Source organism: Bacillus sp. BS3(2021) (assembly GCF_021043345.1).
GTDB lineage: Bacteria > Bacillota > Bacilli > Bacillales > Bacillaceae > Bacillus > Bacillus paralicheniformis.
Genome location: NZ_JAJNDM010000006.1, coordinates 1 through 57,409, shown reverse-complemented (window position 1 = coordinate 57,409; position 57,409 = coordinate 1). Strand labels below are relative to the sequence as shown.

Annotated in this window: 61 protein-coding genes (1 of these 61 cut by a window edge); 36 read left to right on the top strand and 25 right to left on the bottom strand. The window is 43.6% G+C overall.

The features are described from left to right. A protein-coding gene (locus tag LQ247_RS14350) for a nitroreductase family protein (RefSeq protein WP_020451833.1) crosses the window boundary here: on the bottom strand, positions 1–117 show its beginning. The gene continues 504 nt to the left of window position 1, outside the view; 117 of the gene's 621 nt are visible here — the first part of the coding sequence; it begins with the start codon at positions 115–117; the stop codon falls past the left edge of the window. A gap of 134 nt (positions 118–251) precedes the next feature. Here LQ247_RS14350 and LQ247_RS14345 point away from each other — a divergent pair, with 134 nt between their 5' ends. The 3 genes from LQ247_RS14345 (at position 252) to LQ247_RS14335 (ending at position 1,668) form a co-directional block, all read left to right on the top strand. Then, positions 252–572, top strand: coding sequence for a winged helix-turn-helix transcriptional regulator (locus LQ247_RS14345; protein ID WP_023857369.1), 321 nt, complete (start codon positions 252–254; stop codon positions 570–572). A 5-nt stretch (positions 573–577) separates the two neighbouring features. Then, positions 578–1,324 (top strand): SDR family oxidoreductase, encoded by a 747-nt coding sequence (locus LQ247_RS14340; RefSeq protein ID WP_231006199.1) that lies wholly within the window; start codon positions 578–580, stop codon positions 1,322–1,324. A 65-nt stretch (positions 1,325–1,389) separates the two neighbouring features. Next, complete coding sequence (locus LQ247_RS14335) at positions 1,390–1,668, top strand: hypothetical protein (RefSeq protein WP_023857367.1); 279 nt, start codon at positions 1,390–1,392, stop codon at positions 1,666–1,668. A 112-nt stretch (positions 1,669–1,780) separates the two neighbouring features. Here LQ247_RS14335 and LQ247_RS14330 read toward each other — a convergent pair whose 3' ends face one another. After that, positions 1,781–2,479 carry an expansin EXLX1 family cellulose-binding protein gene (locus LQ247_RS14330; protein WP_020451830.1) on the bottom strand — a complete coding sequence of 233 codons (699 nt, stop codon included), beginning with the start codon at positions 2,477–2,479 and terminating at the stop codon, positions 1,781–1,783. Between the two features lie 228 nt (positions 2,480–2,707). Then, positions 2,708–3,160 (bottom strand): germination protein GerT, encoded by a 453-nt coding sequence (locus LQ247_RS14325; RefSeq protein ID WP_020451829.1) that lies wholly within the window; start codon positions 3,158–3,160, stop codon positions 2,708–2,710. A gap of 81 nt (positions 3,161–3,241) precedes the next feature. Between LQ247_RS14325 and rarD the strand changes: the two genes are divergently transcribed. The 4 genes from rarD (at position 3,242) to bshB2 (ending at position 5,558) form a co-directional block, all read left to right on the top strand. Then, on the top strand, positions 3,242–4,174 hold the full coding sequence (gene rarD, locus LQ247_RS14320; RefSeq protein ID WP_020451828.1) for an EamA family transporter RarD: 933 nt from the start codon (positions 3,242–3,244) through the stop codon (positions 4,172–4,174). Between the two features lie 74 nt (positions 4,175–4,248). Then, positions 4,249–4,524, top strand: a complete 276-nt coding sequence (locus LQ247_RS14315) for a hypothetical protein (protein ID WP_023857365.1) — start codon at positions 4,249–4,251, stop codon at positions 4,522–4,524. 1 nt (position 4,525) lies between these two features. Further along, on the top strand, positions 4,526–4,876 hold the full coding sequence (locus tag LQ247_RS14310; RefSeq protein ID WP_020451827.1) for a YojF family protein: 351 nt from the start codon (positions 4,526–4,528) through the stop codon (positions 4,874–4,876). A 16-nt stretch (positions 4,877–4,892) separates the two neighbouring features. After that, the gene (bshB2, locus tag LQ247_RS14305) at positions 4,893–5,558 is read left to right on the top strand and encodes a bacillithiol biosynthesis deacetylase BshB2 (RefSeq protein ID WP_025811289.1); all 666 of its coding nucleotides are present in this window, start codon (positions 4,893–4,895) and stop codon (positions 5,556–5,558) included. A gap of 42 nt (positions 5,559–5,600) precedes the next feature. Here bshB2 and LQ247_RS14300 read toward each other — a convergent pair whose 3' ends face one another. Continuing rightward, positions 5,601–6,959, bottom strand: a complete 1,359-nt coding sequence (locus LQ247_RS14300) for an MATE family efflux transporter (RefSeq protein WP_023857362.1) — start codon at positions 6,957–6,959, stop codon at positions 5,601–5,603. A 1,118-nt stretch (positions 6,960–8,077) separates the two neighbouring features. On the opposite strand from LQ247_RS14300, the gene LQ247_RS14295 reads away from it, so the two are divergent. The 6 genes from LQ247_RS14295 to odhB all read left to right on the top strand — a co-directional run bounded on the left by LQ247_RS14295 (position 8,078) and on the right by odhB (position 17,509). Then, the gene (locus tag LQ247_RS14295; RefSeq protein ID WP_023857359.1) at positions 8,078–9,388 is read left to right on the top strand and encodes a C40 family peptidase; all 1,311 of its coding nucleotides are present in this window, start codon (positions 8,078–8,080) and stop codon (positions 9,386–9,388) included. A gap of 143 nt (positions 9,389–9,531) precedes the next feature. Continuing rightward, complete coding sequence (locus LQ247_RS14290; protein ID WP_407640594.1) at positions 9,532–10,092, top strand: superoxide dismutase family protein; 561 nt, start codon at positions 9,532–9,534, stop codon at positions 10,090–10,092. Positions 10,093–10,186: 94 nt separating this feature from the next. Beyond that, on the top strand, positions 10,187–11,077 hold the full coding sequence (locus LQ247_RS14285; protein ID WP_023857357.1) for an ATP-binding protein: 891 nt from the start codon (positions 10,187–10,189) through the stop codon (positions 11,075–11,077). A 10-nt stretch (positions 11,078–11,087) separates the two neighbouring features. Continuing rightward, positions 11,088–13,001: a nitric oxide reductase activation protein NorD gene (locus LQ247_RS14280; RefSeq protein WP_231006197.1), complete on the top strand. Its 1,914-nt coding sequence runs from the start codon at positions 11,088–11,090 to the stop codon at positions 12,999–13,001. 384 nt (positions 13,002–13,385) lie between these two features. Beyond that, entirely contained in the window at positions 13,386–16,220 is a 2,835-nt protein-coding gene (sucA, locus tag LQ247_RS14275) for a 2-oxoglutarate dehydrogenase E1 component (protein WP_020451820.1), read from the top strand. 14 nt (positions 16,221–16,234) lie between these two features. Further along, positions 16,235–17,509, top strand: coding sequence for a 2-oxoglutarate dehydrogenase complex dihydrolipoyllysine-residue succinyltransferase (gene odhB / locus LQ247_RS14270; protein WP_231006195.1), 1,275 nt, complete (start codon positions 16,235–16,237; stop codon positions 17,507–17,509). A 31-nt stretch (positions 17,510–17,540) separates the two neighbouring features. On the opposite strand, the gene LQ247_RS14265 is transcribed toward odhB, so the two are convergent. Continuing rightward, complete coding sequence (locus LQ247_RS14265) at positions 17,541–18,521, bottom strand: bile acid:sodium symporter family protein (protein WP_231006193.1); 981 nt, start codon at positions 18,519–18,521, stop codon at positions 17,541–17,543. Positions 18,522–18,735: 214 nt separating this feature from the next. Between LQ247_RS14265 and LQ247_RS14260 the strand changes: the two genes are divergently transcribed. Beyond that, positions 18,736–20,076 (top strand): sodium-dependent transporter, encoded by a 1,341-nt coding sequence (locus tag LQ247_RS14260; RefSeq protein ID WP_020451817.1) that lies wholly within the window; start codon positions 18,736–18,738, stop codon positions 20,074–20,076. Between the two features lie 224 nt (positions 20,077–20,300). Here the strand turns inward: LQ247_RS14260 and LQ247_RS14255 are convergent, their stop codons facing one another. The 3 genes from LQ247_RS14255 to LQ247_RS14245 all read right to left on the bottom strand — a co-directional run bounded on the left by LQ247_RS14255 (position 20,301) and on the right by LQ247_RS14245 (position 24,181). Further along, a complete protein-coding gene (locus LQ247_RS14255; RefSeq protein WP_020451816.1) occupies positions 20,301–20,831 on the bottom strand; it encodes a hypothetical protein in 531 nt (176 codons plus the stop codon). Positions 20,832–21,446: 615 nt separating this feature from the next. Next, on the bottom strand, positions 21,447–22,232 hold the full coding sequence (locus tag LQ247_RS14250) for a superoxide dismutase (protein WP_224067368.1): 786 nt from the start codon (positions 22,230–22,232) through the stop codon (positions 21,447–21,449). A 50-nt stretch (positions 22,233–22,282) separates the two neighbouring features. Then, positions 22,283–24,181, bottom strand: coding sequence for a terpene cyclase/mutase family protein (locus LQ247_RS14245; protein WP_411220918.1), 1,899 nt, complete (start codon positions 24,179–24,181; stop codon positions 22,283–22,285). Between the two features lie 207 nt (positions 24,182–24,388). Between LQ247_RS14245 and LQ247_RS14240 the strand changes: the two genes are divergently transcribed. After that, complete coding sequence (locus LQ247_RS14240) at positions 24,389–24,790, top strand: cytidine deaminase (protein WP_020451813.1); 402 nt, start codon at positions 24,389–24,391, stop codon at positions 24,788–24,790. A gap of 17 nt (positions 24,791–24,807) precedes the next feature. Continuing rightward, the gene (locus LQ247_RS14235; protein WP_023857348.1) at positions 24,808–25,344 is read left to right on the top strand and encodes a GNAT family N-acetyltransferase; all 537 of its coding nucleotides are present in this window, start codon (positions 24,808–24,810) and stop codon (positions 25,342–25,344) included. 127 nt (positions 25,345–25,471) lie between these two features. On the opposite strand, the gene LQ247_RS14230 is transcribed toward LQ247_RS14235, so the two are convergent. Next, complete coding sequence (locus LQ247_RS14230) at positions 25,472–26,704, bottom strand: MFS transporter (protein ID WP_224067126.1); 1,233 nt, start codon at positions 26,702–26,704, stop codon at positions 25,472–25,474. A 125-nt stretch (positions 26,705–26,829) separates the two neighbouring features. Further along, on the bottom strand, positions 26,830–28,317 hold the full coding sequence (locus tag LQ247_RS14225; protein ID WP_035339375.1) for an aldehyde dehydrogenase family protein: 1,488 nt from the start codon (positions 28,315–28,317) through the stop codon (positions 26,830–26,832). 267 nt (positions 28,318–28,584) lie between these two features. Here LQ247_RS14225 and LQ247_RS14220 point away from each other — a divergent pair, with 267 nt between their 5' ends. The 4 genes from LQ247_RS14220 (at position 28,585) to LQ247_RS14205 (ending at position 30,610) form a co-directional block, all read left to right on the top strand. Continuing rightward, positions 28,585–28,794 carry a DUF6501 family protein gene (locus LQ247_RS14220; protein ID WP_020451809.1) on the top strand — a complete coding sequence of 70 codons (210 nt, stop codon included), beginning with the start codon at positions 28,585–28,587 and terminating at the stop codon, positions 28,792–28,794. 436 nt (positions 28,795–29,230) lie between these two features. Continuing rightward, positions 29,231–29,575: a PH domain-containing protein gene (locus LQ247_RS14215; RefSeq protein WP_020451808.1), complete on the top strand. Its 345-nt coding sequence runs from the start codon at positions 29,231–29,233 to the stop codon at positions 29,573–29,575. Between the two features lie 112 nt (positions 29,576–29,687). Then, the gene (locus tag LQ247_RS14210) at positions 29,688–30,176 is read left to right on the top strand and encodes a TraR/DksA family transcriptional regulator (RefSeq protein ID WP_020451807.1); all 489 of its coding nucleotides are present in this window, start codon (positions 29,688–29,690) and stop codon (positions 30,174–30,176) included. Between the two features lie 29 nt (positions 30,177–30,205). Beyond that, positions 30,206–30,610 carry an aminotransferase class I/II-fold pyridoxal phosphate-dependent enzyme gene (locus tag LQ247_RS14205; RefSeq protein WP_043054340.1) on the top strand — a complete coding sequence of 135 codons (405 nt, stop codon included), beginning with the start codon at positions 30,206–30,208 and terminating at the stop codon, positions 30,608–30,610. Here LQ247_RS14205 and LQ247_RS14200 read toward each other — a convergent pair. Beyond that, positions 30,498–30,902: an integrase gene (locus LQ247_RS14200; protein WP_020451805.1), complete on the bottom strand. Its 405-nt coding sequence runs from the start codon at positions 30,900–30,902 to the stop codon at positions 30,498–30,500. The two genes, LQ247_RS14205 and LQ247_RS14200, sit on opposite strands and share 113 nt — an antisense overlap. A 1,432-nt stretch (positions 30,903–32,334) precedes the next feature. Between LQ247_RS14200 and LQ247_RS14195 the strand changes: the two genes are divergently transcribed. Both LQ247_RS14195 and LQ247_RS14190 read left to right on the top strand, forming a co-directional pair. Continuing rightward, entirely contained in the window at positions 32,335–33,798 is a 1,464-nt protein-coding gene (locus LQ247_RS14195) for a serine hydrolase (RefSeq protein WP_025811298.1), read from the top strand. Between the two features lie 300 nt (positions 33,799–34,098). Further along, positions 34,099–34,725 (top strand): FMN-dependent NADH-azoreductase, encoded by a 627-nt coding sequence (locus LQ247_RS14190; protein WP_020451803.1) that lies wholly within the window; start codon positions 34,099–34,101, stop codon positions 34,723–34,725. A gap of 42 nt (positions 34,726–34,767) precedes the next feature. Here LQ247_RS14190 and LQ247_RS14185 read toward each other — a convergent pair whose 3' ends face one another. The 4 genes from LQ247_RS14185 to LQ247_RS14170 all read right to left on the bottom strand — a co-directional run bounded on the left by LQ247_RS14185 (position 34,768) and on the right by LQ247_RS14170 (position 36,716). Further along, positions 34,768–35,283 carry a DinB family protein gene (locus LQ247_RS14185; RefSeq protein WP_020451802.1) on the bottom strand — a complete coding sequence of 172 codons (516 nt, stop codon included), beginning with the start codon at positions 35,281–35,283 and terminating at the stop codon, positions 34,768–34,770. 123 nt (positions 35,284–35,406) lie between these two features. Beyond that, positions 35,407–35,862: a YndM family protein gene (locus LQ247_RS14180; RefSeq protein ID WP_020451801.1), complete on the bottom strand. Its 456-nt coding sequence runs from the start codon at positions 35,860–35,862 to the stop codon at positions 35,407–35,409. Between the two features lie 21 nt (positions 35,863–35,883). Further along, entirely contained in the window at positions 35,884–36,009 is a 126-nt protein-coding gene (locus LQ247_RS14175) for a hypothetical protein (RefSeq protein ID WP_020451800.1), read from the bottom strand. Positions 36,010–36,110: 101 nt separating this feature from the next. Continuing rightward, positions 36,111–36,716, bottom strand: coding sequence for a TetR/AcrR family transcriptional regulator (locus tag LQ247_RS14170; RefSeq protein WP_026579558.1), 606 nt, complete (start codon positions 36,714–36,716; stop codon positions 36,111–36,113). Positions 36,717–36,979: 263 nt separating this feature from the next. On the opposite strand from LQ247_RS14170, the gene LQ247_RS14165 reads away from it, so the two are divergent. Then, the gene (locus LQ247_RS14165; RefSeq protein ID WP_231006189.1) at positions 36,980–39,646 is read left to right on the top strand and encodes a phosphoenolpyruvate synthase; all 2,667 of its coding nucleotides are present in this window, start codon (positions 36,980–36,982) and stop codon (positions 39,644–39,646) included. 161 nt (positions 39,647–39,807) lie between these two features. Continuing rightward, positions 39,808–40,266 carry an NUDIX hydrolase gene (locus LQ247_RS14160; protein ID WP_023857340.1) on the top strand — a complete coding sequence of 153 codons (459 nt, stop codon included), beginning with the start codon at positions 39,808–39,810 and terminating at the stop codon, positions 40,264–40,266. A gap of 152 nt (positions 40,267–40,418) precedes the next feature. Here the strand turns inward: LQ247_RS14160 and LQ247_RS14155 are convergent, their stop codons facing one another. Both LQ247_RS14155 and LQ247_RS14150 read right to left on the bottom strand, forming a co-directional pair. After that, entirely contained in the window at positions 40,419–40,604 is a 186-nt protein-coding gene (locus LQ247_RS14155; RefSeq protein ID WP_003182651.1) for a type Z 30S ribosomal protein S14, read from the bottom strand. Between the two features lie 726 nt (positions 40,605–41,330). Continuing rightward, the gene (locus tag LQ247_RS14150; RefSeq protein ID WP_020451796.1) at positions 41,331–41,954 is read right to left on the bottom strand and encodes a LysE family translocator; all 624 of its coding nucleotides are present in this window, start codon (positions 41,952–41,954) and stop codon (positions 41,331–41,333) included. A gap of 174 nt (positions 41,955–42,128) precedes the next feature. Between LQ247_RS14150 and LQ247_RS14145 the strand changes: the two genes are divergently transcribed. Further along, complete coding sequence (locus LQ247_RS14145; protein ID WP_023857337.1) at positions 42,129–42,365, top strand: CotD family spore coat protein; 237 nt, start codon at positions 42,129–42,131, stop codon at positions 42,363–42,365. A gap of 82 nt (positions 42,366–42,447) precedes the next feature. On the opposite strand, the gene LQ247_RS14140 is transcribed toward LQ247_RS14145, so the two are convergent. Further along, positions 42,448–42,951, bottom strand: coding sequence for a hypothetical protein (locus LQ247_RS14140; protein ID WP_231006187.1), 504 nt, complete (start codon positions 42,949–42,951; stop codon positions 42,448–42,450). 137 nt (positions 42,952–43,088) lie between these two features. Between LQ247_RS14140 and LQ247_RS14135 the strand changes: the two genes are divergently transcribed. From LQ247_RS14135 to LQ247_RS14120, 4 genes are all read left to right on the top strand, one after another. Beyond that, the gene (locus LQ247_RS14135) at positions 43,089–43,871 is read left to right on the top strand and encodes an alpha/beta fold hydrolase (RefSeq protein WP_023857334.1); all 783 of its coding nucleotides are present in this window, start codon (positions 43,089–43,091) and stop codon (positions 43,869–43,871) included. 231 nt (positions 43,872–44,102) lie between these two features. Continuing rightward, the gene (locus tag LQ247_RS14130; RefSeq protein ID WP_020451793.1) at positions 44,103–44,312 is read left to right on the top strand and encodes a hypothetical protein; all 210 of its coding nucleotides are present in this window, start codon (positions 44,103–44,105) and stop codon (positions 44,310–44,312) included. Positions 44,313–44,543: 231 nt separating this feature from the next. Then, a complete protein-coding gene (locus tag LQ247_RS14125; RefSeq protein WP_020451792.1) occupies positions 44,544–44,795 on the top strand; it encodes a CotD family spore coat protein in 252 nt (83 codons plus the stop codon). 375 nt (positions 44,796–45,170) lie between these two features. After that, positions 45,171–46,520, top strand: a complete 1,350-nt coding sequence (locus LQ247_RS14120) for an amidohydrolase family protein (protein WP_101560994.1) — start codon at positions 45,171–45,173, stop codon at positions 46,518–46,520. A 171-nt stretch (positions 46,521–46,691) separates the two neighbouring features. Here the strand turns inward: LQ247_RS14120 and LQ247_RS14115 are convergent, their stop codons facing one another. The 3 genes from LQ247_RS14115 to LQ247_RS14105 form a co-directional block, all read right to left on the bottom strand. Next, the gene (locus LQ247_RS14115; protein ID WP_020451790.1) at positions 46,692–47,336 is read right to left on the bottom strand and encodes a DUF1796 family putative cysteine peptidase; all 645 of its coding nucleotides are present in this window, start codon (positions 47,334–47,336) and stop codon (positions 46,692–46,694) included. A 162-nt stretch (positions 47,337–47,498) separates the two neighbouring features. Further along, positions 47,499–48,350: an SMI1/KNR4 family protein gene (locus tag LQ247_RS14110; RefSeq protein WP_101560993.1), complete on the bottom strand. Its 852-nt coding sequence runs from the start codon at positions 48,348–48,350 to the stop codon at positions 47,499–47,501. A gap of 96 nt (positions 48,351–48,446) precedes the next feature. After that, positions 48,447–48,884: a hypothetical protein gene (locus LQ247_RS14105; protein WP_020451788.1), complete on the bottom strand. Its 438-nt coding sequence runs from the start codon at positions 48,882–48,884 to the stop codon at positions 48,447–48,449. Between the two features lie 272 nt (positions 48,885–49,156). On the opposite strand from LQ247_RS14105, the gene LQ247_RS14100 reads away from it, so the two are divergent. Next, on the top strand, positions 49,157–49,414 hold the full coding sequence (locus LQ247_RS14100) for a hypothetical protein (RefSeq protein ID WP_231006185.1): 258 nt from the start codon (positions 49,157–49,159) through the stop codon (positions 49,412–49,414). Positions 49,415–49,754: 340 nt separating this feature from the next. Here the strand turns inward: LQ247_RS14100 and LQ247_RS14095 are convergent, their stop codons facing one another. The 3 genes from LQ247_RS14095 to LQ247_RS14085 all read right to left on the bottom strand — a co-directional run bounded on the left by LQ247_RS14095 (position 49,755) and on the right by LQ247_RS14085 (position 51,347). Further along, a complete protein-coding gene (locus LQ247_RS14095) occupies positions 49,755–50,009 on the bottom strand; it encodes a YciI family protein (RefSeq protein ID WP_020451787.1) in 255 nt (84 codons plus the stop codon). A 359-nt stretch (positions 50,010–50,368) separates the two neighbouring features. Next, positions 50,369–50,656, bottom strand: a complete 288-nt coding sequence (locus tag LQ247_RS14090; RefSeq protein ID WP_231006183.1) for a YozQ family protein — start codon at positions 50,654–50,656, stop codon at positions 50,369–50,371. Positions 50,657–51,068: 412 nt separating this feature from the next. Further along, complete coding sequence (locus tag LQ247_RS14085; protein WP_020451784.1) at positions 51,069–51,347, bottom strand: hypothetical protein; 279 nt, start codon at positions 51,345–51,347, stop codon at positions 51,069–51,071. 335 nt (positions 51,348–51,682) lie between these two features. Between LQ247_RS14085 and LQ247_RS14080 the strand changes: the two genes are divergently transcribed. The 5 genes from LQ247_RS14080 (at position 51,683) to LQ247_RS14060 (ending at position 55,961) form a co-directional block, all read left to right on the top strand. Beyond that, a complete protein-coding gene (locus LQ247_RS14080; protein WP_231006182.1) occupies positions 51,683–52,075 on the top strand; it encodes a YwqH-like family protein in 393 nt (130 codons plus the stop codon). 7 nt (positions 52,076–52,082) lie between these two features. Further along, a complete protein-coding gene (locus tag LQ247_RS14075; RefSeq protein WP_231006181.1) occupies positions 52,083–52,361 on the top strand; it encodes a YwqI/YxiC family protein in 279 nt (92 codons plus the stop codon). 105 nt (positions 52,362–52,466) lie between these two features. Further along, positions 52,467–52,931, top strand: a complete 465-nt coding sequence (locus LQ247_RS14070; protein WP_231006180.1) for an SMI1/KNR4 family protein — start codon at positions 52,467–52,469, stop codon at positions 52,929–52,931. A gap of 360 nt (positions 52,932–53,291) precedes the next feature. Then, the gene (locus LQ247_RS14065; protein WP_216920263.1) at positions 53,292–53,957 is read left to right on the top strand and encodes a flagellar brake protein; all 666 of its coding nucleotides are present in this window, start codon (positions 53,292–53,294) and stop codon (positions 53,955–53,957) included. Positions 53,958–54,815: 858 nt separating this feature from the next. Then, entirely contained in the window at positions 54,816–55,961 is a 1,146-nt protein-coding gene (locus tag LQ247_RS14060; protein ID WP_145624836.1) for a serine hydrolase, read from the top strand. A gap of 137 nt (positions 55,962–56,098) precedes the next feature. On the opposite strand, the gene LQ247_RS22065 is transcribed toward LQ247_RS14060, so the two are convergent. Further along, positions 56,099–56,227, bottom strand: coding sequence for a response regulator aspartate phosphatase (locus tag LQ247_RS22065; RefSeq protein ID WP_261378959.1), 129 nt, complete (start codon positions 56,225–56,227; stop codon positions 56,099–56,101). A 262-nt stretch (positions 56,228–56,489) separates the two neighbouring features. Between LQ247_RS22065 and LQ247_RS14050 the strand changes: the two genes are divergently transcribed. After that, on the top strand, positions 56,490–57,409 hold a 920-nt coding region (locus LQ247_RS14050; protein WP_231006179.1), incomplete at its 3' end, for a ribonuclease YeeF family protein.

The window sequence follows — 57,409 nt, the reverse complement described above, 5'->3', positions numbered from 1 at the left end:
TGTGACGCTCAGCAGCTTTGTCAGCTCCTCTTTGGAAATGGAAACGCTTGTGTCATATTCTTTAATCGAAGTACGCTCTTCCAGAATGTTGAGAGCGGTGTTTTCTTGTGAAGACATGTGACTTCCTCCTTTGGGCTAAACATGTTATGATAGAGTCAGACAAAAAGTTAGAAACTTACTTTTTGTAACTTTATTGAGTATTTTAATGGCACACATTATATTTGTCAACTGGATATGGAGGGGTGAGAGAATTGGGGTTTACAATGTGTCCTAGAATGGAAGCCGCCTTTTCTTTACTCGGCAAACGATGGAATGGATTGATCATCCATGTATTGTTGGATGGACCTAAACGGTTTAAAGACTTGACCGAAATGATACCGATGATTAGCCAAAAAATGCTGGCTGAACGTTTAAAAGAGCTCGAACACTGCAAAATAATCGAGCGCCAAGTGCTGCCGGAAACGCCGGTAAAAGTCATCTATCAATTGACAGACAAGGGAACGGCGCTAGAGCCTGTCCTCAGAGAGATACAAACCTGGGCCGAGCATCATTGCGATCCGGAAGGGAGCTGACCGGATTGACTAGTAAAGAAAGAGTCGTCATTACAGGCGGGGCCAAAGGCATCGGAAGAGACCTTGTGACCGCCTATGCTCAAAAAGGTTTTATCGTCGTATTCGCCGATGTACTGAAGGAAGAGGGTGAACAGCTTGAAAAAGAGCTGACCGCTTCCGGAGCGCGGGTTCAGTTTGCAGCTTGTGATGTGGGATCTGAAGAAGATGTGAAACAGCTGATGCAGGAAGCTTCCCGAAACGGCCGTTCGATATCTGCGCTCATTAATAACGCGGGCAGATCAGTTTGGAAGTCCCCTTATGATTTGACGGCGGAAGAATGGGACGATGTGCTGAATACCAATTTGAAAGGCGCGTTTCTTTGCGCAAAAGAAGCCGCCAAAAAAATGAAAGAAGCGAAAACAGGCGGAGCCATCGTCAATATCGCTTCGACAAGGGCGTTTATGTCCGAGCCTGACTCGGAAGCCTATGCCGCGTCAAAAGGGGGCTTAATCGCTTTGACTCACGCATTGGCCGCGTCTTTAAGCAAAGATTCAATCGTCGTCAACAGCATTTCCCCGGGATGGATCGAAACCGGTGATGATACTGCCCTGCGGCCTATTGACCACGAACAGCATTTGTCAAACAGGGTCGGCCGCCCTCAGGATATCGTCAAAGCATGCTTTTACTTGACCGATCCGGACAATCGCTTTGTCACCGGTACAAACTTGACGGTGGACGGCGGAATGACAAAAAAAATGATTTATGAAGAATAGCCCAAACGTTTCCCGACTTTATGAATACCTTTACTATAGGCAGACATAAAGGAGGATAAAAGCCAATGAACCCTCATATGCTTTATTCGAGATCAGGTCCTGCCGGATACCCGGCCAGATTCCCGTTATTCTGGGGTTTTGGAGCGCCGCTTGTCGGCGGATTGCTGGGCGGATTTCTCGGAAGTGCGATTTTTAACTACCCAAGACCTTACGCTTACCCGCCGCCATACCCGGGACCTTACGGCGGCACGCCTTATTACGGCTACGGGTCAGCTCCTGGGGCCGTTCCGTACGGAGGTGTTCCGGGCGCAGCTCCATTCAGAGGGGCGGGACCGGGCTATTGATCAATAAGCCAATTGTTGCTGGCATCTAAATGCCGGATGTCCAATATGAAGCGGCGGCCAAAGCTTGCGAATCTTTTCGCCTTTGGCCGCCGTCTCATTCTTTCCGGATCGATCAGTCAGGGAACTGTACTTTTCCAGGTACGGTATATGCGCTTGACGTCCCGTTTTCCGGCAGTTTTTTGATCGTGTCTTTTACGACTTTTCCTCGGATATCTGTAATTCTGACTTTAAGCGGACTTGTCCCAAGATTGGTGCTGACGAAATGGTTGTAGTCCGTTTTCTCCATGTTGATCCACTTTCCGCCTTTGTAATATTCCATTTTCATGACGGGATATTTGTGATTTCTGACTTGGATTGCCGCCCACCACTGGCTGCTGCCTTCTTTGATCCGGTAAGTGAAATTGCCGGTAATCGGCGCTTTGACTACACGCCATTTAATGTTGATTTTGCCGTCTTTCATATCGCCGATCTGGCGAAAAGCGTTCGGTGAAAGGTCAAGAGCTCCCGGCGCGCCTTCAGGATACAGATCGGTCACATAGACGGTCGTTTTTCCTTTCGGCCCTTCAACCCGCAGATAGGCGCCGGCAAGAGCTGCTTTCACTCCGCGGTAATTCATATCTGTCGGATTTAAAGCGGTGATCTTCATATTGGACGGAATAGGATCCAAAAGCAATGCACCGCCGGAGTAACCCGACCCCGTGTAAGTGGCGTAGCCCTTATGCAGTGAGTTGTATGCTGCAGAAGCTTGAGGTGAAAAACAAAGGATCGTCAAAAACATTGCTGTGATCAATAAGCTGATTTTCTTTTTCATATCCATCCTCCTGTTTTATAAATTGAGAACCATTATCATTATAAGGACTAACTGACAACAGCCGAAAGAGCAAATAGTTACAGAGATTTTTTAAGGAATAATGACTACCACCGTTGAAATGTAAAAGTTCAGCCGCATGTCAGGCAAATGAGGTGATCATCCTTGAGGACTAGTGTTAAAATGGTACAGGAAGAAAAAAAACAGCCTGCTTTGCCAAGCTGGCCGTTTTCAAAACGTGATGTCGATTTCAGACAGGTTAAAGTCCTCATTTTTTAAGAACATCACTTCTAAAATGCCGTCTTTAAATATTGCTTTCGTACCCTTTCTGCGCACTAGAGAGGGGAGAACGACTTTTTCCTGCCGCCCTTTTTCAGGGTAGTTTTCTATGATCAGGGTTTGTGAAGTATGTTTAATTTTCAGAAGGTTAAGCTGTTCTTTGGTGAGCGGTATTTTAACAAATACATGGCTTGTCGTTTCAAAAATATCAATCGGATCAGATTCATCTGCCGCCTGTGTTTCTTTTGAGAGAGGGTCACGAAAAGGAAATTGAACTGCATACCCCGGGCCGAAAACGCTTTTCATCATGTGGTGGATATACTGCTCCACATCTTTCGGGTCAGCGTTTTTTAATCCGTCCTTGGAAAACTGCTGAAATGGAAAAAAGCGTTGCCAATCAAACACGATCACACTTCCTTTCACATAGACGGTACAGTATATGCAAAAAAGTGCGGAAAGTGATGAGAAGAAAGGAAAGAAACAGACATGAATCATTCATCTCAAACGAAAGGAATCATTTACACAGCGCTTTCTTATCTGCTGTGGGGGCTCCTTCCTTTATATTGGAAAGTGCTCGATCAGACGGCTGCGCTCGATATACTGGCGCACCGGATTATCTGGTCATTTGTTTTCATGTGCGGCGTGCTTCTCGTTTTGCGGCAGTGGAAAAACGGAGTCAAAGCATTTCGCGCGCTTTCGGGAAACCGTAAGGAATTTGTACCGCTCATTTTGTCGTCCGTTCTGATTTCGATCAATTGGTATGTCTACATATGGGCTGTCAGCAACGGTTATATTCTTGAAGCGAGCCTGGGCTATTACATCAATCCGCTCGTATCGATCGTGCTCGGAATTGTCTTTTTAAAGGAAAAGCTGACGCGGATGCAGGGAGCGGCAGTTCTTCTCGCTGCCTTCGGCGTGCTTATTTCCGCCTTCCAGTACGGTTCCGTGCCGTACATCGCCCTGATACTTGCATTCAGTTTCGGGCTCTACGGACTGGCGAAAAAGCGGACATCGCTCTCAAGCGCCATAGGACTTACCCTGGAAACGATGATGATCGCTCCGGTTGCAGTGATCTATCTGTTGTTCTTCAGCCATCCGGAAAAGGCTCAAGCCGCTTCAGGGAGCATCGGCATGATGGTACTGCTGTTTTTGGCAGGAGTGTTAACTGCGATTCCGCTGCTTTTATTTGCGGAAGGTGCGAAAAAACTTCCGCTTTATCAAGTCGGCATTTTGCAATATATCGCTCCGACCATTACATTATGCTTAGGCGTGTTCGTCTACCATGAACCGTTCAGCAGCAGTAAGGTCTTTACGTTTACCTGCATATGGGCGGCGCTGATTTTGTTTACACTTTCGCAATTTCAATGGAAGAAACCGGAGAAGGTATTTTTAAAAAGAAAAAATTCCTTTCACCCGTAAGCCCTTTTTCTTTTCAATAAGCACTGATTATGTATAATTAAACATTATTGAAGCAATTCGGAGGTTATTCCGTCATGGCAGACGAACTAGAGCTTTTCCGGGCGTATAAAACCCTTTGGAAAAACCGGACGATGGACGGAGAAGGCAGGCAGGCGCTTCATCGGGCGATTGATGATGAGTTGAACGACCTCCGCACCCATCCAAGGCTCAGAAAGACGAAGCACGAAAAATACTATCAATCAATCCGGCGCATTGTGAATTCACAATTGGAACCAGATATGAAGCTCAAGCTGATTGAATGGCATACGGAACGATTGGAGTTATTAACAAACGAAGAAAGCAGGGAGTAACATGAAAGCAATAATAAAAGAAGATGTGCAGGCTTCTTTGGAAACATTTTTAAACCAGCCTGTTTACATTCATTTGGAGACGACAACCGGATCGTATTCCGCGCATAAAGATGAGCAGAACATGACCGTGGTGGCGTATATCAGAAACGCGAAGGTGACATGCTCCCGCGCCAAAATCACGGGCGAGGGGCCATTTCGCGCCGGTTTGAAAATCGAAGACGGCTGGATCTACGCCGAAGGCCTGACGGATTATACGGTTGATGATGAAGGAAGGTTGCTTCTCGCCGGCTATTTGCCGGGCGGCAAACTCGCCATTTCGCTTCAAATCAGCAAAAAGCCATTTGCAGTCTAAAAAGAAGGTGTTATAGATGAAAAAACATTTACTCGTGATCTTGCCGCATCCTGACGATGAATCTTTCGGAGTCGCCGGCTTGATCGCCTTAAACCGAAAAGAAGATATACCTGTAACATACGCGTGCCTGACGCTGGGCGAGATGGGAAGAAATATGGGAGACCCGCTTTTTGCCAACAGGGAAACCCTTCCGCTGCTCAGAAAGCAAGAGCTGATCGACGCCTGCAGGGAAATGGATGTACAGGACTTGCGCATGCTCGGATACCGCGATAAAACGCTCGAATTCGAGGATGAAGAAAAACTGGCCGATCGAATAGAGGCTGTCATTGATGATGTAAACCCGAGCCTTGTTGTGACGTTTTATCCGGGACACGGCGTTCATCCTGACCATGATGCGTGCGGTGCCGCGGTTATCAGGGCATTATCGCGGAAAAAGAAAGAAGACCGGCCGCGCGTCTTATGCATGGCCATCACCCACCACAGGGAAGAGGTTCTTGGCAAACCTGATGTCGTTCTTGATATCAAAGAAGCCGCAGATATTAAAATGAACGCGCTCAAAGCGCATAAATCTCAAACAGGCGGCTTTATGAAAGAAATCGAGAAAAAACTCGCCAATGGCGAGCCGGTTGTTGAGACATGGTTTGAAAAAGAAACATTTTGGACCTATCAATGGAATGATTAAAATGATCAAAAAAGGTGTCGGGCATATGAGCCCGGCACCTTTTTACACGCTTTGAGTGTGAATATAGCGGTTTTGAATGCGTTTGAGCCTAAAGAACAGCCCGACTGCACCGGCTGCGAGCCCCGTGATCAGTCCGATCCAGTACCCGAAAGCTCCGAATGAAGTATACGTTCCGATCACAAAACCGACCGGAAGCCCGATAATCCAATACGAGACGAGAGCTGTGACAAGCGTGTAGTTAACATCTTTATATCCTCTGAGCGCTCCTTGAATCGGAGCGGCGATGGCATCTGACAGCTGAAAAAACAACGCAAACAGCAAGAAGTCCTTTGTCAGAAGCAGCACATCCCGGTCAGCCGCATACAAGCCGGCAATTTGCTCTCTGAACAGTAAAATGATGAGTGCGGTGAATAATGAAAAACCGACCGCTATTGAAATGCCGAGATAGCTGTAAGTTCTCGAGTCTTTAAACCGTTTTGCTCCGGCCTCAAAGCCGACGACAATTGTCAGCGTCATCGATACGCTCAATGGAAGCATGTAAAGAAGCGAAGCGAAATTCATTGCCGCCTGATGGGAAGCGATCGTGACCGTGTCAAAATGGCTCATCAGCAAAGTGACAGCTGCGAATATACTCGTCTCAAAGAAGATGGCGAAACCGATCGGAATGCCGATCTTCAGCAGTTTCATACTTTCAGCAAAAGAAAATGAATAGAATGTTCCAAAAATCCTAAACTGGTGAAACGGCGTCTTTTTGTGGACGATGTATAAAGAGATCAGACAAATGCACCAATATGTGATGGCGGAAGCCATACCGGCTCCTGCTCCTCCAAGCTTTGGAAAGCCGAAGTTCCCGAAAATGAACAAATAATTCAAAACAAAATTAATGGGCAGAGAACAGAGCGTAACCAGCATCGTCACCCGCGTTTTTCCGAGTGAATCAATAAAGCAGCGCATCACATTGTAAACAAACAGCGGCAATATGCCGAGCCCGATGCAGATTAAATATTGCTTTGCGATGACCGCTACCTTCTGTTCAAGATCGAGATTCTCAAGCACCGGATCAATCAGTAAGTACCCGGAGACGATCACGGCAATGCTGATGATTCCGGCCACATAAATCGATTGAATAACAGTATAAGGGACATCCTTTTGCCGCTTGGCCCCCATCAGTTGGGCGACCATCGGTGTTACAGCCGTCAAAATGCCGGCAAGCCCTGTATAAACCGGGGTCCACAAACTCGAGCCGATTGCGACGCCGGCGAGGTCGGCGGCACTGACTTTGCCTGACATCACCGTGTCGAGAACCGTAATGAGCGACAGTCCCGCTTGCGTAATCAAAATCGGAATTAAAATCGTTAAAAACTGCCTTGTTTTCTCCCGCAAATCCTTTGTTTCCCTCATATCAGTTCCCCGTTTCTTTTGGATAACGAGAGAAATTATAACACGTTATGTATAAAATGCAATAAATGTCTGTTCAATCTTTTTTCGCCTGTTTTGCTTTTTTAAACATTTGCACATAAATAAAGGAAAGAGAAAGAATTCCTAAACACGTACATAAATATTGACATATTTTTTGAATGGCCAAGAAGATTCACCTCCATATCTTAAAATGCGTCATAAAAGGAGGAAACATGCATGAAAGCGGCGGTAATAAACCGGAAGTTTTTTTATGTGTTTTCTAATAGTAAATAACGACTATTGATATACAAAAACGAATGAGTATTAAGTGTTAATTTTACATTTATCTTTATATTAAGATAGGAAATAAGAATCTATAGATGAAATAGTAAAACGCCGTTCGATCTAAAAAAAAGATACTCCCAATTCCGGATGTTGGCAAAAAAAATGTATGATATAGTCAATTTATGGTTTCGTGGAGGAATTTGTGCTGAAATGTAGAATGTATGAGTGATCCTGATCTTTGCTTTTCGATTAGGCAATAGATGAGGATTGATCGGCGATTTACGGTAAACTAATGAATAAGAATACGCAGTTTTTACACCCTCAACTTGAACGCTGGGCTTGACCGTTTGATCCGAAAAAGAAAATCGGCTGTAAAACGGCACAGAAATCCGCATGTTACGGCGTCTATTCGGGCTGTTTCGGCACATGCAGCATATCCAGTTAACTCCTTTTCGCTGTTTTTCACCATGAACCTCTGATTTTAAAACAACTGATCATCGTATTTCCGAAAACTTAAAACTCAAACCTTTGCAAAAAAAGCACCCGATATCTCGAGCATTGAAAAAAGTGTTGATTTTTGTCAATGTGCCTATCAGTCTGTATTTTTAATAAGAAATTTGTAAAAAGGCAAAAAGACTATTAAAAAAATATAAATTAGACCGATACAAATCGTGAATTGCATTTTTTGCTTAAGAATATAAAAGGGGGCTTTCAGCCAAAGGCCATCCATACGGTGATCAGATCACCTGCCTGACCGGCTGGATAAAGTCTTAAGCAATGGCAAATGTAATGGCATACATAGAGAGAACGAAAATGAAACGGGAGGTTAAGAGGTTATGAAGAAGAAGATAGCAGTAGGTTTGGCGGCCTCTGCGGTAGTTGGAACTTCATTGGCGGCGTCACCGGTAGAAGCCCAAACCATCAAGGTGAAAAGCGGAGACTCACTGTGGAAGCTTTCAGCTGAGTACAATACCAGTGTTTCGGCACTTCAATCAGCCAACAATCTTTCATCTACAGTTATTTATGTCGGACAAACTTTAAAAGTACCGGACGGCAAGTCAAAAAGCAGCTCACAGACAAAATCCGCAAGTTCCAGCTCAAGCTCAAGCACTGCAAAGTCAACTTACACAGTGAAATTAGGAGATTCCTTGTGGCTGATTGCCAAAGACTACAAAACAACCGTAAAAGAGATTAAAAACTTAAACGGTCTGAGCAGCGATATGATTTACCCGGGACAAAAGCTGGTTATTAAAGGAAGCGCGAAAAACACCGGTTCCAGCTCTGGCTCAAGTTCGAGTTCCAGTTCGAAATCATCCAGCTCATCCTCAAGCTCGCAAAGTTCAAGCAGCACATACAAAGTCAAATTGGGCGATTCTTTATGGAAAATTGCCAATAATTTGAATATGACAATCGCCGAAATCAAAACGCTGAACAACTTGAAGTCGGACACGATCTACCCGAACCAGGTTCTTAAAGTGAAAGGAACGGTTTCCAGCGGAAGCAAAACATCTTCTGGTTCGTCTTCAAATTCTTCATCAAGTAAAACGAACACAAGCAGCAGTTCAAAAACGACCACTTACACGGTTAAACCAGGCGATTCTCTGTGGAAAATTGCAAATTCGATGAATGTGACAGTACAAAGCATCAGAGAAGCTAATCGATTAAAAACAGATGTCCTGCAAGTCGGCCAGAAGCTTAAAATCTCCGGTGCATCGACTTCCGGATCATCTGGCAGCCCGTCTTCCAGCTCGCCGAACTCTTCAGTTTCAACCGGCACTTCGACAAGTGCAAAGGTCGAACGGATGATTGCAGAAGCAGAAAAGCATATCGGCGTGCCTTACAGATGGGGAGGCAACAACCCTTCAGGCTTTGACTGCAGCGGATTCATCTATTACACGTTGAACAAAGTCACATCTGTCTCAAGGCTGAGCGCAGCCGGATACTGGAGCGTCATGTCACCAGTCAGCCAACCTTCAAGAGGAGACTTCGTTTTCTTCCAAACATATAAAGCGGGCCCTTCACACGTCGGCATTTATTTAGGAAACAACAAGTTTATCAATGCCAACGATTCCGGTGTCACTGTCAGCGACATGAACAATTCCTACTGGAAACAGCGCTATCTCGGCGCAAAACGGTATTCATTCTAAAAAAGCCATTTTATATGGCTTTTTTTTTGCGTGTTTTCAGGATAGGAAGGACAGGTTTAATGCCCCTCTTCGTTGTCTAAACTGAAAAGAAAAGCGAAGGGGGGAGCCGTTTGAGAACATTACATTACATATTGCTCACATGTATGGCCGTTTGTTTGGCAGCTGCATGCACACAGCAGAAAGAAATTCAGCAAAAAAATGTCGAACAGGAACATAGAGTAACCTTTGAAGCGATGACACAGCCGTTAAAAGTACCGCTGATCAAACGCGACGGTACGGAAACCGGTTTTATAGAAGTGTCTGAATCTGCTGCAGAAGGCCTTGATATCAGAGTCAGCGCCCATAATCTGCCGCCGGGAATGCTTGCTTTTCATATTCATGAAACGGGCGTGTGTAAAAAGCCTGATTTTGAAAGTGCGGGTGCTCATTTCAATCCTGACCAAAAGGAGCACGGCTTTCACAATCCGAAAGGACCGCATGCCGGTGATTTGCCGAATATTGAAGTCGGAGCCGACGGCAAAGTCGACGTTATCGTAAATGCGCCGGACGTCACCCTCGATCAGAAAAGCAAGTTCAGTCTGCTTGATCATGACGGAAGTGCTTTCGTCATTCATGAGCATCAGGATGATGATCTGACAAATCCATCCGGAAACTCCGGAGCCCGGATGGTTTGCGGAGCGCTGACGAACACCGGAAAAAAGTGAATCGGCGCATGGAAGCCGTTTATATTGAGGGCAGTGCATCTTTTCTAGTATACTTACATACAGAAGACGCTTTGAGAAAGGAATTTTACAACACATGAAATATGATCTGCATGAACTAGAGCTGCCTGAAAAAATAAAAGAGCGGCTGATTCAGTCTGCCGCTAAACCTGTTGCCGCGGAATACCAATCATTGATTGGAACGCCCGGTTATGAAGCGGAAGACAGCGCCATTCTCTATGACGCGATGATCGCGCTGTCACTCGGAAAAAACGTTTTGTTAAAAGGCCCGACAGGCTCCGGAAAAACAAAACTTGCCGAAACGCTCTCCGCTTATTTTCAAAAACCTATGCACAGTGTCAACTGTTCTGTGGATCTTGATGCAGAGGCGCTTGTCGGTTACAAAACGATTGAAAACACCAACGGGAACGCCTCTATTGAATTTATCGAAGGTCCTGTGACAAAAGCGATGAACAACGGCCATTTCCTATATATTGACGAAATCAACATGGCGAAACCGGAAACGCTGCCGATCTTAAACGGGGTGCTCGATTACCGGAAAATGATGACCAATCCGTTTACGGGGGACGTCATCAAAGCGAAAGAGGGATTCGGCGTGATTGCAGCGATAAACGAAGGCTATGTCGGAACGGTCCCGTTGAACGAAGCGCTGAAAAACCGGTTTGTCATTATCGACGTGCCCTACATTAAAGGTGACCTGCTGAAGCGGGTGCTTGAAACACAATCCGAACTAAAAAATCAGAAGCTGCTGAACCGGTTTGTTACCCTGTCATCGGACTTAATGACGCAGGCTCATAATGGACAGGTTTCTGAAGAGGCCGCTTCCATCAGAGCGCTTCTCGATACTTGCGACCTGTCGACATATATTCCGCCGCTGCGAGCGATCGAACGCGGCATCGTTGAAAAGCTTGATGATGAACGCGAAAAAGCGGCGGTCCGAAATATTGCCCAGACTTTGTTCGAATGAGGGTTTTTTTATGAAGTTTATTAAATTCAATGACAGCAAGATTGACTCTCTGCTTTTTATGGAGCTGACAGATCTCGCGAAAACGCTCGCGAAAAGCGATCAGGTTGAAGTGGAGTACGGGGTTCAGTCTTATTACAATCCTTTTGAGAAAAAGATCTACATGAGCCATTTTTGGAAAGACCGGAACCACCGGGATATGGTAGACGGTTTGAAAAGCGATGTATACTTGCGGTCAATCGGCTCCCGTTACAGCTCGATGAAAGACTTTTCCCGCATACTTGACGCGACTCGGAAATATCATTTTAAGAGTTTGGCAAAACAGTTGTTTATGCTTTTTGAAGATATCAGAATCGAAGAGTTCATCAAGAGGGAGCGGCCCGGTACAAAACCGGTATTTTCGAGCCGGAAATCAATGTACCGGAAACATTTTGCGACCCAGTTGACGCTGAATCTGGAGCGGAGCATTTTTACAGATGCTTTGTTTTGCGCTGTATATCTTAAGCTGACCGCGGAGTCGCCGCTTGATGAGATACCGGCTATCCATGAATCGGTCGATCCGATGAAGGGATTTATAGAAGCCGAGCTCGCCCGCGTATTCGAAGCGCGTTCAACTGCTGACATCGTCTCGATTGTAAGCGGGCTGATGGAAGGTTTTGAAGAGGTGCTCGAAAAAGATATGCTGAATACGTACTTCTTTTTTCCGGAATTGGAATACGAACAAGTTGACGAAGAAGCGCTTTTTCAAGATTTGAAAGCAAAACCGAAGCTGAGCGAGGATCTGACGCTTGAAGAGAAAAGTGCGGGTGATGAGGAAGTTCATGAAGAAGAAATGCCGACTTGGCACAGAGAAACGGAAGCTCCGGCGAAAAGCTTTCTCCAGTTTGATTTGGAGCACGGTGCAAAAACCGATATTTCCGGCGGGGCTTTAAGAGAAGGCGAAGACGGCGACCAAGCGCTCGGGTCTGTTCAGGGGACGGCGAAGCAGACGAAAAGAAAAGACTATTCAAAACTTGAATCGCTTGAATCTGTTCAAGATGAGCCAAACGGCGGCGCCGCACCAGCCGGCAAAGAAAACCGCTATGCGTTTTCGGTGATGAAGCCTCCGGAAAAACCTTCTAACGAAGACATATTAGACTACCAGGCTCAAGCCAAAACAATCGAATCGTATCAAAAACGGCTCAAGCAGATGATTCAAAAAACGCTCGAGCATAAAAAAACGCTCCCGAGAACCGATTTGCATGCAGGCAGATTGAACAATAAACTGCTCCGTTACTTTACAGAGCGCAATCCACGGCTCTTCTATAAAAAGCAAGAACCGTCAACAGAGATCGACGCCGTTTTTACATTGCTCGTCGACTGTTCAGCAAGCATGCATGACAAAATGGCGGAGACGAAACGGGGCATTGTCCTGTTTCACGAAGCGCTTAAATCTGTTGCTGTCCCTCACCAAATCGTCGGTTTTTGGGAAGATACGAACGATGCGACAGAGACGAGCCAGCCCAATTACTTTCATACGGTCGTCTCTTTTGCGGATTCCTTAAAAGCAGGCGCCGGACCGCATATCATGCAGCTTGAACCGGAGGAAGACAACCGGGATGGATATGCGATCAGACAGATGACGAAGATGCTTGTTCAAAGAAGCGAAGCTCAGAAGTTCCTGATTGTCTTTTCAGATGGGGAGCCGGCCGCATTCGATTATGAACAAAACGGGATTGTCGATACACATGAAGCCGTTATGGAAGCGCGGAAACGAAATATCGAAGTCATCAATGTATTTTTATCAAACAGCGAAATCGAAGAATCGCAAATCAAGACGATACAGGACATGTACGGAAAGTACAGCCTTTTCGTCCCGGACGTCGATCAGCTTCCCGATGTTCTGTACCCGCTTTTAAAAAAGCTGTTGAACAAAAGTATAGGCTAGATATGACAGATGGCAGCAATACTCGCGGCCATCTGTTTTTTATCGTAGAAACACAGTGAAATATTGAAATTTTTATTATTTTTATCAACTTAATTTTTTGCGGAGCACATCGGGATGTTAAAAAATAGACGGTCAGGGGAAATATGTGAATAAATAATGAGCCGGTTTAAAAGAATTCGGTCTGAAAGTTCAAAATTATAAAATTTTTTATTTTTCAAGATGATTTTTTAATTTTATTTGAACAATCTGTGTAGAAACAAATGAGAAACAGTGGTAAAATGTACGTGGAAGCGTTTTTATTACATATTTCTGGGCGTAAGGTTCAGAAGATATATTAAGATAGTGAATCATTCACTTGATTATTAGGTTGGGGGTAATGTTCAAATGTTTCAAAATAGTATGAAACAAAGAATGACTTGGGAAGAATTTCACGGTCCGAACCTCGGCTATGTGCTGGAGCTTTACGATCAATACGTCAAGGATCCAGAAAGCTTGGATGCTGATTTAAAAGAGATGTTTGACGAACTTGGAGCTCCCCCGGGCGATATAAGGGCCGCCTCTCTAAAAAACGAAGAGGCAGATTTCACGGCTGGATCTATTCAAAAAATCGCATCAGTGATAAAACTCGCAGAAGATATTAGAACCTATGGCCATTTAAACGCTTCCGTCAATCCACTGAGAAAAACACAAGAGAAACAGGAGCTTTTTCCTCTTGCTGAGTACGGGTTAACTGAGCAGGATGTGAAAAAAATTCCGGCGTCTGTCATATGCAAAGATGCCCCTAAAGAAGTAACGAACGGTTTAGAAGCCATCCAGTACTTGAAAAACACATACAAAAAATCGATTTCTTTTGAATTTGACCATGTGCACATTTTTGAAGAGCGCAACTGGCTGATGAAAAAGATCGAATCCGGGGAATTATTCGCCCCGAAATCGAAAGAAAAGCTGGTGGAAGTTTTAAGAAGGCTGACAGAAGTTGAAAGCCTTGAACAGTTTCTCCACAAAACCTTTGTCGGGCAAAAACGCTTTTCAATAGAAGGACTTGATGCGCTTGTGCCCATGCTGGATGATATTATCGCCAAGTCCGTTTCGGCAGGTACGACAAACGTTAATATCGGAATGGCGCACAGGGGCCGCCTGAACGTTCTTGCGCATGTGCTCGGAAAACCTTATGAAATCATTTTTTCTGAATTCCAGCATGCGCCGAACAAAGATCTCGTTCCGTCGGAAGGTTCGACAGGGATCAATTACGGCTGGACGGGTGACGTAAAATATCACCTCGGCGCCAACCGTCAGATTCAGGATGAGCATACGAAAACGGCGCGCATTGCGCTCGCGAACAATCCGAGCCACCTGGAGTTCATCGATCCGATCGTTGAGGGATCGACAAGAGCCGCCCAGGAAACGAGAACGGAGAGCGGCTATCCGCTTCAAGACGTTAAAAAATCGCTGGCGATTCTGATTCACGGCGATGCGGCATTCCCAGGGGAAGGCATTGTCGCGGAAACGCTGAATTTAAGCCAGCTTAAAGGCTATCAGGTGGGCGGAGCGATTCACATTATCGCCAATAACATGATCGGCTTTACGACGGAAAGCAATGAGTCAAGATCGACGAAATATGCAAGCGACCTTGCAAAAGGTTTTGAGATTCCGATCGTCCACGTCAATGCGGATGATCCTGAAGCATGCCTTTCAGCGGTTCAGCTCGCTGTTGAATACCGCATGACTTTCAACAAAGACTTTTTGATCGATCTGATCGGCTACCGCCGTTTCGGCCACAATGAAATGGATGAGCCGTCTGCAACGCAGCCGATGCTGTATGATGCGGTCAGAAAGCACCCGACCGTCAAGAACATCTTTGCTGAAAAGCTGATTCATAACGGGATCGTCGATAATGAAACCGTCGACAAAATCGGGGACGCTGTCATGAAGCGTTTAGAAGAAGCGTATCGCAAAGTGCCGGCCAAAAAGGAAGATATGACGCATGAAATCGTTCTTCCGGAACCTGTTTCCAACGGTTTTCCTGATGTTGACACGTCGGTTGATGTTGAAACTTTGCGCAAAATTAATCAGGAGCTTGTTTCATGGCCTGAAAACTTCAACGTTTTCGATAAGCTAAAGCGAATCCTCGAAAGGCGCGCCAAAGCGTTCGACGATGACCGAAAAGTCGACTGGTCGCTTGCAGAGGCGATGGCTTTTGCATCCATTTTGAAAGACGGCACACCTCTAAGGCTGACCGGGCAGGATTCAGAACGCGGCACATTCGCACACCGCAACCTTGTCCTTCACGACAGCAAGACAGGGGACGAATTCATCGCACTGCATCACCTTGCAGATACGAAAGCGTCATTTGCGGTTCACAACAGCCCGCTTTCTGAAGGATCCGTCCTTGGCTTTGAATATGGATATAACGTGTCTTCGCCGGAAACGATGGTGATCTGGGAAGCGCAGTTTGGAGACTTTGCAAACGCGGCGCAAGTGTACTTTGATCAGTTCATTTCTGCAGGAAGAGCGAAATGGGGACAAAAATCAGGGCTCGTTGTTCTCTTGCCGCACGGCTATGAAGGGCAGGGACCTGAGCATTCAAGCGGAAGAACGGAACGCTTCCTTCAGCTGGCGGCGGAAAACAACTGGACTGTCGCCAACTTGACGAGCGCTGCCCAGTACTTCCATATTTTAAGAAGGCAGGCGAAGATGCTCCTTCGCGAGGAGATCCGCCCGCTGATCATCATGACGCCGAAAAGCCTGCTGAGAAATCCGAATACCGTATCAGAAGTGCAGGAGCTCAGCGACAGTAACTTTAAGCCGGTCTATGAAATGTCAGGACTTTCCCATCAGTATGACAAAGTGACGCGCCTCGTCCTTTCAAGCGGTAAAGTTTCGATTGACATCAGCAGTCATTTCAATAAAATGGAAGGTGAAAAAGATTGGCTGCACATTGCACGGGTTGAAGAGCTGTATCCTTTCCCTGCAAAGCATATTAAAGCGATCTTCAGCAAACTCCCGAATTTGGAGGAGATTGTCTGGGTACAGGAAGAACCGCAAAATATGGGTGCATGGAACTATATCGAGCCTTATTTAAGAGAGATTGCTCCAAAGGACGTGAAGGTCCGCTATATTGGCAGAAGAAGACGTTCAAGTCCGGCAGAAGGGGATCCGACGGTTCATAAAAAGGAACAGGAACGCATTGTATCTGATAGCTTGACTCGCAAAAATTAAGGGGGAACTAAAAAATGGCGGAAATTAAAGTACCTGAATTAGCGGAATCAATTTCAGAAGGAACGATAGCCCAATGGCTGAAACAACCGGGAGATTATGTAGAACAAGGGGAATTCCTGCTTGAGCTGGAGACTGATAAAGTCAACGTTGAATTGACGGCAGAGCAGTCCGGCGTTCTTCAGGAAGTGCTGAAAGATTCCGGTGACACGGTTCAGGTCGGCGAAATAATCGGAACGATTTCAGAAGGCGAAGGAGGCCAATCAACGGCTCCTCAAGCTGACGCTCAAGAAAGCGCCGGCGCTTCGGAAGAGAAGCCAGCCACGTCTGAAAAGACAGCCGAACCTCGCGAAAGCGCGAACGATGAGGCGGATACAACCAAAACAAGGACAATCGCTTCTCCGGCTGCCCGAAAGCTCGCCCGTGAAAAAGGCATCGATTTATCGGAGATTCCTACCGGTGATCCGCTCGGAAGGGTCAGAAAGCAAGATGTTGAATCTTATCAGAAGAACGAGCAGCCGCCAAAAGCTCAGCCTGAACCAAAACGCGAAACACAGGCGCCGGCTGCTAAACAAACCGAAAATGCAGGTAAACCGGTAGAGCGTCAAAGAATGTCCCGCCGGAGACAGACGATCGCCAAACGCCTCGTTGAAGTTCAGCACACCGCCGCTATGCTGACGACATTCAACGAAGTGGACATGACGGCGGTCATGAACCTAAGGAAACGCCGAAAAGATCAATTCCTTGAGCAGCATGATGTGAAGCTCGGATTCATGTCATTCTTTACAAAAGCTGTGGTCGCCGCGCTGAAAAAATATCCGCTCCTCAACGCGGAAATTCAAGGCGACGAGCTTGTGATCAAACAATTCTATGACATCGGAATCGCTGTTGCTGCGCCGGATGGCCTCGTCGTACCGGTCGTTCGGGATGCAGACCGCAAAACCTTTGCTGATATTGAAAAGGATATCGGAGAGCTTGCGAAGAAAGCGAGAAACAACAAATTGTCGCTCAACGAGCTTCAAGGAGGCTCCTTTACGATCACAAACGGAGGAACGTTCGGATCACTGTTGTCGACTCCGATTTTGAACAGTCCGCAAGTTGGTATTTTGGGCATGCATAAGATCCAGCTGCGCCCTGTAGCAATTGATGAAGAGCGTTTCGAAAACCGCCCGATGATGTACATTGCATTATCGTATGACCACCGGATCGTCGACGGTAAAGAGGCAGTCGGCTTCCTGGTTACGATTAAAAATCTGCTTGAAGATCCTGAACAGCTTCTGTTGGAAGGTTAAATCAAGAAAAAAGCTTTGGCCGCATGTACGGTCAAAGCTTTTTGTTTATCATCTGCGGGGCAGGAGAATAATTGTTATTCTTCTGCTTATTTGCTTTCTTGCTCCAGTATGTCGCAAGCCATGAGCCTGAAAGGTTATGCCAGACGCTGAAAACAGCGCTCGGGACAGCGGAAAGAGGAGAGAAGTGCGCCGTTGCCAATGCTGCACCGAGACCCGAATTCTGCATGCCGACCTCAATGGACACGGCTTTTTGTGATGCATAATCCATTTTAAAGCACTTTGCCAAAACAAAGCCAAGGAAAAGGCCGAGGCCATTATGAAGAACGACGACTGCAAAAATCAACAGCCCTGATTGAATAATGTTTTCCCGGTTGCCTCCGACGACCGCGGTGACGATGGCGACGATGCCGAGAACAGAGACGAGCGGAAGCACCTGCACCGCTTTTTTCACTTGTTTTTTAAAGAAAAATTGAACGATCAGCCCGGCGATAATCGGGAGCAGCACCGCCTGTAAAATCGACAAGAACAGTGAGCCCGGAGATACCGGAAGCCATTCTTTTGCGAAAAATAAAATGAGAAACGGCGTTAAAAAAGGGGCAAGCAATGTGGAAATCGTTGTAATCGCCACTGACAGGGCGATATTCCCCTTCGCCAAAAATGTCATGACGTTTGATGCCGTTCCCCCGGGACAGCATCCCACTAAAATGACCCCAACCGCTATTTCGGAGGGAAGCCCGAGTCCATAGGCCAGTCCAAAAGCGAGCAGCGGCATGACCGTATATTGAACCAGCACACCGATCAGCACATGCAGGGGACGTCTCAGCAGCTCTTTAAAATCGTCCGCTGACAATGTCAATCCCATGCCAAACATAATCACGCCAAGCAGGATGGTAATATAAGGGGTGATCCAGGTGAATTGCGTCGGAAAGGCAAAGCCGAGAACCGCAAACAGAATCACCCAAATGGCAAACGTTTTTCCTGCAAATTGACTGATTTTGATCAAATAACTCATAAGTCCAGCTCCTCACATCTGTAGAAAATATAACATCCTCTTATTATAATTAATATTCTGAATAATTCAATACTGGTAAAATTCGAATTTGTTTTAAATAATATTATTATGTAAACTGAAAGAAATGTTTGAAAACCTTGACGAATTCGTTTATGCTTTTTAAAATGATAGTTTGTAGCCATATGCAATTAGACCGAGAAGAAGAGGTGCTTAAGTGGAAAATCAACAAAATATATGGTCATCAAAGCTTGGATTTATCTTAGCTTCGGCCGGCTCGGCAATCGGGCTCGGCGCGATATGGAAGTTTCCTTATGTCGCCGGAACAAGCGGCGGTGGAGCATTTTTACTTATGTTTATTCTTTTTACTTTATTGATTGGGCTTCCGTTATTAATGGCGGAGTTCATTATCGGCAGAAAGACTCAAAAAGATGCCGTTGAATCCTATAAGGAGCTGGCGCCCGGCTCGCTTTGGCATTGGATCGGCCGGCTCGGCATTATCACGTGTTTTATTCTGCTGTCTTTCTATAGTGTTGTCGGCGGCTGGATCATCATTTATATTATCAAAGGACTGACCGGCGAACTGTCAAGAAGCACGGATTATGCAGGTCTTTTCGGAGAGACAATTGCAAATCCGTATCTCGTTCTTGCGAGCCAGTTTGCATTTATCATGATCACGATTCTTGTTGTTGCAAAAGGGGTCAGAAGCGGAATTGAAAAGGCGAGCAAGTTTATGATGCCTGCTCTGTTCGTTATTTTTCTGCTTTTGATCATTCGTTCGCTTACACTTCCCGGTTCAATGGAAGGATTGGAATTTTTCTTAAAACCTGATCTTTCCCATATCACAGCCAAAACGGTGCTGTTTGCGCTTGGACAATCCTTTTTCTCGCTGAGTGTCGGTGTTTCCGTTATGGTAACGTACAGCTCTTATTTATCGAAAAAAGAAAACCTTATACAGTCGGCCGTTTCAGTGACATTGCTCAATGTATCTGTAGCGATTCTTGCCGGGTTTGCGATTTTTCCGGCCGTTTTTTCATTCGGATTATCTCCTGATGCCGGCCCGATGCTGTTATTTAATGTGCTGCCGTCAGTCTTTCACAAGATGCCTTTGGGAATCGTCTTTTTATTGGCGTTTCTGCTCTTATTTTTATTTGCTACACTGACGTCCGCATTTTCAATGCTTGAGATCCTTGTTTCTTCCTTATCAAAAGGGGATCCTAAAAAAAGACAGGCTTTCGCTTGGGCCGGGGGAATTGCGATTTTCCTATTCGGAATTCCTTCAGCATTATCATACGGCGTGCTTCAGGATGTATCGATTTTTAATCTATCTATTTTTGATGCGGCGGATTACCTTGTCAGCAATATTTTAATGCCGCTCGGCGCTTTGCTCATCGCCGTTTTTGTGCCGCTCAAAATCCCGAAAGAAGAGCTTTTTGCCGAATTGAGGGAGGGCTCTAAAATCAGCAGAAAATGGTTTGCAGCATGGCTTTTGCTGATCCGCTACGCCGCTCCGATCGTTATTATTGTCGTCTTTTTGGACGTCATTGGCGTATTTTAAGATTGAATTGTTTATAAGGCCGGACAAATCCGGCCTTTTTTTCATGCAGACAGTTTGTCAGCGGTACTTTCTTTTCTCTCTGTGAAATGGCAGCGGTATGACCGGCAAGGGAAGTGTTTGATTAATCGGCTTTTTTCTGCGGCAGACATATTAAAAAGGCCTGCCGTGAATTCGTTCTTGACGATTTTACCGGCAGGCAGAAGAGGGGGATACTTTGACTTTGATTAAGGCTTGCGGAATGTTACAGTTTGGCCGTTTCGATCAAACCAGCCTTTAAAGGCCCAGTTAATCCAGCCGCCGTCTCCCTGGTTTGTAAATTGTCCGCTTTCAAATACCCAAATGCCGTAAATCACGCCATGATAGTTGGCAGATCCATAAAATTTAACTCCTCTTAAACCGTTGTGATAGCCTTGGCTTAAGTTGAACACCATGACATTGTATCTTTGCCCTGCAGAATAAAAAGCGGTTTCCATGCAGTTTTTGACGAAACCGCTGCGGTTATTGCTTTGAACGATGGCGTCTCTAATCGAGTTTCCGATTCCTAAGAGGTCGAGGCTGATGTTGAGATTAATAGCGGAAGTTTTAAACTGTTGTTTTTCCTGGTCCAATGACTGATTGAGAGATGTGGATATAGACATAGAAGGCAAGGTTGTAACAGAACTGTCCGTATGCTTTGATTCTTTCGCTTCTGATAAGTACGGCAAACAAGTCAAACCGAGCATTAAGGCTGTAAAGAAAGCAAACATTTTTTTCATGATTTACCCTCCTAAAATAAATTTGCCATTTTCGAAAAACTGACCGGCTGAATCAGACAAACATCGACAGTTTGTTCATTTATTCCCTCCCTTCTTGTAGAATAGCTTAACGATTTTTGGAATTAGAAGAATGAGAAAAAACGACTATTTTCCAAATAAATCAAAAAATGTTCACATTCCATACTTAAGGCACAAATTTGGGATATATTGATAGACTGTTGAGATTCAGTATTTCATAAAGGGATGATCAAAATAGCAGATTCAGAAGGATGTATGGTTGTGGGGATTCTCTTCCGACTCCGCCTCGCCAATCTTCGTGTAGCGGTCTTAACAATCCTCAAGAGAAACTGGGATATTTAAACTTTTATTTGTTATCTTATTACAGACGATAGAGGGTTTAAGGGATATAGATACGGTATTGAGAGTGATAAGGTATCGGCACTTTCGCTCGATTCGGCCAGTGTCGACGGCTGCCTGGCGCAGAGAAGAGAAAGGTGCGAGAGGAAAGGCTCGTCCGCTTTTTGAGGCAAGGCTTTGACGGGGAGGCCGATGTCGGGCGCAACTACCGAAACAAAAGAGGACTTCAGTAGTTGAAGTCCCGCCATTGAATTTGAATCAGAAGGGCTCCCATAGAACGCGCTTTGCTGTCGCAAACCGCCTTTCAGGTTCTCTCCAGTCAACGACATTCCACCAATTATCGACGTATTTTGCCCTTTCATTTTTATATTGAAGGTAGTATGCGTGTTCCCATACGTCGAGCGGGAGAAGGGGGATCACATCCCATTGGCTCATCAGCTGATGTTTTTCTGCGATCAGAATTTCCAAGCGGTGTGAGCGAGGCGCCCAGACAAGGATCGCCCAGCCCACGCCTTCCACCTTTTTCGCCGCTTCGGAAAATTGTTCTTTAAAGGCCGAATAGCTGCCGAAAGAACGGTTAATCATTTCCAGCAATTCGCCTGTCGGCCGCCTTTTTCCTTTTGGATGCATCGCGTACCAAAATATCGTGTGCAAATAGTGCCCGGCTCCGTGGAAGGCGAGCTCTCTTTCCCAGTGGTTTACAAGGTCGAATTGTTTGGTTTGCCTTGCTTTCTGCAGTTCTTTTTCAGCTTTGTTCAAGCCGTCGACATAGCTTTGGTGATGTTTTGTATGATGAAGAAACATAATTTCTCTTGAAATATAAGGCTCAAGGGCTGAATAAGAGTAGGGCAGGCTTGGCAGGCGATGGCCTCCGATCGGCACTGTTCTGAATGGCTGCCGGCCTGCTTGAGACGCATCACTGCGGGAGATGGCTTGATACACGGCTTCTGCCTGTTCATACCATTCCTGTTCGGTCGCACGAGGATCATCCAGTGATTGAAAAAGTTTTTCTAACTGGCTTTCTATAGAAGGATCATCTTTCATCTGGTCTTTCAGACCTTTGGCCCATGACGCTATTTTTTCTTTGTAAGCATTCAATATGTCTCCCTCATTTCCGCTTTTTTAATAAATGCGCTTGAAGCGAGCAATGAAAACACAAAAGGATAACTGTGATAGCGGATGTAGAATTGTTTCGGCAGCCCGATTCCCGTCGGGTATTCGAGTCGCTCAGGCGAGCTTTCGTGATCATCGGTGAGAAAACGAATCCCTTTTAAGATCTTAGGGTCATCCGGACGCTCATATTGCAAAAGCGCCTCCAGCGCCCATGAAGATTGAACAACTGTTCCAAAGTGAAGAGGGACAAAACGCTTCGCTTCACAGCTTTTGCAAGATTCTCCCCAGCTTCCGTCTTCGAGCTGGATCGATTTAAGCCAGGAGACCGCTTTTCTGACAGACGCGTGATTGCGGGAAATTCCGACGGCTTTCATTCCGGTGAGTGCGGCCCATGTCCCGTAAATAAAGCAGACGCCCCATCTGCCATACCACGAACCGTCAGCTTCCTGATGGTGATCAAGCCACCTTAGAGCGCTTCTGACTGCGGGATGGTCATCTGTCAACCGCTCTTTAAGTCCGAGCAGATGAAGAACGCGCCCAGTCAAGTCTGCCGTTGACGGATCGACCGCTGCGTCAGCGGCAGATTCGAGCGGCAGATTTCGGATGAGCGGATGGTCAACGTTTTTTTCAAATGCTGAAAACCCCCCATCCTTGTTTTGCATTGATAAAAGCCAGGTGAGCCCCCGGTTCCAGGCAGCCGGACGCCTTTGAAACGGAATTGCTTTTAATGCCGCAGCGGTATCGTCCAAATCGGGATTGTTTGTATTGATGTGTGAAAAACCCCATCCTCCCGGTGACGCTTGAGGGTTTGAGACCGCCCAGTCCGCTTTTTTCACATGCTGTCTTTTGAGAAGGTAGTCCGCTGCCGATGAGATGGAAGAATGTTGTTCAGGTATTCCGGATTCCTGCATGGCATAGCTGATGAGCGCGGTGTCCCAGACAGTGGAAGTTGAGTTTTCCAAATGGAAGCCTTCCTCTCCGCATGAGGAAATAAGGCTTTTGATTCCGCCGACTGCTTTTTTAACAACGGGGGCGTTTTTTGATATTCCCATCGCCAGCAGGCTGTAAATCATGAACATGGTCGCGCTCGCATAGCTGTATAGTGTTCCGTCTTCTTCGATTCTGTCCAGCATATATTTTTTGCCCGCTTCAAATCCGAGCTGATGGACATAAGCCGGCCATTGAAAGAGCTGCTTCCATTGCAGATTGAAAGAATAGAAGGTTCTCTCGTCAAAAGAGCGGATGTTCAGCCATTCGAGAGGATTTTTTGACATGGCTTCATCCAGATGCCGAAGCGAGCCGATTTGGTTGTTTTTTAAAGAGAATCGTCGATTAAACGTAATGGCCATCGGGACAAAATGAATTCTTGCGTATGTGCTGAAATGGTAAAAATGCAGCGGGAAATAGGGCGGGATCAGTAAAAACGAAAGCGGAATATAGGCTCTCGGCCATGGATACAGCCCGTTGGCAGCGAGCATCCACTTCGTCATAAAGTGCACATTCTTCAAACCGCCTGCTGCCTTAATAAACGCCTCGGCTTTCTGCATATGCGCATCTCTCCGGTCATAGAGCCCCGAAGCCAGCATCCCGGTATAGCCCTGGACTGTCGCGGTCAAATTGCCTGCCGTTTCATCCGGATGATTGCGAAACGCACCGTCTCCGCTCTGCTTCGAACGGATTCGTTCAGCAAGACTTGTGATGAGAGAAGAGTCCTGATCGCCAAGTGAGGTCAGCATTAAAATGAAAAAGCTGTCTGTCATCACGGGCCCTTCAAAACAAAACCGCCATGACCCATCAGGTCTCTGTCTATTTTGAAGCTTTGCGAGCGTCTTTTGTCTGAAAGCTTTCACGTCTTCTAGTAAAGAACGCAATCTTCTCATCTCCTTCATTTTACTGTATTCATTTCGGAAATGTGTCATGCCAACCGGATGAAAACAGAAGAACAGCGATTTTGAATATGTGATGAGCATACAGAGGCATTCGTCAGCGCGATCAGGAAATCATGAATATCTTCGTTTACCTCTGTTCCATTATCAGGTATTGTAAAAAGAGAGACCTTAGAAACAATGTTTGGGGGATGTTGCTGAATGAATATTGAACAGATGCTGTATGACACCGCAGTCGAATTGATCAAAAAGAGGTATCCGACCGGATGGGGCGGGGCAGCCGCCATGTATACCGAAGACGGGAGAATCTTGACGAGCGTAGCGCCGGAAGTAATCAACGCTTCAACCGATTTATGCATTGAAACGGGTGCCATTCTCGAAGCCCATAAATATCAGGCAAAAATTACGCACTCTGTTTGTGTCGTGAGAGATGATGAACATTCCGAATGCAAGGTATTAACGCCGTGCGGGGTATGCCAGGAAAGACTTTTTTATTGGGGGCCAAATCTTAAAGCAGCTGTAACTGTACCGGATGGGCGTCTGCTTTATAAATCTTTAAAGGAAATACAGCCATACCATTGGTTTGCTGCGTATCAAAAGTAGCAGGGGAGGGGCGTTCGATGTTCGAGTGCCGCAAGGTTTATCTCAGACCTGTTGAAAAAGGCGATATGGAGAGCTTTTACAAAGCTGTTCAAAATGAAGACATCAGATATATGACGGGCACGACGCGCGAATTTACGATGGAAGACCTTTATGAGCACTACGAGAGAATCACAAGCGATGAGACGCGCTATGATTTTGCCGTCTGCTTAAAGGAGGACGATCGTTTGATAGGCGATCTGTCCATCATTGACATCGACCGGACGAATCGAAAAGCAGGGTTTAGAATCGCTTTGCACAGCCCCGCTTATTTGAACAAAGGCTATGGTCCTGAAGCGGTGCGGCTGGCCATGCAGTTTGCATTCGAAAGGCTCGATCTTAACCGCCTTCAGCTCGAAGTCTTTTCACACAATAAGCGCGCGCTGAAAGCATATGAAAAAGCCGGGTTTAAAAGGGAAGGTACGGTCAGGGAGGCTCTTTATATGAATAAACAGTACTCAGATGAAATCATTATGGGGATATTGAAGCGGGAATACGAAGAGCTGATATCCCGCTGAATCAGAGGGCGCGCAGCATGTTATTCTACTGAGCGCCGCTTTGTTCATTCTTATTTTCAATCTTTGCTGAACGGCTGTAAATGCCGCCGGCAATCAGCGCCATTGTCATCGAATATCCACAGCAGCTTCATCGTTCTATTTGCCTTGCAGACTGGCTGTACGTTCTCACATCCCGCACGAAAAATGTGACAGCGGCTGTTCCGGCATATAATACAGCGGCAGCGATAAATACGCTTTGGATCCCGATCAAGTCTGCCAAAGCCCCCATAATGGCGATTGTTAAGACAGACCATGCAGTCAAAATGGTATTTTTGGCGGCGGTGACCGGTGCACGCTCTTCATCTGTCAACGTATCTTGAAGGATAACCGTCTGGCTGACGTCTCTTACTTGATAAAGCGGACCCATCATGATACAGAGGATGACCGAAAGGAGGGGATTTGACGAATAGGCGAATAAAAGCGTTGTGATTCCCATTGAAACAGAACCCAAGACAATCATGAGGCCAAGCCTTTTTTTGAGCTGGTTGGAAAAGAGCACAGCGAGAATGCCGCCCAAAATCGCTCCCAAAAAATAACCGGCATTGATGAATCCCCACCAAGCCTCCCCTTTATTTAGCACCTCTTTCGTAAAAGCCAGCAAAACGGCGGAAGTCCAGACCGCATTTGCTAAACCTTCTGACATGTCCATCATCGTAAGCAGCAAAACGGTTTTCTTCCTGTATACAGTGCGCCAGACTGATTGTGTGCGGGTTTTTTGACGAGGGATAACCGCTGTTTTCAAATCCGGCAATTTGATTAAAAGCCCTGATACGAAAAAGAGTCCTGCTGTAAACAATGTCAGCGTGTGAGTTTGGGCCAAAACGGTTAAATAGCCGCCGAGCCCCCAGCCTGCTGCCTGAACAAACTGGTTGACCGTTACGATGCTTCCCGATGCCGCCACGTAATCGCGCTTTTTAATCGCTTGATACAGTAAACCTAACTGTGCGGGGGAATACCAGGAACCGACAAAGCTTTGCAAAAACAGCAGCACATAAATGATATAAGAGGGTAAGCCCAGCGATTGGCATAAGCCGATGCATAATGCGCAGACCGCTCTGAACCATGTTGAACAAGCCGCTGTTTGAAGCAGGTCGAGGCGCTGAATAGCAAAAGAAGCCATCGCACCGCCTAATACACTGCCGAACGAGGATAAAGCCAAGACCAGACCCGATCCGAATACAGAGTTCGTTTCCTTAAACACATCGACCATGACGATGATCGTCATCAAAATCGACCCGACAGCCTGTGCTGTTTGTGATGCCCATATGTATCTAAAACTTTTTTGATTCCAGAGGGTTTTGCCAAGAGAGGAAGAAAACACGATTCTATCATTCCATTCGACTTAAACTATCATCCATTTTACCATATGTGTCTATAAATGTTTATTTCTATAAAAAAGAAAACCGCCCTGATCGACAGGGCGGCTGCAGAAACTCATATCGTGCGTTATTCGCCTGTATGAATCCAGACGCTTTTTACTTCTGTATAGTTATCCAGAGCGTATGAGCCCATTTCACGTCCGAGTCCCGACTGTTTGTAGCCGCCGAATGGGGATGCGGCGTCAAAGGCATTATAGCAGTTGACCCAAACGGTACCGGCTTGCAGACGGTCGGCGATATAGTGGGCGTTTTTCAAATTTTCCGTCCATACGCCAGCAGCAAGGCCGTATTCGCTGCGATTGGCCCGTTCGATGACTTCATCTACCGTTTCATAAGGGATCGCCGCCAAAACAGGACCGAAGATTTCTTCTTTTGCTATTGTCATCTCGTCTTCGACATTGGTGAATACAGTCGGAGAAACAAAGTATCCCTGCTCATAAGGGCATGTTCCGCCGGCTGCGATTTTCGCACCTTCCTGACGTCCTTTTTCAATATACGAGAGGACGCGTTCGTGCTGCTCTTTGCTGACAAGCGGTCCCATTTGCGTGTCTTCATGAAGGCCCGCACCCTGGCGGAGCGACTTGGAATATGCGGCCATTTCATCGACGACTTTGTCATATTGGTCTTTATGGATGAACACGCGCGATCCCGCACAGCACACTTGGCCTTGATTGAACATGACGCCGGTTAGTGCGCCTGGAATCGCTTTCTTCAGATCGGCGTCAGGAAGGATGATATTCGGCGACTTTCCGCCGAGTTCAAGGGTCACCCGTTTAACCGATTTGGCCGCTTTCTCCATAATTTTTTTGCCGATTTCCGTTGACCCTGTGAATGCCAGTTTGTCGACAAGGGCATGATCGGTCAGAGCTTCTCCGGCCGTCTCACCGAAGCCAGGAATGATGTTGATGACGCCTTTCGGGAAGCCTGCTTCATCGATCAGTTCCGCCAAATACAGAGCGGAAAGCGGCGTTTGTTCCGCCGGTTTTAAGACAACCGTACATCCGGCTGCAAGAGCGGCTCCCATTTTCCACATGGCCATCAGAAGCGGGAAGTTCCAAGGGATAATTTGCCCGACAACTCCGACAGGCTCATGTCGTGTATAGTTAAAATAAGGTCCGTTAACAGGAATCGTCTGTCCGGTTATTTTCGTCGCCCAGCCGGCATAATAGCGCATATGTTCAATTGACAGCGGAATATCGCCTGCGGTCGTTTCGCTGATCGGCTTCCCGTTATCCAGCGTTTCAAGCTGAGCCAGTTCCGTTTTGTGTTCCTCCATCAGATCGGCGAGTTTGTACATCAGCCGGCTTCTTTCGGCCGGGTTCATCGTCCGCCACTCACCGCGGTCAAAAGCTTCCCGCGCGGCTTTCACCGCTTTGTCCACATCCTCGGGACCTGCTTCATATAAGGTGGCGAGCGTTTCACCAGTCGCCGGGTTTGGGGTCTCAAACGTTTTGTTTGAGGCGCTGGCTACAAATTCCCCGTTAATATAGAGCTTCTTTGTTCCCTGCAAAAATACCTCCAGCTTTTTACTGACCTGCATTGTTAATGAACTCATGTTTGTCAAACAAACCTCCTTTGAAATTTTGGTCTGTCTTCGGGTGAGTTGTCTTGGTGCTGGTTTGTCTTTTGATTTGGTCATTGCGCGGATGAAAGAGGGATATATTTCTGATTTTGGAACTATACACCACCATTCTATAACAGGGAATGAATCCAAATCAATATCCATGCTCTTTAAAATCACTTTCGCCTCCAGATCGCATTGCATTTCGGCGAAAAAACGCTACAATGGAAACTATACACGTATGAAAAAGGAGACATCCGCATGATTCACGAAAAATGGCAAAACAATAACACCATTAAAAAAGTAAAGTGCATACATACCGATGCCAAAAAGTACATCGTCAACAGAGCGCTGACCGTAGGCAACGTATACGAGGTCAAAAACGAAACGGAAGAGTTTCTGTTTATCATCGATAATACAAACAAAGTCGGCGGCTATTACAAAGAGTACTTTGAAGAAGTAAAAGCCTGAATCAATTTGCGCCGGTCATCAACAGCAATGAATGGTAGTTGAACAAACACCCGCACGCATTCATAAAAAATCGGCTGACTGAATCAGTTGCTTGACCGAAGCAGAAGCAAGTGCCTGATATGTGCATTTCAGGCATAATAGTCAGAAGAGAACCGCAGAGGAAGAACATCCTGCTGCGGTTTTTTGTTTTATCCGTTATCCACCTTTTGATTGGTAGCAAACGAAAAATAAGCTGAAAAAACTGATAAAAAGTTGAAACCTCCCGCGTCCGCCGGGCGTATTAATTGATAGTAAAAACAAACATATAGCGTTAAAGAAATGTAATCTGCTCGTAATTGTTTATAAATCAGGGTTATCGTATCCTTATTAGTAACTGACAAGTATACTTTGCCTTGTGCATAAACATAAATTGGATATACAGAAAGAGGGGTTTTGATTGGGCGTTTTTTCAGCAAGCAAGACAGCAGACGGCAAAAAATTTGAACCGCTGCTCATAGAAGGAGAAAAAATTGAATCGGTTTGCAGACTGAGGATAGATCAAATTTGTTTTACGAACAAGCGGATTATTTTTTTTGATAATAAACTGTTTTCCAAAAAGAAAGTCCGCGTCTTTCTGCCATACAGATCGATTGAAGGCTTTGCGATTAGAGAAGTCAGCATGTTCAATCCAGACAGTTCTCTTTCTCTGATGACCAGCAGCAAAATCTTTGACCTGGAGTTTACGAAGGATACGGACATGCTTGAAATTCAAGCGCTGTTATCAAAATACTTATGTGCATAAACCGTAAAGGCTGTTCACCGCTTGCCCGCGTCTGAACGGCCTTTTTATTTTGGAAAGGCGGGTTTTTCTCCCACGAAATCGGGAAAGGAAGAAGAAAGGAGGAGGATCAGCCATGCCATTAACACAAAAACAAAAAGACCATCTCTACCATAAATTAATTGACTTAAAACAAAGCCTTTCCCCTGCAGAAGGAACAGATCAGTCGATGGCGGAAGAAACGGGCGAGCTTTCAAACGGAGTTGACAATCATCAGGCTGACCATGCCAGCGTTTATTTTGAACGAATGAGAGAGCAGACCTTCCGGCAGACGGACAGAAATTTATTAAAAGAAGTGGAAGACGCCCTCAAGCGATTGGAAGACGGCACATACGGAATATGTGAAGCAACAGGTCAAGAAATACCATATGAGCGCCTCGAAGCCGTTCCATATGCAAGAAAAACCGCGGAGACTCAAGCTGAAACAGAAAAAAGAAATCAAGAGGGGGAAGGATATGACGAGCAATTTACACGGCAAATGAAGGATTTGACAAACAGAGAAACGATGGATCAAAAGCGTTCATATGCTTACGAACGTCTTGATGAGGAGCAGGATTCAAAATAAGCACCCGCAAAAACAGGGTGCTTTTTTCTATGGCTCTGTTTGTTAAAAGAGATGTCCTACAACTGTCGACGGGGAGTCAAGTACTCGACACAATAAAACATTTATCAGTTATCGGAGGTTTAATTGCAGCTATTGATATTCTAGAGAAAAATCCGGACATCCAGGAAAAGTTACACGAAAACGAAAAGTACTTAAGAGACGGCATTCAACAAATAGGTCTTAATGTATTACATAGTGAATCACCTATTATTCCAATTATTCTTCCAGATCGCGACACAACTTTACGTTTTGCAGACTCACTTCATCAAGAAGGTGTCTACGTTAACCCAATTCTCCTCTTCGCATACCTGTTTCTAAAGCTACTAAGACGAGCACATGAAATTCTTCCTCTGTGTGTGCTAGTAGATATGTTCTTAGCTTTTGGAAGTCCGTAATGGATAACGCTTTGTTTCGTTTCGATAACTCTTTCCCACGAGGTTTGACAAGTTCTGCGAAATCATTCGTGAGATAACCACGAGCGTAAGCGTCACGAAGTGCCATTTTGACTTTTATTAACAAGCTGCGAGTGGTACTGTGAGAACGCTTCTTTGCGTATTCATCAATTTTTCTTTGCACAGCAATGTCATTCATATCTTTTAACTGAATATTTCCGAATAACTTTCTAATAATCCCTGACGCTTCTAGGTATCTTTGAAACGTAGCTTTTTGTATATCATTTTTCTTCACAAGATATATCCAGTGTTAGTTGTTTAAAAGAATCTACATGCCTAAGTCAAATCTCTTTGTTTCTTCCATCAATCTGATATAAAAGTCTTTTTTTATCACCTTTTTTATCCAATTCCTTGATATGTCCGCCACAAAATTCCAGCACAGGACATCATTTCCCTTACCGTATCAACGGATTCCATACTATTATTCTCTATTTCCTACCTCCCTGTTAGATATGGAGAGGTAGAATGGTGTCGTTGCTACGCAACGACACGCACACCGCTTCCACTTGCTCGCTTTTGCTGCCGCTTGCGGAAGCGGTGTCACTTCGGCAGTTTTTCATAATTTCTCCATGCACTCACTTCCATTGTGAAAAATGAAGCACTATTTCTATTTATCTCGCTAACCGTTCGTATTCGGTATCTCGGCGCTTATCAATCGCTCTGGAATAGGCTTCCATCATGGCGATATATAGTAGATTGTTTTTACAATCATTAGTCTACATAACAGCTTTTACGGTCAATACTGCTCGCTGTTTTATCAACTACAATGTTTAGAGACTGCTTGTATGTCTCGCTTGAAACAAGTCATCTTAGGTTTCCATTCATGAATGTAGTAGTTTCAAACTTCTGTATTTAGTTGTATGGGAGTATTTTTAAATAATTCCTTTCAAAGACAGCTTATGAAGTGATTTTTCGCATGTAGAAAGGTTTTAGTATGGCTATTCTCACAAAATAAATATCACGATATGCAATGTTGTTTTTTAAAAAAATAGCTCTTCATACATCGCTCTTTCTCATTTTTATTTTCTCGCTTGCTAAGTTTCTGTCTATATCTTTGTTACGGTTAATATCATATTACGATTTGTATTGGAGTTGTAGGGGGGGTGCAAAATAAATCTTTATTTGTTCAATGTTATTATCGCATGATGTGTTGTGATATTGTGTAATATCCTTATCATATCAACTATTAGAGAGGGAGAAAAAAGTATCAAATTCTGCAATGAAATTCTTGCTGCAATAAAATTCTTGCGGACATATTGTCATAGGGGCATAATCGATGTTGAGTGAGAGACAGAACGCCGATAAAGTATAATATCTGGATATAAACCGAAGAAACAATTGCTTGATGGATTGTAGACATGAAAGCATTGAATATACACCTATCAAAATCTTTTACATTAGCAGAAAAATAAGGAGATTTACATATAATCATGTTTAATATGTAAATTTCTCTATTATGTTTATCAAAGATAAGGTAATAGTTTTTACGTACTGCGCACTGCGCCATAACTTAATCTATCTTTTTCCATTTTATTAATCTCATTACATATTCAGAAATAACCTTTTCCCTTGTATAATCGGTATAATGTGTCTGCTTTGAAATGAAAAAATATAGTGGCATCATGATCACAGATAGCGAGTCAATATTTTATTACTGGGGGTGTCTCATGGGAAGTAAGATGATAATTATAACAATAATCACAGTATTTATGTTGTTTGTTGGATTTAACACCTCAGCCTATGCATTGACAGAGGAAGAGTCTGTTGCAATCCAATCATTATTAGAAGATGCTAGGCGTATATCTGGCACACCGGGCATGTCAGTTTCAATACAATCAAGGGATGATACCTATTTCTTTTCATCCGGCTATGCAAACTCTGAGGAAGGGATTTTGACCAATGAAAACACCATATGGGAGTTAGCCTCCGTCAGCAAAGCTTTTACTGCTTTAGGAATTTTACTTTTGGAAGAGCAGGGATTTTTGTCTATGGACGATTCGGTTGTAGAGTATTTACCTTGGTTCTCATTGCGATATCAGGGACAGCCCGTTGACATGCAGAGTGTTACTTTGAATCATTTCCTTCATCATACTACAGGGTTAATCAATAGGTATCATACTCAGCATATCCCAGAGGGAAATACACCAGATATGTTGCAAAAGACCGTTGAAATGTTAATAGATGCCGAAGTGGTATTTCCACCTGGCGAAAGATATGAATATGGGACGGTAAATTATGATGTGCTGGGCTTGGTGATAGAAACCGTATCGGGGCAAAGCTTTGAGGATTTTATGGAAGAACAAGTATTTCGACCACTGGGGTTGTATGAAACTTATGCGAATAGAGGTAAGGTACAAGCGACAGGTCAGTTGGCACAGGGCTATCGTTCCGCTTTTTTCATGACGCTGCCATATGATGCACCGGAATTTAGAGGAAACACACCTGCTGGGTATCTGTTTTCGTCCTCTCAAGACATAGCCCGTTGGATGGGAATTCAATTGGGAATTGTTGAAGATATTCCGGAAATCTTTCAAGGGCTGATTGCAAAATCACATGAGGGCAATAGGTCTGTTGCGGCTGTGGATGAACTGTACTATGGGGCGGGGTGGGTCGTGAATGCAGATCAGACATTCATCCAACACGCAGGTGGTAATCCAACGTTTGCAACAAATATATTCTTATTCCCAGAAGAACAGCTAGGTATCTCTCTATTATCCAATAGTGCCAGTACAAATATTGATATGTTATATAATATTAAGGATATTTTAGACGGAAACATCTCCCAAAGCTATCAAATGAGTTTGATGCAGATTTCCGATATCGCCCTATCTTCCGCTACAATTGCTCTAACATTACTAGCAATTCTATTTTTCTTTTTAGGGGTGCGTAGAAAGAAACAGAATAGGAAATTACCGTTAACGAAAAAGAGATTGATACTCATAGCTTTTTGGCTTGTGACTACAATTTTTATAGGTATCCTATGCCTAATCCTCCCCACAATATTTGGGGCTAGTTGGAGGTCATTTCTAGTTTGGCAAACGTATAGTTATCTAACCGCACTGATTGCGTTGTCTTTACTAAGTGCAAGTATCACTTGGTTTGTATATTGTTATCGATATAAATGTTCCTAATGAGATGTGCCATTGTAACCTAAACGAAAACTTTTTTATTTGCTTCGCAGCATATTCCTACCACGCATAAATATGCTACATAATATAATATTTTATGCTTGAACTTAAATAATGTTGTATTATCCGAACGAAAGTTCTTGCTGATATGAGCAATCGTTTGTTTTTTATCAAATATGAACAGGGCTTTTTTGATAGAAACATCTTTTGGCATCAAAATAAATGAGTTGACTTTCTATTTAAAAGAAAGTAACATACTATTTGTAAGTAAATATTGAAACGTTAGCACGGGAGGAAAATAGAATGTCTAAAGTATTGTTTGTTAAAGCTAATGACCGTACTGCTGAAGAAGCTGTATCTGTAAAACTTTATGATGCGTTTCTTAACAGCTATAAAGAAAATCATCCAAACGATGAAATTGTAGAGCTTGATCTTTACAAAGAAAACCCGCCGTACCTGGGCAGAAATGCTATTAACGGGACATTTAAAGCAGGAAAAGGCATGGAATTGAACGAGGAAGAAAAAGCAGCTGCAGCTGTAGCGGACCGTTACTTGGACGAATTCGTCAAAGCCGATAAAGTTGTTTTTGCTTTCCCATTGTGGAACTTTGCTGTTCCAGCTGTACTTCACACTTATGTGGACTACTTGTCCCGCGCAGGAGTGACGTTTACATACACTCCTGAAGGACCTAAAGGCCTGATGGGAGACAAGAAGGTTGCTCTGTTAAATGCCAGAGGCGGCTTCTATTCTGAAGGACCGATGGCTGCAATGGAAATGTCATTGAACTACATGAAAACCGTCATGGGCTTCTTCGGTGTTCAAGACCTGCATACCGTTGTCATCGAAGGACACAACGCTGTTCCTGACGACGCTCAAAAAATCATTGAAAACGGCTTAGCAGAAGCTAAAAAACTTGCAGCATCATTTTAATTGTGAAACCCTTGTTCCAAAAGCGGAACAAGGGTTTTTTATTTATGTCGGCTGCTTCATGCTTAATAAATAATAAACATAGTCAGTCGGCACACCCGCTTCACCCATTTGCCTCAGCATCGCTGAAATGTTGCCTCTGTGGTACGTGCCGTGATTGACCACGTGATGAAGGAGTTCGCTAACAGGCGTTTTGATTTCGCCGAATGCCGGATGTGCAATCGTGATTTCACCATCGGGGTCTTCAAGATTTTCAAAAAACGTTTCATATTGAAGCGCCGTGTCTTGAAAAATGGAGACGAAGTCATCAATCTTTTTTCCCTTTAACATTTCTTTCAGCCGCATGCCGGTTTCCTTTGCTTCCTCGTAAGCGGCTCCGGATATTACTTTCAGCCACAAGGCGTCGGCCACGCACATATGGGTAACGACCTCAGATACAGATTGAAAAACGCTTTGGATTTCCCGGGTGAACAGCTCTTCAGGCAGGCTTTTCAGGTGGCTGAGCACCCTTTGATTCGCCCAGTTGTGATAATCTAAATGCTTTAGTGCGCGATGTGTCATATTTTTAGCCCTCCTCACTTTTTTATTATCAATTCGTGAAAAAGATCGATATTCCTTTAAATGAGGAAAAAATACCTCGGGGCATAAAAAGTAAAAAACCTGCCGATCGGCAGGTTTTTGTGCTTAGTCTTCGTCCTGTTTTTTAGATGGGGTAACCGGGTAAAGTTCTTCCGATGCTTCACTTTGATACTGCAATGAGCCTGGCTTTTCCCGTTTTTCGTTTTCCGTTTCGCCCAAAACGTTGGCTTCCATATAGCGGTGGAAGAAATATTCGAACACTGTGACGCCGATTGCTGACACGATTGAAGCTGCAGCAAGCGAACCATACGGCGGATTATTTTGCATGGCGAGAATCGCCCAGATCAATACGAGGGAAAGGCCAAAGTCTCCCATTGTTGCAGTTGTATTGTTTGTTCTCGGCAGAAGAAGAAGATCTCCGATCAGATAGGAGATCACACCTAAAAACAATGTCAAAACAAACATTTCGCCAAATGGAACGCCAAAAAACAGAGTTAGCACCACATATAAGAGGACAAGGCTCACAATAAATTTTAAACACAATGCTCTTACATGCTTCATTTCGTTTCCACACCTTTCAGCTTATTTTAAAGCATTCCTGTTTTGTTGCTGTTTATTGCTTTTGTTATCCTGCTGGAATGCGCTTTCTGTTTCGTGGTCGTTTTTCAGCTGCTCGAGGCTGCTGTTTTGAATGCCTTTCTTCTGCATGGTCTCACCACCTTTTTCACTATATTTTGGATTATTTTTGATTTCTTATACATACTACGAAAAAAGCAAAAAAGAGGGTTATCCCTCTTCCTGAAAGCCTGTCATTTTTTTCTCAGTCCTGCCGCGTATGCAGGGCCCATCCCAGTTATTTTTGATAAAATGAGCGCCATATCATGCGGCGTCTCTTTCATGCCGTTTTCCAGCCATTGCTGCATGACGCTGATATGAGCGCCGGTTATATAGGAAATCAAGTAGTCCTCCGGTACGATCGGATCCGCCTTGATCGCTTTTTTCAGCCGTTTTAAATTGATGCTCAAAACCGATTTGAATTTCAAACGGAAAGAACCCGGGCCTTTCGGGCCTAAAATTGCCTTCATAAAAACCTCGTTTTCTCTTATATATTGAAAAATATCGACGACAAACGTTAGCGGATGATCAATCACATCCTGATTTAATATGTCCATTGAGTGAATCGAGCGTTTAGCAATGTTACTGATCTCTTGGATAATTTCCTCCTCGCTTTGTTCCAGCAAATCGTATTTATCTTCGTAATGCAAGTAAAACGTGCCGCGGTTAATATCGGCTTTCGTTGTAATGTCCGTGACGGATATCTCTTCAAACGTTTTATTTTTCATCAGTTCAGAAAGTGCGTCTCTAATCATTTTTTTCGTGCGCTTTACCCTGCGGTCTTTTTTTTGTCCAGTCATACAAATCCTCCTGAGGTCAATGAAAATCAACAATGTCCATGTTTGTGTTGAGAACTTAACATTTGCTGATTGATTGTTCATTGCATTCGCCTTTTGTGCAATTATAATAAACATGATGAATATTAATCAACACAGTGTTCAATATTTGTGTATGAAAAAGCATGCCTCATAAGACAAAGTGTGTTGAAAGTCCGGCCAGGGCAAAATCAATCGTCCAAAATGAGGCGTGGAATTTCAAAAAGCGGCTCTAAGGAGAGGATAGAATGGAGAAATATGTGCTGTATTTCAATGAAATCGATCAATTTGCTTTGCCCTATGTCGGCGGAAAGGGGGCGAACCTCGGGGAAATGACAAAAGCGGGTTTTCCCGTTCCCGAGGGGTTTTGCATATCAACTGCCGCCTATCGCGCGTTCATACAAACAAGCGGCATCATCGACAGCCTGCTCGACCAGCTTGGACAGCTCAAGCATGATGATCTGGAACAGATTCGGATTGCGGGGAAGCAGATTCGCGAGCATCTTGCCCAGATTCCCATACCTGACGAGATCAAATCGGCGATACTGGAAGGCGTTGATACGACCGGCAAAGATAAAGCCTATGCTGTCCGCTCCAGTGCTACGGCAGAAGACCTGCCGACAGCTTCATTTGCGGGGCAGCAGGATACCTTTTTGAATGTCTGCGGAAAAGATCAGCTTCTTGATGCGGTAAAACAATGCTGGTCCTCTCTGTTTACGGACAGGGCGATTTCCTACCGCGCGAAAAACGGTTTCGATCACCGCTCTGTTTTTCTTGCAGTTGTCGTGCAAGAGATGGTTTTTCCCGAGGTGTCCGGTATTATGTTCACTGCGGACCCGATCACGGGGCACCGCAAAACGGTTTCCATCGATGCCAGCTTCGGCTTGGGTGAAGCGTTGGTGTCCGGAATTGTGAGCGCTGATCTGTATCAGGTTCAGTCAGGTGAAATCGTCAAAAAACAACTTTCGAAGAAGGAATCGGCCATTTACTCCGTTCCAGAAGGAGGAACCGTTCAGAAAACCCTCTCTCCGGAAGAACAACAAACACAGGCTTTGCCGGATCCAAAAATCGTCGAATTGGCAGAACTGGGGCGCAGAATCGAGGCTCACTACGGTAAGGAACAGGATATAGAATGGGCTTTTGCCGGCGGCAGCTTTTACATTCTTCAAAGCCGGCCGATCACATCCCTATACCCGGCCGTACACGTTTTTGATGATAAGCCGCATGTATTGATTAATTTTGGCTATATCCAAATGATGACCGATCCAATGAAACCATTGGGTGTATCGGTGATCAGCCAAGTTCTCCGATTTTTAAAAAAAGACCCTTCGGCACAGCCGATTCTTCGCGAAGCGGGAGGAAGAGTGTTCGCCGATATTACGGGTGCTCTTTCCCTCAGATTCGCCCGAAGCCGGCTGCTTAAAGTATTAAATGGTATGGATCAGCTGATGGCATCTGCTGTATCGGAGGCAGTCAAGCGCAAAGAACAACAGCTTAATTCCATTTCGATAAAAGGCATGTTTCATATTGCCGGGAGATTGATGCCGATTTTGATTCCGGCAGCATTAAAGGTTGTCGGAATCCTGCTGATGAAAAACCCCGATAAAGCCGAGAAAAAAGCGGAATTGATCATTGAAGCGATCGTGACGGACACCGAGGAGAAGCTTAGCCGGACTTCCGGTGCTGAGACGATCCGCGTCATCCAAAAAGGAATGGAAAGGATGTTCCAAGACGTGCTTTCAAAAGTCGCTGTATATGTCTTCAGCGGAATGATTGCAGCCGGAGCGCTCGAAAAAAAGCTGAAAAAAAAGCTGGGGGACGAAAAAAGCGCTATTTTACTGGGGAAATTGTATAAATCCCTGCCTCATAATGTCACAACGGAAATGGGTCTTGAGTTGGGGGATCTTTCCGATCAAGCGAGGAAGTATCCTGAAGTCATTGACTATTTCAAGCGTGCAGACAGCGAAAACTTTATGGAAGAATTGCTCAAAATCCCCGGCGGCGCCGAATTGAAGTCGAGTTTAGATGGTTATCTCAAAAAGTACGGGATGCGGTGCGTGGGAGAAATCGATATGACAAGGCCAAGATGGACAGAGGCTCCGGTTCAGCTCGTTCCGTCCATACTCAGCCATATTCGGACGACTGCCCAAGGGGAACACAGGAGGAAATTTAAACTAGGCGAAATGGAAGCGGAAGAAGCAAAAAAGGAAATCATCTCTCAATTTCGTTTCACGGAAAAAAAGAGAATCTCCCGGCTCGTTCATATGTATCGAAGCCTGATGGGAATGCGGGAGCATCATAAATTTACACTTGTAAAATTGATGTTTTTATACAAAAAAGCCATTCTTAAAGAAGCCCGCCACCTCGTTGAAAAAGGAATCCTCAATTGTGAAGAGGATGTTTTTTACTTGACGCTTGAAGAGCTTATCGCGCTATTGGAGAATCGCAGCATCGGGAATATTCCGGAATGGTTAACAGACAGAAAACGGCAGCATATGTCCAATCAAAAGCTCACATCCCCCCGCGTGATGACAAGTGAAGGGGAAATCATTACAGGGAGGCTGCGAAATGCAAAAAGTCCCGAAGGAGCTCTCACAGGGACACCGGTTTCTGCGGGCATCATTGAAGGGACCGCCAGAGTTGTGAAGAGCCCTGAAGACGCGAAGCTGAATCAAGGGGACATCTTAGTGGCGCCGTATACTGATCCGGGCTGGACTCCGCTTTTTACTTCAGCGGTTGGACTGATTACGGAGGTGGGCGGCATGATGACTCATGGTTCAGTAGTGGCAAGGGAATACGGCATTCCTGCGGTCGTCGGAATTGACAAAGCGACAGACATCATAGAAGACGGCGCCTGCATCCGAATCGACGGAACAAACGGGTTTGTTCAAATATTGAACAGTGACGGCTCATGAGCGCTTATATTGATGTTTGATGCTTATACCTGATATAATAAAAACAGAACAAGAGTTCGGTTTGATTCTCAAGGTGAGCAAAGCGTTGAGAGCTTTCAATGAACAAAGCAGATTCATGAAAGAAGAAGCCAGTCAAACCAATGAAAATGAAGGAGAAATGGATGTCGCAAAATGGAATTGTTTTAGTAGCCAGTGTATCAATCTTACGGGATGATAAAGTCTTGATGATAAAAGAGAATAAGCCTACCGCCGTTCATAAGTGGAACTTTCCGGGTGGACGTATCGAATATGGAGAGGACATTCTCCATTCAGCTCGAAGAGAAGTTAAAGAGGAAACTGGATTGGACGTAAAACTGATTGCGGCTGCTGGTGTATATAATTTTATCAGCAGGACGAAGAATCAAGTTATTTTATTTCATTTTATTGGTGAAGTTACCGGAGGTTCTATCAAGCTCGAAGAAGATGAAATTTCAGACTGCAAGTGGATAAAAGTAAGTGACCTTGTAACATTTGAGAACGAAGACTTACGAGAACCAAATGTAATAAAGCAAATCATTGATAACCTATTAAAAGAGAATGTACACTCAATGAGTGTGTATAATGAGCAACTGATTCAATAGTTCTTATCCAGCTAACAGAGACGTTAGTTGAACAAGTATAGAGGAAACCCTAATCATAGGATTTCCTCTATTTTCATGCAATATCAACATTAAAATTCAACAGAGCCTAAATCAAAAAAGCCAGCCTCTTAAAAAGGCTGACGAAGTCGTTCTTACCAGCTTGCTTTTTTAACGCCGGGGATATGCCCTTTGTAAGCAAGCTCACGGAAGCAGATGCGGCACAATTTAAACTTCCGAATCACGGAATGCGGTCTGCCGCAGCGTTCACAGCGGGTGTACTCTCTGACTTTGAACTTTTGTTCCCGTTTTTGTTTGACAATCATTGAAGTCTTGGCCATCTTTTTACCTCCTTCATTTTAAATTCATCGATTTATATAAATAAAAATAGAATTTATTTCTGTAAACAATTTATTATAACATTTAAAATATCATTTGTAAATAAATGCAAAAGACTCGCTTTGCAGATAAAAAGTGAAAATGAATCTCATTGATTAAAGCAATTAAACGATCCCGTTTCTCCTTAAAAAGCGGCATGTTCTATCAAAAAAGACCCACGCCCATCGATTGACTGATCTGCCATCCCTAAGATCGATGTGTCCGCTTTGCTCGATCTGATGATTTGGATTGAGCGGAAAATAACCGATTTGCATCATTACGAAGCAGCGGGAAATTTGTATACTGGCTTCAAAGAAAGGGGGGAGGATAGAGAACAACGGTATTTAGATTTTTGTCTCATTGTCTGGCACTCCACTATACAATGAAACGAAGGAAGAATCTAACACAGCAAGAAAGCGCTACAGAATTTGACAGTCTTGTGATTCGACTCCAGCCAAAGAAACAAATCATTTCGATTCCGTAACACCAGCTCCCGCTCTAGATCAAGCTTGAAAACGAATCACGGAATGCAGGGCTGTTCATTTTCACATGAACCTCGATGTTCTAGGGGTGACATTGCCGCTGTGTCCTTGAAAGCGGCGCCGACGGCGGATATGGTAAACGCGTCAAATGTTATAAGCGGTAAAATCGGGAAAAGGTGTGCCGGCTGCACACCTTTTTTTCAGCGGCTACCTTTGGCTGACCGCTATTTTAAGCCCGATCAAAGCGAATAAAGACCCTTCCAGCAAATGAACTTTTTTGGCGGCTTGCGGACTTCTGCGCAGCCGGTCTCCGACTTTTTCCGCAAACAGGCTGATCATCACAAAGATCACAAACGCTTGAATTAAAAATAACATGCCGTAAACGAGCATTTGCGTTGTCACGCTGAAGGTGCCGGGATGAATAAATTGCGGAAGAAAGGCAAGGAAGAACAATGAGACCTTCGGGTTTAATAGATTCATCACAACGCCTTTTTGGTATAAAGCCCTGCGGTTCAATGAATCTTTAGCTTCAAGATTGAAACCAGCACTTTTTCGCCGGAAAGACTGGTAAGCTAAAAACAACAGATAGGCTGCACCTGCATATTTCACGATCGAGAAGGCGACAGCTGATTGATAGATCGCAGCAGAAATACCTGCTGCAGCAGCTGTGATGTGGACGACTAACCCTGTGCATAGCCCGCATGCGGTTGCTGTACCTGCCGATTTTCCCTTTGAGATGCTCTGTGCCAAAACGAACAAGTTGTCAGGGCCCGGCATAAGTGTAAGCAGTACAGCCGCACCTAAAAAAGAAACGATCGATATCACATCCATCTGTCCAACTCCATTTTCATTAGTATTTTTTTATTATACTATCAGAGAAACTCTTTTTTGAGTGAAAAGGCGGGGAAAATGGACGGTTTTTTAGTTTCTTGTATTAGTACAAGTTTGTGCTAATCAACATATTTTGATAATGAAGAATGAAACTCAAGGAAGGGAGAAGTGCTTATGTCTTACTGCAAACCGCGCGTTCTGCCGCCAGTTGTGCATCCTACCAGGTACTGTGAGGATCACAGATACTCTAAAACGATCGTTCCTCACATCCATCCGCAGCATATTAAAAAAGTGGATCATCAGAAATACGAGCATGTTCACTATTATCCGCATTCTTATTCAAACTATAAGCCGGTTTATCATGATCACTCTTACTGCGGTAAACCTTGTAATCGCTACGAAAAATACTAACCTTTCCGGAAGAAAAAGTTCTTCTCATGAAAAAAAGGCCGTAAGAAGCGTCCTAATGGTGCTTCTGCGGCCTTTTTTTCATTTAGTTCCTGCAACCTTGCAAAGTCCCCTGCAAAACAGCTCGGCCGGCCTTTTTCGTCTTCGAATTGAAAGGACGCACTTCGACTCGGGTATTCACAGTCAGCTTTGATGATATTTCATCAAATTTGCCCGCCCAAAGACTTCCGCCAAACCAGCTTGGCGCGTCTTCCCGGACGAGATGCATGGTGAAGCGCCAGCTGATCTGGTCCGGTATCCGGGCCATTCCTTCATATTGATCATAATCTCCAAATGAAGCAGGGGCCGGAAGCCAATCGGCGTAGATGCCGACGCTTCGCCGTTCCCTGACTGGACTGTCAGGTGCTTCGGTATACGGTTTTTTCACTTTTGCAATTAAAGCCGTTCCACGGGCATTGGGAATATCCTGGGCTGGATGAAGAACGACGCTGCATGGATAAGGTATTGGTGCGGCAGGCTGCGCTTGGATCGCCGCCGCAGGCAGCATGAGGACAAGCGACAGCGCAAGACTTCCCAAGCGTTTCATCATTGAACCACCTCCGTATCTTGAAATAGTCTAACCAGTCACACCTTTTCAAATTCTTCACCTTCAGCCGCCAGGACATTCACCTATTGACATTTTGGGAGTACCTTATGATAAAAGACACCATGATTGGGGGCGACGGCATGGGATACTTTGTTCAGGCAGAATCAGGCGTTAACCTGTACGTAGAAGACATCAATCCTCAAAGCCGCAAAACAATTGTATTTTTGCACGGCTGGCCATTAAGCCATCTGCAGTTTGAATATCAATTTGACGATCTTTCACAAAAGGGATACCGCTGTATCGGCATTGACTGGCGGGGATTCGGGCGTTCGGATAAGCCGGCGACGGGCTACAATTACAACCGTTTGGCTGACGATATCCGCGCTGTCGTTGAGACGCTTCAACTAAACCGCTTCACGCTTGCCGGTCATTCAACCGGCGGCGCCATAGCACTTCGCTATATGTCGCGATACAGGGGTTCCGGGGTCTCAAAGCTGGTTTTGATCGATGCAGCGGCACCTGTGGGATTTACAGAAGAGACGGCAGCCAAATTGCTTCAGCAAGCGTCTCACGATCGTCCTAAGATGATGCGTGAAGTGAGCGACACATTTTTCTTTCAATATATTACACAACCGTTCTCGGACTGGTTTTTTCAATTGGGATTGCAGGCGGCAGGCTGGTCAACAAAAGCGGTCATCGACATGCTGAGAGATGAGAAACTGTATGATGATCTTGGAAAAGTCGCTGCTCCGACCTTGATCATTCACGGTGTTCAAGACAAGGTGATTCCGTTTGCACAAGCAAAGGAACTCAACCGCAAAATAAGAAATTCATATCTTGTTCCGTTTCAATACAGCGGACATGGTCCGTTCTGGGAGGAACGCGAAATGTTCAACCGTATTTTAACGCAGTTTATCGGTTGATTCTATACCGAGGAGCTGCCGCCACATAATGTTCAAAAAGCAGAAAGGAATATTTTGGATAACGTGTTATGATGATAATCACCGAGACTGCTTCTACAGTTTGTAGCGTAAAAATACCCGAATAATTTTGCACTCCAGGGAAGAGAAGAATCGCAATTTTTACTGGGGTGAATCTCCGTTTTGCGCAGAAGCAGAAGGAAGCATGACGTTTCTGAGGGGGAATGGAATTTAATGAAGTCAATTCAAGCAATCACCGTTCATTCAAAGCAATATATTGTAGGTGAGCCATGCCATCCGCCAGGATTTAAAGACGAAGCGACCGTTATGAAAATTACAGAAAAAAACAAGTTCTATGGATTAATCAGAGGCTTTGTTGTTCATTTCGATACAAAAACAGAGCTGCATATTCATACAGAGCCCGTCAAGGTATATTGGAGATGAAGGACTTTAAGCGAACATTTAAAGTATTCGTTTAGTGTCTTTTTTTAACTCCGGAAGCAAGGGGTATTCAACCGGCGGATGCTTCAGGGTAATCAAGCAGATTTTCCAAACACGATCTTCAGAAAATGAACGGGCAAAAATAGGGACAAAGTATAGGTACTTATGCAGTCAGGCTTTAGCTTTTCAGCATAATGTACTAGTGAATCTATAAAATGAAAGGAGCGTGTACACATGTACTGCAAAAAACATCATGAGCCGCATGTTTACCCTACGAAATATTGTGAGGATCATAAGTATTCAAAGTCTGTCGTTCCTCATATTCATCCGCAGCATACTAAAAAAATTGACCATCACAAATATGAACATGTTCATTACTATCCGCACACTTATTCACATCATAAAGACGTTTCGCATGAACACTATCATTGCGGAAAACCTTGCAAAGGCTATGAAAAAAAGTCGGACTATGGCCATTGCTATTAATAAAAGCTTGATTATACCATATTTTGATCGCAGTTAAATATACGTTCACTCATTTCACAGACCATAGCTTTTTTATGGTCTGTTTCCATTTGGGAGGTAGTAACCGTATATCGTGATTGCGAGCAGTATGAAAGCAGAATTTACGATAAATACACAACGCATCATTGCAATTTAAACAACCGCTGTTTCCTGCAATTCACCTTTCTTTTCTTCTTTTTCTAACGTGATCGTGTACTGCATCTCTTCCATCTAGCTCAGAAGGCGGATTTTCAAGTCGCACAATACATATTAATATCATTTATACCTTTTTTATTTTAAAATGGTATATATAGGATGTTGTTTTTTCTAGTTGGCTGGGAAGAAAGGAGAACCGTTATGAAAAAAACACTTTTTCAAAATGCAACGATTGTAACTCTTGATCCGCAGCTTCATACGATCGAAAAAGGGGACATGCTGATTGAAGGCTCTGTCATTCTGGACGTTGCCGAGTCGATTGCACCGGGAGACGCTGAGATTGTTGATGCCTCCAACATGCTGATCATGCCTGGATTTGTCGATACACACCGCCACGTATGGGAATCTGTGATCCGCGGAATCGGAGCCGACTGGTCCCTGCAAACCTATTTAAACCGGATTTATTATGGCAATTATGGATCAATGAGAAGGCCTGAGGATGATTGGGTCGCGAACTATTTAGGAGCGCTTGAGGCGCTTGAGGCAGGGGTCACAACTTTGCTGGACTGGACGATGATTGAATCGCCTGATCATACGGACCAGCTGATTGCGGGACTGAAAGACGCCGGCATTCGCGCAGTATTCGCTTTCGGAACATCCGGTGATGCCGAATATTGGGACAGAGACAGTGATCTTTCGAATATGGACGAAGCGAAACGGGTAAAAAAAGCATATTTTCAATCGAAGGATCAGCTTTTGACGATGGGGCTTGCCATTCGCGGTCCGGAGTTTTCTTCATGGAAGACATCTGTGTTTGAAATCGAAACGGCCCGGGAACTTGATGCCTTATGCAGCATGCATATTGCGTTTGGCAACTGGGGAGCGAAAGATCGTTCGATTGAGAAGCTGAATCAAGCCGGGCTGCTCGGTCCCGATTTAAATATGGTGCATGCCAATGCGATGAGTGAAGAAGAAATGAAAATGCTTGCGGCTCACGGAAGCTCGATTTCTGTGACACCAGAAATTGAGATGATGATGGGGCACGGCTATCCTGTTACAGGGCTCGCCCTAAAAAACAGGGTTCTTACTGCACTTGGGGTTGATGTTGTGACATCGACGGGAGGTGACCTTTTCGCACAGATGAAATTTGCCCTTCAAGCAGAGCGTGCAAAGCGCAATGAAGAGCTGTTGAAAGAAGGGATCATGCCTGGTCCCGAATTGAGCATATCGGCCGAACAAATCTTGAAAGCAGCGACCATTGACGGGGCGAGGGCATTAAGGCTCGATCATAAAATCGGCTCGCTTTCCCCCGGCAAAGAAGCTGACTTTATCATGGTGAAAACGGACAGCGTCAATTTGCTCCCTTTCACTGATGCGGTGGGGGCCATCGTCCAAAGCGCGCACACCGGAAATGTAGATTCCGTATATGTCGCAGGAAAAGCAGTGAAACGAAACGGCCGATTGGTTGATGCAGATCTTGAAAAGGTGAGACAAAAAGCGCTGGAAGCTAGAGACCATATCTTATCCCGATCCCCTGAAGGCGCCTATTGATCTTTCCTTTGAAATTCAGTGATAAACTTACCTTGCTTGACTTCAGAAGGCCGCTCCTTGGGAATTGTTTCTGTTTGAAGACCAGCTTTTTGGTTTAGTTTTCAGAGAAGAGTATTTATGGAAAAGGTTATGATGATGTTATAACCTTTTCCTGTCGCTTATAAGTTTTGATTAAAAGGGGATATAATTCACGCCATTAAGCATTTCTCTCCACAGATGATCATTAGACTGCCAGATTTCACGATCTGGAAGTGTAACCGCGCATATTCTTTTTAATGGCCAATTCTGCTCGACAATTCCTTTAACTTTTGAGTGATTGATAAGGAGTACCCTGAAGTCGTTTTGTACTAAATCCGATAATACGGACTCCAGTTCTTGAGCCTCCTTGTAGGTTCCGTTAGTTCTGACAAAAAGGATCCGATTAGCGGTTGACATCTTTTCATAAAATCTGTTGATTCTTCTATTGAATTTTTCCATCACTTCATTGTATGTGGCAAGATGTTCGAGTGTATTTTTATCTGCTTTAAAATCATGAGCTGAATCGACATGATAATAATCATCTGTTAAAGAGATATAACGGTCAGTAGTATAAACACCTGTTGAGTAGCCTGTTACCCTTAGATTTTGGGGTGCCATAAAATTTGAAAAGCGATTCTTTAAAAGACGGTTCAGTTCGGTCAGGGAAGAGGTACCGACCCAGTCTAAAGGACCTGCATACGGCCTTAAATTGTTTTTCCTAAGCTGAAGAGCAGTTAAACAGAGGTGGCCTAATCCGAAAATGGCATTATAGTCTCCTTTTATATCATTCAAATTCATAATCTTAACTCCTTTTGTGGATTAATTTCCAACAATCTATTTAGTATTCTATGTTTTATAAAAGGGTTGAGTAACAACAGTTGCCTACATTGAGGTCTCGGAACAGGAGAGTTTAAAGAATGGGGCGGAAACATAAATAAAAAACAACGTAAAAGTTGTTTTTTAAAGGGAATCTTTTATCTGTAATAAAAGGATGTCTATAACAGAGTCATTCAAATTCTTTAGAATAGCTGAAATGTCTAAAACCAGCCTTCTTGTTTGTTCGTTATCAAGGATTAAATCTTTATGATGTGAAATAATAGATTCCAAAACAACGGCAAGTTCGACACCATTGTCAATATTTGCTATCAATGAACTTTCTTTTATTTTTGTCAGAAGCCAATTTAAATCATCTAAACCTTCAATAGGGTAGTAATGAATCTGATACAGATCGGCTGCCGAATTTTCAGTCAGAATCTGTTCCGCTTTTTCTTTTGTGATGGCATCTTCCGAATAGACATAGGGAATATCTGCATTCCCAGAATGTATGCCTCCCGTATGTCCGCAGCGGTCATCATCAATGGAGTCATCTGTATAAAGTTTAGAGAGAAATTCTCCAAATGAGCCGGCTAATCTAAAATCCTCTTCAAATTCTGAGTCAAAATAGTGAACGGGCGGATTTTCTTTCGTCTCCCTGTAGTCAAGCGCTATCCACGTATGGCCGTCTCCATGAATAAGGACCAGGTTGTCAGGCAGTCCCCATTCTTTAATAAAGGCTTTACTCTCGAGAATTCCATCCTTTTTCCCTATGCCTAATAAGTAGTCAAACTGGACATGATCTTTAGCCCAGGAGGTGGGCCGTTCAGAAGGGAAGGCGTTAAAATTGATATAGCCACCATTTTGTTCAAGAATAAGCGCTTTATATTCCTCCGGAAGTCTCACACCTAACTTTCTTTCAGCTTTCAGAATGCCTCTCTCTGATATGCTTTTTAAAGTGTACGGATCTTCGTCTTCGTATATCCAAAAGTTTTTCAAATGATTCCCCCACATTCGTTTATATCAGTATCTATCATGCAAAATGCTGCTCGAGCCTTTATGTTTGTATTGCCTTCCTGCAGTCTTTTATAACGGCTATCTTTGGCTGAAAACCGAGAAATTATCATACGTTTGCGGAATAGCTCCGTATGTTCCTTTAATACGAATATCTTTACATTCACCTTCGGTATTCTCAAAATAAAGCCTGTAAGTCCTAGGCATCAATGTGATGACATCCTGAGCAGTTCGATCAGGCCAGTTCCCTTCAAAATCTTTAATGCTTAAACTCATAAACCTGCCGGAAAGATGCATCATCTGAATTTTAATCGTTGTTTTGCAGTTTTCTGCATTAAAAATCGTAAACTTGTAGCCAATATGCCAGTGAGAAACGTTAGAGTCGCTATAGGGAATGTCCTCCACATGAGTTCCCGTAAACGTAAGATTCAGCTTGTGCGGGAACGAATAAGCTTCAGCACTGCTCCCAAAACTGAAAAATCCACAAAATAACACCATGACCAGCAAAAAGCGTTTCATTCAAAACCCCCTCCTTTTTCCATTTTATTGTAGCATAGATGAGTTGAAAAAGATGGAAGTTTTTTGAGGGAGAAGCACAAAACCAAAAATCGCGTATGGCTTTGATAGGGTGTAAAAGCCTCTCCAACTTTTTTTAACCGGATGGTCGAGCAGCCATGAAATTGAAGATCTTGGTTTGACTTTTGCTGTAGGGGTTGATGAAGGCCGAGAGACTCCCCTTGAAAAAATTTATTTAAATGGGCGTCAATGATCCAAAGAAAGATCGAATTACCTTGACATACCAATATGTTAATCCGTACACAGCAGGAGCCCAGATTGCCGGGCATGATGAATGCTGGAACGAGCTATTTGCTTCAAACGTTATCGGTGTCAATAGGGAAATCAAATATGCAGGAGCTGCAGCCATTAACGACCTTGGTTTACTAGATGAAAAAGATGTAGACGGGACCATGTGGATCAAAGGGAAAGGGATAGGCGGTACTGTCAAAAACTATGAAAAACAAAAAACTGACGGTCATGGCAGTCAGTGAAAGGGATAGAAGGAATGGGTGGAAAGTTGATCATAAACAGCAAGTGACTGTTCAGAAAATTGAATCGTGGGACTAGGGGCTGCCGATTTCACCTTTGGCTCCCCCTAGATTGTTGATTGCAAGAAACAGCTTCTTGTCCTACCGACGAAGGAAAAGAAATATGGAACATGAAAAATCAAAGAATTTTAAAAAATGTCGATCCGGCCGTTTATATTATTCTCCTTCAATAGGGAAAAAACGGTTTTACCGTAATTTCAAAATGACCCGCAGGTCTAGATTTTCCGTTTAAGATTAGCCTTCCCGTGTTTGGAGAGGCTTATGTTGGCTATGTCCAAATAGTTTATTTAATCTGCCATTCTTTAATGACAAGTGTTGAAGAGCCGCTGTCAACAATCGGATCAGAATTTCCGATCTCTGTTGCTTCCTTGAGAGACTCTGCGCTGATAAGATAAGCGCCCCCGGAAGCATCGCTGAAAGGGCCAAACATTTCCAAGCGGTTCTCGGCTTTAAGCCTGTCCAAAAATTGATAATGGGCTGGCACATATTGATCTTCAAAATTCTCGGTTCTGGTTGTTATGAGTAAATATTTTTTCATCGTAGCACGCCTTTCTGTCAAAAGATGACTTTATCTTAGCACAAATATATAGAAGATTCATATAAAAGTTCGATCGGCGGAAGGCGTAGCTGCTTTCCTTTCGATTGCGCCACATTGGCAATGATTGAAAGTGATTTTGAAGTAAAGGAGTGGAAGACCAAGGAGACGGGATTTGAATTTCATGAAAAGAGTGGCACGGATAATAATAGGGAAACAGGGAATAAAAAAATAGATATTTTGTTATTCGGCCATCACTTTTGATGTTACTGAATGATTAATTTGGGACTTGAGAACATCGATACTTTGTTAATCTAAGCGGAACTAACTTACTTTTTAAGTTAGTTCCGCCGTTCAAATGACTAATCCAGATTTTGATCGATCGTTCCTTCAAAATAGTCATCACTGACTTGTTCATGAGTTTCAGCCAATCCTTTTTCCAACTGCGTGGCTCCTTCATAATCCGAGGGGTCAAAATATTTTCCTGCCACATCCGTGCTGTCATTCATGTTTTCTTTGTTATCAGTTTCAGTATTAACGTTCTCTGTCTTAGCATTGCTGTCTAACGATTGGTGAGAATCGTATTCCTTGTCTGCTGAAGAAAATCTTTTGTAGTCATCGGGTCTGTCTGCTCCATGTTTTTGCGTCACGTTTATCACTCCATATTATTGAATTTTATGTTTCCTTTAAAATAGAAAGGGGCATTTTCAGTCTGATGATCATTCAATACAATGGTTTCACTCCTTTGCGAATTGTGCTGAAATATCAACTCTTTTTATTGTGTCTGTTGAGGTGGTATTCATTCGCTTTTTCGGGAAATCAATCTTCAACCCTAGGGGAAAGAGAACAGGCGCAAAAAAATCATAAAGCAAAACCGGGCGTGCAGGAACGACGCCGATCCTTTCAATGGCAGACATCAAACAGGATAACTTCTCATTCGATATTTAAGACTTATGTATTTAAGAACATGTGAACTTGCTTTTATTCGTTGGGCGCCTTCACTGGGGGATAAAAGTGGAAAAAAAGCGAGTTGAACTCTGGAATGTATATTTTCCTGCCTGTTTATGTTTTTTTGTTTCTATATGATGAAATGGTTGTTTTCAATGATGCATATGAACCAATAGCTGCGTAACCATAGAATCCGCCCATAAATACTCCAGCTATGAGGCTGTGTCGATGGCTTATGCAAACAGATATGATTAAGCCTAGTGCGATCGCAATTGATGGGACATACTTTTTGGGAACCTTGAGAAAAATTTTAATTATCTGTGTGACGATCAAAATAATTGGCACTGCTATAACAGCATCCCAAAAGTTTGTATGAATGATTGGAAAATCCAAAAAAGACGCCACCTTTTTCATCAGTATTTCTTGATTTGCTGAAAAGTATTTAACCCGAGCAGCAGAAAAACTTATGGATCGCATAAATGAGGCAGTATACCAGCTTCAAGAAACATCACAACCCGCTCTCAGTCATGGTGTTGTTGTTCAGCTTAGAAATAAGTTTTGAATTATCTTTTTGCAGCCGTTTCATTAGCGGCATTTTTTATGCGCTTGAAATTCTTGATTAAAGAATAGTTGAAAGGATTTATTCACCAATTCCTTTCCGTATAGTGGTAAACTCTTAGTTGGTCATTACTTTTGTCATACATTTTTCGGGAAGCGAGGTATTGCATATGATCGGTTCAATACTTGGAGAAACGCTGGCTTTAGATATCATGAAAGTTGATTTATCGATGAAGAAAGAATTTTTGACAGAGCTGAAAGCTTGCCGTAAAGAGTTAGAAAAAGACAAAACGGAGTTCTCTGATTCTAAAAAGACGATCACCGAACCACAGTTGTCGTCTCATTCGTGGCAAGGCAGTCTTGCTGACTCCTTTGACCGTATTCGAGGCCTGATGAAGACTGCCTACAATGACATCAGCGGAAAACAGCTTTCTGATCTTTTAAGCAAAATCGACGAACGAATCAAATCTTTAGAAGAAGATATTCACTCGCTCAGCCAGGAAGTTCGTTCTTTAGAGAAAAAGATTGAGAACGCGAAGCGCGAAGCACGAAGCAAGGAGTAAATGAAAAATGGGTCAAGAAATAAAAGTAAATACCGGGGAAGTCAAACAAGCGCTTTCTAATTTGAAGCATTCCAGCCATTCCATGAAAGCATCGGTTTCGACAGATATCAAGGGCCAGAATCACCTTGATGCGACGAAGAAGATAGAGGAATTGAATCAGACGATTCATAAGATTGCTTCTTCCTATGCCTCTGCCTTCTCAAAACAAGCCGCCCAAACGGAATCAGCAGTCGAAGGAATGCAGGGCACCGACAAACAGCTGGCTTCTTCGATGAAAACAAAATAGAGGAGAATGCCATGAAGACTCTTGATGTTCAGGCGTTGCACAAAGCCATTGATCAAACGTTGGAAGAGCAGAAGAAATTGAAAAGCAGATGAGGTGAATAATTTTATGACATTCTCAAAAGTTAGTAAATTTATTGAAGAGAATAAACATGAGGCAATATTTACTGGAGGCACGAATGAAAATAATATAAAGTGGATCGAAGAAACACTTCAAGTTGAATTGCCGGAGAGTTATAAATGGTTTTTAAAAAACTATGGCTCAGGTGGAATTTTCGGCGTGGAGATACTTGGATATGACCTTGAGGGTGCCTATGTTGTAGAGCAAACTGAGGACTATAGGAAATATTATAATTTACCTGATGGGATAGTTGTAATAGAGTATGTTGACGAGTTCTCCTATTGCCTCGATACAAATAAAATGGAAGACGGAGAGTGTCCTGTAATTGTATGGGCTAATGACGCAGGTTACGGAAATGTTGTTGCACATAATTTTCTAGAGTTTTTCATGAAAGACCTTAAGGAGTCTAAAGAAAACTGGGAAGAAGACGAAGAGTGGGACGATGAAGAATAATTTAATATATTCAAGCACTTATCTCAGATCGAGTGCTTGTTTTATGTTCAGGGGATAAAACTAGAGAAAAGAAAAACGAACGTGAATATTAAGTCAAAGACGAAGAGGCTGCGGACACTGATCTTTTGCACATGTTGTGCAGCTGATTGGCGGCCGCTTTTTAATGCCGGGGACACACCTTTCCATAATCAAATGATGTATCGAATGAAGATGAAGATCGTCAGGGTTACTGGTGAAGCGGCTGAGTCTATGCAGTATGTAAGATTTAGTAGCCTTTCAATGCCTTCTTCTTTTCTTTTTTAAAATTATGTGTCATAGTACCGATATAATGATTAAGTAGAATTGAAAGAGTGATGTCCATTGTTATCTTTAGGAAATATTATAACAATAGAATTTGAAAACGAAATTCAAGAATATGTCCTTGCGAAAAGTAAAGTGTTATCAATTGAAGACAATGTTTTAAGAGTGCATTATCCTGTTGATGAAGAAACGGGGAGAACTGTTATTATTCCAACAAATACAGCGGTAACAGTTCATTTTATAAATGAGCAACAAGTCCCATATAAATTTAATAGTGTAATAAAAGGCCGAGAAATTTATCAGGATATACCTGTACTAAATATGTATTTACCTGAAGAAGTTCAAATGAAAAAAGTTCAAAGACGGCAATTTTTTAGAGTCAATACAACGCTTCCCGTCACTGTTCGCTCATATGGATCTGGCTCAATGTTTAAAACATATACATCAAATATCAGTGCTGGAGGCGCTGCGTTAATCATTGAAGAAACGCAAAAACACGAACCGGAAGATGATTTGAAGCTAAGTATCCATCTGCCAAATGAGGGACATGATGAAGATGTGATTGACGTCCATGCTCAAGTTAAACGCACTTACATTGATCGCAGAACAAACAAACAGCTCATGACAGTTGAATTTATCAAGATGAATGAACATGATGAGCAAACCCTTGTACATTATTGTATAAAATTGCAATTGACAGAAAGAAGGAAATTGAAAACTGAATAAATGGAAGTTTAGGAATACAGTGATCTGCCTGATATCCCTCAATTAATTCAGAGGAGATGTTTCGTCCCCGCCATATACATTTATGGAAACCTGTTGGCAAGTTGGCGTCCAACTCTGCCAACAGAAGTCATCAACTGCACTGAAGTGTAGTGATCCTTCATATGTAACAGATATTCTGCATGAAAACGGCAGATCGACAAGCAACACCGTCGGTGAAGCAGTGGAATCCTAGGCTGCGCTGGCCGATTTCAAGGTCAAAAAAGAAGCTTGAGTTCTCGTCGCATAAGCATGGAATGCGTTATCAAAAAAGGTGACATAACCGGGATTTAATGGTCGCGACCGCTGAACCAACGAAAAAAAGAGAAGCCTTTTTTCTTCTGCCAATGAAGAAAAAGGGCTTTTTAATTTGCTGAAAAACTTCTTTTTTTGAAGCAAAGCACCAAACACCAGTAGAAAAAGGCGGTCGTAAGATTTCTGTGAGCTCTCGTCTGGCAGAATCGAATACGAATTGAAAAAAGGTTAAGAAATTGCTTGATGACAAATTAAAACCGATCAAGACTTAGTTGAAAAAGGCCGTTTGGGATGGCTTATTTTAAAAGGAAGATTACGATGAGAAACCAGGAGATTATCAAAAAGGCAGAAATAACGTTTGCTATTCTTAAAAGCGGTGGACTGGTGATTCCAGCTTAAGTATCAACGTGATGATGGCCGTGTCATTCGGATGGACCATGATGCCCAGAAATCCTGAGAAGAACGGTTTCTGGACTGCGTACCATAAGAGCTGGTGTGAAGGAAATTGAAACCTAACATTATTTAATTCGTATCTATAGTAATTTGAACATTATAGGGAGTGTTAAATTGAAGATTGCACTATTGATTATTGCAGGTATAATAATTTCTCTTGGCTTAGTAATAGCAATCGGTATTCTTATGTTTCGGAGGGAAATAAAAAAGTTAAATCCAGAGTATATTGTACAGTTTGTTAAAGCAAAATCAGGAAGCGGGAATGTCTCATTATCCATAAAACACAACGATGAGAATTGGGTTGATGTTAACGTAAACGAACAACTCCCTCTGGCAAGTACTGTGAAAATCATCTTAGCCATTGAATATGCACAACAAGCAGCAGCAGGAAAAATCGATCCGCAAAAAGAAGTAAGATTAAAGGAATTAGAGAATTTCTATATCCCAAAAACAGACGGCGGTGCGCATGAGGCTTGGATTATTCAATTGAAAAAAGACAAAGAGATAGATCGTGTTCCATTATGTGAGGTAGTCAACGGGATGATTGCTTACAGTTCTAATGCAAATACTGAATACTTAATTGAGGTGCTGGGGCTTCAAAACATCAATCATGTTCCAAAGAGCTTAGATATGTTAAAGCATGAGCCTATGTATCCCATTGTAAGTGCACTTTATATACCTGCCCAACTGATGAATGAAAAGAACTTATCGAAAAAAGAAGTCCTAGAAGTAATGAAAAACATGGATATGCATGAATACCGTAATAAAGCGATTGAAATTCATAATAGATGGCTGAGCCAACCACTAACTGATCAAGAAAAAAAACAATTAAGAAAAACTTTGGACAATGATTTTCAAAAAATTTGGTCCGACCGTTTGCCCCGATCAACGACTAGAGATTATGTATCTATTATGAAAAAGCTAAATAGCAAAGTATATTTTAGTGAAAGTGTATATCAATATCTTGATCCAGTAATGGAACAAATAATGAGAAATCCAAACAATTGTGAATGGCTTGTTCATGCGGGACAAAAGGGAGGATCTACCGCGTTTATTCTTACAATTGCAATGTATGCGACAGATAAAGATGGAAACCAGACAGATATTGCATTTTTTGCAAATGATTTAACTCCAGTCGAGAAAGCAAAACTTTCTCGAAATATGAATGGGTTCCTGCTGAAATTTTTAAAAGACTCTAAATTCCGCGCCCATATCAAAAAAGAATTATCTATTTTAGATTTGCCTGGTTCACTTTCATGACTATCCCCCATCGGAAACCACGCTCGCGGTCTTTGCCGTATTTGGCCAAAATATAATTTCAATTCTTGGTTTCTCGAAATCAATAATCTTAGCTGTTTACTCTCATCTTAATAGAGACACGCAGCGTAAAGAGTTTATCAATGTTGAAGTGCTTCCCGCAGTTTAGTAGCATTTTGAATATTGTTTTGTCTAATAAAGCAATACCAATCATTAAGCATTTTACCGACTTTCTCAAACGCAACTTTAGGTTCCAATGCCACCAGCATCCTTTCATATAGTTGATTTTAAATATTCGAAAAATTAAACCTTGTCTTTTTCTGCATATGATTCATTTTACATAAAGGATCATTTTTTGACAATGATTTTCCTTTTTTGGAATCTGAAAAAGGTTATGCCGAACGTGTCAGGGTATAAGACCTACTCAATAAGATTCATTTTCATGGATTGACAGGATTTATTCACCAATTCTTTTCTATAAAGTGGTAGAATATTTTGTGTTATGTCACTTTAGTATTAGAGGAGAATGCTATGAAAACTCTTGATGTTCAGGCGTTGCACAAAGCCATTGATCAAACGCTAGAACAATTAAAACATCAATCAGACGAATTTGCTCAAGTCAAAAAAAGCGTTGAGGAGATCGCGTCACTTAATGATGCCTTAAAAGGAAAAGGCGGTGACGCAATTCGTGCATTTTATAAAGAATGTCACACCCCTTTTCTACAGTTCTATGATACTTTCATAGAGGAATACAGTTCCACGCTGAAGAAAATGAAAAGCGTGCTGAATTCCCTGGAACCAAACCATAACGGGTTTATTTCGCAAAGCTTTCTTGAGCACGAGCTGGAACAAGGATTGAATGCTGCGGACCGCACAACAAAACACCTGGTGTCCAAAGCCAACGCCACGATCGCGAAGGTCAGTCATATTGTCGATTTGCCTGATTTGAATGACACCGATTTTCATGAACAGTATCAGAAAGCCTTAAAGGAAATCAATCAGACAATTGAAAAGCTGCATACGTTCGACAGAGAACAGACAAGCGCCCTCAAAACCGCCGAAAACGACCTTGAGACGATGCAGAGATACATAACCAGGCTGGAGAAAATGTATACTGGGCCAAAAATTGAGATTGCGAGTTATCAAAAAGGATCCATTTTAAAGCCAGATGAGATGGATGCTTTGCGTGGTGGACAAGACACAGCGATGGGCGTCATGATGGATAAGCTGGACAAGAGATCGAAGCTTGAAAAAGAAGTTAGCGAGGTTAGCAAACAGGATAATAAAATTGCTAAACTAAAGAAGAAGCTTGATGATTACAATTTTTCAACAGCTTCAGAGTTTTACGAGATGGCCACGGAAATTGGCTACGAAAACCTTTCCCCTTGGCAACAGCGATATTTCAATCAAATTGAAGGCGCTCGTGATTTTGGCAACGCAATTAAAGGAAG

Coding starts and splice junctions, on each gene's coding strand:
- LQ247_RS14335 (WP_023857367.1), top strand. CDS start 1,390: ATGAACCCTCATATGCTTTATTCGAGATCAGGTCCTGCCGGATACCCG.
- LQ247_RS14330 (WP_020451830.1), bottom strand. CDS start 2,479: ATGAAAAAGAAAATCAGCTTATTGATCACAGCAATGTTTTTGACGATC.
- rarD (WP_020451828.1), top strand. CDS start 3,242: ATGAATCATTCATCTCAAACGAAAGGAATCATTTACACAGCGCTTTCT.
- LQ247_RS14315 (WP_023857365.1), top strand. CDS start 4,249: ATGGCAGACGAACTAGAGCTTTTCCGGGCGTATAAAACCCTTTGGAAA.
- LQ247_RS14310 (WP_020451827.1), top strand. CDS start 4,526: ATGAAAGCAATAATAAAAGAAGATGTGCAGGCTTCTTTGGAAACATTT.
- bshB2 (WP_025811289.1), top strand. CDS start 4,893: ATGAAAAAACATTTACTCGTGATCTTGCCGCATCCTGACGATGAATCT.
- LQ247_RS14300 (WP_023857362.1), bottom strand. CDS start 6,959: ATGAGGGAAACAAAGGATTTGCGGGAGAAAACAAGGCAGTTTTTAACG.
- LQ247_RS14295 (WP_023857359.1), top strand. CDS start 8,078: ATGAAGAAGAAGATAGCAGTAGGTTTGGCGGCCTCTGCGGTAGTTGGA.
- LQ247_RS14290 (WP_407640594.1), top strand. CDS start 9,532: ATGGCCGTTTGTTTGGCAGCTGCATGCACACAGCAGAAAGAAATTCAG.
- LQ247_RS14285 (WP_023857357.1), top strand. CDS start 10,187: ATGAAATATGATCTGCATGAACTAGAGCTGCCTGAAAAAATAAAAGAG.
- LQ247_RS14280 (WP_231006197.1), top strand. CDS start 11,088: ATGAAGTTTATTAAATTCAATGACAGCAAGATTGACTCTCTGCTTTTT.
- sucA (WP_020451820.1), top strand. CDS start 13,386: ATGTTTCAAAATAGTATGAAACAAAGAATGACTTGGGAAGAATTTCAC.
- odhB (WP_231006195.1), top strand. CDS start 16,235: ATGGCGGAAATTAAAGTACCTGAATTAGCGGAATCAATTTCAGAAGGA.
- LQ247_RS14265 (WP_231006193.1), bottom strand. CDS start 18,521: ATGAGTTATTTGATCAAAATCAGTCAATTTGCAGGAAAAACGTTTGCC.
- LQ247_RS14255 (WP_020451816.1), bottom strand. CDS start 20,831: ATGAAAAAAATGTTTGCTTTCTTTACAGCCTTAATGCTCGGTTTGACT.
- LQ247_RS14250 (WP_224067368.1), bottom strand. CDS start 22,232: ATGAAAGATGATCCTTCTATAGAAAGCCAGTTAGAAAAACTTTTTCAA.
- LQ247_RS14245 (WP_411220918.1), bottom strand. CDS start 24,181: ATGAGAAGATTGCGTTCTTTACTAGAAGACGTGAAAGCTTTCAGACAA.
- LQ247_RS14240 (WP_020451813.1), top strand. CDS start 24,389: ATGAATATTGAACAGATGCTGTATGACACCGCAGTCGAATTGATCAAA.
- LQ247_RS14235 (WP_023857348.1), top strand. CDS start 24,808: ATGTTCGAGTGCCGCAAGGTTTATCTCAGACCTGTTGAAAAAGGCGAT.
- LQ247_RS14225 (WP_035339375.1), bottom strand. CDS start 28,317: ATGAGTTCATTAACAATGCAGGTCAGTAAAAAGCTGGAGGTATTTTTG.
- LQ247_RS14220 (WP_020451809.1), top strand. CDS start 28,585: ATGATTCACGAAAAATGGCAAAACAATAACACCATTAAAAAAGTAAAG.
- LQ247_RS14210 (WP_020451807.1), top strand. CDS start 29,688: ATGCCATTAACACAAAAACAAAAAGACCATCTCTACCATAAATTAATT.
- LQ247_RS14205 (WP_043054340.1), top strand. CDS start 30,206: ATGGCTCTGTTTGTTAAAAGAGATGTCCTACAACTGTCGACGGGGAGT.
- LQ247_RS14195 (WP_025811298.1), top strand. CDS start 32,335: ATGGGAAGTAAGATGATAATTATAACAATAATCACAGTATTTATGTTG.
- LQ247_RS14190 (WP_020451803.1), top strand. CDS start 34,099: ATGTCTAAAGTATTGTTTGTTAAAGCTAATGACCGTACTGCTGAAGAA.
- LQ247_RS14185 (WP_020451802.1), bottom strand. CDS start 35,283: ATGACACATCGCGCACTAAAGCATTTAGATTATCACAACTGGGCGAAT.
- LQ247_RS14180 (WP_020451801.1), bottom strand. CDS start 35,862: ATGAAGCATGTAAGAGCATTGTGTTTAAAATTTATTGTGAGCCTTGTC.
- LQ247_RS14175 (WP_020451800.1), bottom strand. CDS start 36,009: ATGCAGAAGAAAGGCATTCAAAACAGCAGCCTCGAGCAGCTGAAAAAC.
- LQ247_RS14170 (WP_026579558.1), bottom strand. CDS start 36,716: ATGACTGGACAAAAAAAAGACCGCAGGGTAAAGCGCACGAAAAAAATG.
- LQ247_RS14165 (WP_231006189.1), top strand. CDS start 36,980: ATGGAGAAATATGTGCTGTATTTCAATGAAATCGATCAATTTGCTTTG.
- LQ247_RS14160 (WP_023857340.1), top strand. CDS start 39,808: ATGTCGCAAAATGGAATTGTTTTAGTAGCCAGTGTATCAATCTTACGG.
- LQ247_RS14155 (WP_003182651.1), bottom strand. CDS start 40,604: ATGGCCAAGACTTCAATGATTGTCAAACAAAAACGGGAACAAAAGTTC.
- LQ247_RS14150 (WP_020451796.1), bottom strand. CDS start 41,954: ATGGATGTGATATCGATCGTTTCTTTTTTAGGTGCGGCTGTACTGCTT.
- LQ247_RS14145 (WP_023857337.1), top strand. CDS start 42,129: ATGTCTTACTGCAAACCGCGCGTTCTGCCGCCAGTTGTGCATCCTACC.
- LQ247_RS14140 (WP_231006187.1), bottom strand. CDS start 42,951: ATGATGAAACGCTTGGGAAGTCTTGCGCTGTCGCTTGTCCTCATGCTG.
- LQ247_RS14135 (WP_023857334.1), top strand. CDS start 43,089: ATGGGATACTTTGTTCAGGCAGAATCAGGCGTTAACCTGTACGTAGAA.
- LQ247_RS14130 (WP_020451793.1), top strand. CDS start 44,103: ATGAAGTCAATTCAAGCAATCACCGTTCATTCAAAGCAATATATTGTA.
- LQ247_RS14125 (WP_020451792.1), top strand. CDS start 44,544: ATGTACTGCAAAAAACATCATGAGCCGCATGTTTACCCTACGAAATAT.
- LQ247_RS14120 (WP_101560994.1), top strand. CDS start 45,171: ATGAAAAAAACACTTTTTCAAAATGCAACGATTGTAACTCTTGATCCG.
- LQ247_RS14115 (WP_020451790.1), bottom strand. CDS start 47,336: ATGAATTTGAATGATATAAAAGGAGACTATAATGCCATTTTCGGATTA.
- LQ247_RS14105 (WP_020451788.1), bottom strand. CDS start 48,884: ATGAAACGCTTTTTGCTGGTCATGGTGTTATTTTGTGGATTTTTCAGT.
- LQ247_RS14095 (WP_020451787.1), bottom strand. CDS start 50,009: ATGAAAAAATATTTACTCATAACAACCAGAACCGAGAATTTTGAAGAT.
- LQ247_RS14080 (WP_231006182.1), top strand. CDS start 51,683: ATGATCGGTTCAATACTTGGAGAAACGCTGGCTTTAGATATCATGAAA.
- LQ247_RS14075 (WP_231006181.1), top strand. CDS start 52,083: ATGGGTCAAGAAATAAAAGTAAATACCGGGGAAGTCAAACAAGCGCTT.
- LQ247_RS14070 (WP_231006180.1), top strand. CDS start 52,467: ATGACATTCTCAAAAGTTAGTAAATTTATTGAAGAGAATAAACATGAG.
- LQ247_RS22065 (WP_261378959.1), bottom strand. CDS start 56,227: ATGCTGGTGGCATTGGAACCTAAAGTTGCGTTTGAGAAAGTCGGTAAA.